Below are 57,671 nucleotides of genomic sequence, written 5' to 3'. Positions count from 1 at the left end.
GCTGTAGCATTCTTACCAAATATCTTTATTGCTGGCGTTATCGTTTTTGTTGGTTATATCTTGGCAAAAATTGTACGCGGTATTGTTGAAGGATTAATTAATAGCTTAGGTGTGCAATCTCAAGCGGAAAAAATTGGTCTTTTCAAAAATTCAAATGTAGGCAAATTCTTAGGTTCATTTGTTTTTGCCATCATTATTATTACGACATTGATTGTAGCATTTGAAGCTTTAGGTATTGAGACTATTTCTCAGCCAGCAACAGCAATGCTCAATGAAATTTTACAAGCTATTCCAAACATTATTGCTGCTGGTTTAATTTTACTGGTTGCTTATATTGTTTCACGTTTTGTTGGTCGCTTGGTTGCCGAGTTAATTGCAGGAACTGGTGTTGATGAAATTCCTGCAAAATTAGATGTACAACGCTTTTTAGGTCAAACTAAAGTTTCTAATGCCGTTGGTTGGCTAATCGTGTTCTTTACCATGTTGTTTGCAGTTTCTGAAGCTGCAGACCGTCTTGGTTTCGATCAGATTAGTGGTCTAATCGCAATGTTTATCCATTTCGGTGCAAACATTCTATTGGGCGCTGTAATCTTGGTGATTGGTTTCTGGCTTGCAAATGTTGTGGCAAACGTAGTTCAACGCGGTGAATATAATAGTTCGCGTTGGTTAGGTAGTTTGGTTCGTGTCTTGATTATTGGTTTAGTTCTTGCACTCGGTTTAAGAGCGATGGGTATTGCCGATTCGATCGTAAACCTTGCATTCGGCTTAACGCTAGGCGCAGTTGCAGTTGCTTTCGCTCTTGCATTTGGCTTGGGTGGTCGTCAACCAGCAGAAAGACTTTTATCTGATTTACTGGATAAAGCTAAGAAAGAGGCAAATCAACCAAATCCTTTATATCAACCGCCTACTACTAATAATACAACAGGTAGTCCGTCTACGGCTTCAACTCCGTCAACGACTGCACCATCAACAACAGTTTCATCTGATGCAAAACCAGCTGATTCTGCACAAGTAAATCCATCACAACCACCAGTAAATAAACCGTTTGGTTCTACTGGCGAAAATGATGAAATTTAGTAGGTGTAACTAATTTTCAGATAAACAGTACAAAAAATCTTTGATTTTTGTGATAAGTTCGACCACTCTATATTGAGTGGTCGTTCTGTCTTTGACAGCTATAAAAACAAATAAGTGAGGAAAATACGATGAAAAAACCTGGTCGTTTTTTAGCACCTGTTGTAATTGCTGGGATTACCGTTGGTTTTTTAGCAAGTGCTTATAAATTTGTATTTAGTAAATCCGAATCATCAAAACAGACAACAAGCCATAAGCATGATTCTGAAAAATCATCCAATGATTCGAAAGCATCAAATTAGCTTATTCATCATTTAAACATATTGTGCAGCTGCATAAGCCGAAGACCAAGCCCATTGGAAGTTATAGCCTCCTAAGTGGCCAGTCACATCAAGTACTTCTCCAATAAAGAATAGTCCTTTCTGCTTTTTGCTTTCGAGTGTTTTAGATGAAACTTCAGTTGTATCAATTCCACCTAAGGTAACTTCAGCAGTACGATATCCTTCTGTGCCTGATGGTTTAACAGTAAAACCATGTAGCTGCTCGGCAATATGCTCTAGCTGTGCATCACTGATATTACCAATGGCTGTCTCGCTCTGCTCTGGCCATATAAGTTGTTGTAATTCTTGTACAATACTTTTTGCCGTAAATTCGTTTAGAAGAGTACGCAGTAAAACTTTAGGTTGGGCTTTCTTTTTATCTTTTAAATAAGTTGCTAAATCTTGGCTCGGGAAAAAGTCGATTTTAAAACTTTCACCTGTATTCCAATAGTTTGAAAGCTGTAAAGAACTTGGACCACTCAAACCACGATGCGTAAATAATAATGCTTCAGTAAAGCTATTCTTTGAGTTAGTTAGAGTCACATCTAAAGCATTACCACTTAGGCGTGTAGTGACTTCTTTAATATGATCTGAAAAAGTAAATGGTACTAAACCAGCACGGGTTGGGAAAACTGTATGTCCAAATTTTTGTGCCAATTCATAGCCAAAACCAGAGCCACCTAAAGTTGGGATGGATAATCCGCCTGTAGCCACCACTAATGATTCACAGCTAAAACGGCCCTGATTTGTGTGTACTGAAAAACCACCTTGTTCTAATGGATCGACTTGTCCAACCTCACAATGGGTCTGGATTTCGACATTGTTTGTTTTATTACACTCACTTACCAACATCTCTAAAATTTCTTTAGCGCCGTTTAGCGTAAATAATTGCCCGTGTTTACGTTCTTCATAGGCAATTCCATAATCACAGACCAGACCAATAAAGTCCCAGTTGCTATAGCGTGATAGGGCAGAAATAACAAAGTGCGGATTATGAGAAATATAGTTTTCAGGTTCTACATAGAGGTTGGTAAAGTTACATTTCCCACCGCCTGACATTAAAATCTTTTTACCAATTTTATTGGCTTTTTCTAAAATTAAGACCGAACGTCCCCGTTTAGCAGCATGTGCAGCCAACATGAGTCCAGAAGCACCTGCACCTAAGACAATGACATCGACATGACTGTTAGACATAAGAAGTTCTCGATTAGTCGTGAAAATTAAAAAGGGGCATATACTATCATGCCAGCACTTACTCATGCTAAGGACATTTATACAGGTAAGGGATAAGGCCTTCTAAAAGCGGGTGAGTCATGTGTGAGGTTTATTTCTAATATCAGCTTGTAAACCACCGGAATGAATTGCCAAAATACGAGTATTCTCTGGAAAATAATTGTTTTTTATAAGTTCAAACAGACCAAACATCATTTTTCCGGTATAGATCGGTTCAAGGGGGACCGTATATTGCTCTTCAAAATTTTCAATAAATGCGAATAGTTCAGGTGAGGTTTTCGCATAACCGCCCCAGCAGTATACATCTGTCAAAGACCAATTTTGTTTTTTAGTCCATTGCCTAATCTCTTGTTGTAAGAAATCACCTTTTAAAGCCGAAAATCCTAAGACTTTCTGATGTGCTGCACTTCTTTCAATCAGACCTGAAATCGTTCCGCCAGTTCCGACTGCACAGCAAATCACATCATATTGCTCTAAATCATATTGGCTGAGGATTTCCTGACAACCTTGAACTGCCAGTTCATTGGAACCACCTTCGGGAATGATATAGGTCTGCGGAAATTGTTGCTGTAATTGTTGAAGGTAATTTGCATCATCTCGTAAGCGATATTCATGGCGAGAGATAAAATGTAGCTGCATTCCTAAACTTTGAGCTTTTGCCAAGGTGGGATTAAGTGGTTTACTAGCTAACTCTTCACCACGAATAATTCCTATACTTTTTAAACCAAAAAGATGAGCTGCATAAGCTGTTGCAGCAATATGATTTGAGTAAGCCCCACCAAAAGTCAAAATGCTTGATAAACCTTGTTCTTTTGCAGCAAGCAAATTGTATTTTAATTTGAAAAACTTATTACCCGAAATTTGAGGATGAACTAAATCTAAACGTTTAATGTCGAGATGAACAGGGAAGGATAGTTCAATGTGCTGATAGGAGATAGGTTGGGCAATGTGATCAAACATTAGAAATTGAGAAAAATAATGATTGATCACATTGTAGCTTTTTTAAAGAGGTTTTTAAAAAGCTGATTAAGAGCTTGTGTCGACAGAAGTAATCACTGACATACCAGGGCGTAAGTGTTCTATTCCTTCCTGATTTGGGTCAATGGTAATACGCACGGCAATTCGTTGAACGACTTTGGTAAAGTTTCCTGTCGCATTATCCGGTTTTAGTACACTGAACTCGGAACCCGCGGCTGGAGAGATTTGTTCAACATGACCTGTAAATTTTTTATGTTTCATTGCATCGACTGTAAACCACGCTTTTTGTCCAATTCGCATGTTGGCAATTTGGGTTTCTTTAAAGTTGGCAATCACCCAAGTTTGCTGTGGAATCAGATAGAGTAACTGTGATCCTGCGGCCACATATTGCCCAACGCGAGGGTTTACTTCACCAAGTTGTCCATCCATTGGAGCAACAATAACACTATAGTCTTTGGTGGTTTGAGCTTGGTCTAACTGTGCTTTAGCACTGGAAACTTGTGCTTCTAAGCCTGCTTCTGCGACTTGAGCTGTTTTAAGTGCTTCTTTGGCAACTAGAACATTGGCCTCTGCCTGTTTAAGGGCTGCAAGATTATTTTCGGCATCAGCAGCGGCTTTATCTTGCTCAGATTTAGAAGCTGCTCCACTATTCCCTAGCTGTTGATAGCGTCTAAGCTGTGCTAAAGAAAGTTCATATTGAGCCCTAACTTGTTCTACTTTAGCCTGCGCAGCCACAATATCCGCTTGTTTTTGAGCAATTGACTGAGTTTGATTGGCTAAAGTATTTTTGGCCTGTTCTACTCCCGAAGCCGCTTGTGCTACTTTTTGGTCATAAGTGGTGGCATCAATATGCATTAATACTTGACCCTTTTTAACATGGTCAAAGTCTTTCACTAATACATCTTTAACGTAGCCATTAATTTGCGACGATAAAATGGTAGTTTTACCTTTGACATAACTATTGTCAGTTTGCTGCACACTCGTGGCAAAAGGCCCAATTCTCCATGCCCACAAAATTACTAAAATACCGATAATAAGCACACCCAACATCCATAATAGGGTTGAGCGTTTTGTCGGAATCAGTTTACTTGCAGGTGCAGGTGCAGGTGCAGGTGCAGGTGCAGGTGCAGGCGTTGGCTCATTATTAGATGTTTGAGCAGGGGTTTGTTCCGGTTTATTTTGATCATCTGACATATATCAATCTCAATTTCTATTTCATCAATAACAAAAGCCGTTAAGGGCGGCTAATTCCTCTGCGTTGTAGGTATTTACTACGTGCAATATTAAATCCGCCCCATAAGAGTAAGGCGACGGCAAAAATACCGTTTAATGCAATCACATCATTGTAGGCACGGACCTGAGCTTCACGAGTAACCACTTGATTAAGTGAGCGCATAGACTGAGCTGTTTGTAATGCGGGGTCATTTGTTGTGATGGCTGCACTACGTTGATAGGTAGAAAGCCTTTGAGCAACTAATGGGTCGGCTTGTTCCAAATCTTTAATAATCTCGACTTGATAGTTTTGTGTACGATGTTGTTGATAGGTCGAGAAGAAAGATGAGCCAACAAGGCCACCAAATGTTTGGGTTGCAGAGAATAAGACAATAAAAGTCACTACATACGAAGGACCTTTAGCCAAAGTTTGTGCAAATCCAATTAGAAGTAAAGGACCGATAAACAGGCCGCCGGCAAAGCCTACTAAAAACTGGCTTGCAAAGAAGTTTGAAGGCCGTACATCGCTCGTAAGGTGATAATCTAATCCACAGGCAATGAGAATCAAAAACTCTGCAAAAAGTAAGTGAAAAATAATTCGTTCACGCGAGAAAGTAAGCGCACTAAATAGAGTTCCGCTTAAAATCCCCACCAATATGACCACATACAGTGGAACAAATTGGTCTGGACCCATTCCCATAGTTTTTAGGAAGTTAACGGCTGCATAGCTTTGTTCTGACATTAAAAGACGAATGGCAAAAGCACCAAAGATAAAGCGTAGGGTTGAGGAGGCGCCTAACCAACGTGTCATAATTAATGGATTGGCACGATAATGTTCATAGAGCAAACCTAAAACAACTAAGCTAAAACCTGCAATTAATACATAAGCAAGCCATTCACTGTTAAACCACCACAAGATTGGGCCTTGTGTCAGCACAATACATAGACATGCAAAACCTGGCGCCAGTAAAGCAAAGGTGAAGAAATCCTGTTTTTCGAAAACATAGATTCGTAAGCTACGTGGTAATTTCAAAGAAACTACCATTGCTAAACAACAAAGCGCTAAGCCGAGTTCAAAGGTGTAAAGAACAGACCAACTATCTGTGCTCACTAGAAAAGGGGAAATAATCCAGGCGAGCGGTACACCTAACTGCTGAAAACCAAAGGCAATATATATACCTTTTGCCATGTCGGCTTTTTTAAAAGCTTGCATGGTGTAATACATACCTAAAGAGCTGAGTGGTGCGCCAGCTAAACCTGCTACAACCCGAGCGAACAAGGCCATTTCATAGGTATGCACAAAAATGTGCAAAACCAGCACGGCAATAAAAATAACAAGTCCTATTTCTGAAAAGACTCTCAGACCATATTGTTGCCTAGCTTTAAACAAAATCAGATTCGAACTGACATTCGCCATTACATAAGCAGCAGGAAGCCAAGCGGCTTCAGAAGGCGTCAGGCCATACTCACCTTGAATTAAGGGTAAATTTGCCGTAATGAAACCATTACTTAAGCTTGCTGAAATAGCGACAAACAGACCAATAAAAAAATAAAGAAATCGCTTAGGTACAGAATGCGCAATCGCTGCTGGCGAACCAGGTAAAGTCGGTTGTTCTTCTGGTGTCCAGTCAGGTGGCGTTTCTAAATAACGAGGCGTTTTACTCATTCTATCCCTCGAATTTTTTGTACTTGAATACCATGAAATAGTAATTCAATTGCTCGTTTCGCTAAGCGGGTTTGTTCTTCAGGTTCATGTCCTTGAAATGAAGAACCCAACATTGCTGTGACCATTGCATAGTCATCAGCAGTTAAATCAGCTCGGCACAGTTTTTGTTCTATTGCATTTTCAATCAGTGGCTTAAGTGCGTTATTCCGCCGTTCATAAATTTTTAGCATAATTGGATCTTGTCGATCAATCACTCTCCAAAAATCTTGCAAAATTGCGAGCTTGGGAAGTTGTGCAATATGTCCTTCAATTAAACGAAATAAACCATCTTCGAATTGTTGAAAATGAGCAGCTTTTTGCTCTAGCTGTGTAATCGCTCGCTCTAAAAGGGCGCTAATTAAAGCCTTGCGGTCACAAAAGTTGCGGTAGAACGTCGCTCTACCTACACCTGCATGATCAATCACGACTTGTAGAGGGACATTAATACCATGAATACGAAAGCATTCCTCGGCTGCATTGAGTAATTCATCCCGATTATGGGCTGCAATTTTTTGACGTTTACTCATGTCACTGATTTGGGAGGTTTAAAGATGATATATTTAACGGACATTTTTGTCCGTTGTGAATAGCTAAATTGTAAAAACATGAAAATTCAATTTTTATAATTTATCTCTTTTCCATTTTTATATGTGTCATAAAAAGCTGCTAGAATATCGCGCAATTGCATGATGCTAGGTCAATACAATGTTTGAGTCCCTTATTCCTCTTTTTTCAATTGCGATGGCATTGATGCTTGGAGCAATAAGTCCTGGGCCAAGCTTTATTTATGTGGCGCAAAATTCAATATCTAAATCACGTAAACATGGCTTGTTTACGGCATTAGGGACGGGCACGGGTGCAGCTCTTTTTGGCTTTTTAGCAGTTATGGGGTTACAGGCAGTTTTATTGGCAGTGCCTTCAGCTTATCTAATTTTAAAAATTGGTGGAGGGCTGTATTTGCTTTGGCTTGCTTTTAAAATTATTAAACATGCCAAAGAACCAATTGCCATGGAAAATGATGCCAAATCGAAAATGACTTATAAACAAGCCTACCGATATGGTTTGATTACTCAGTTAAGTAATCCGAAAATTGCTGTTGTACTAGCGAGTGTTTTTACTGCTTTACTGCCAAAAGAAATTCCAAATTATTACTACGTCGCATTACCGCTCATTTGTTTTATGATTGATGCAGGTTGGTACTCGTGTGTAGCAATGCTTTTATCTTCAGAGAAGCCTCGAAAAATGTATTTAAAAGCAAAAACGGGTGTTGACCGAGTGGCTGGAAGCATTGTTAGTGTATTGGGCTTAAAGTTAATCTTCTTCAAATGATAAATCTTTAATTAAAATATCTAAAAAATATAAAGCCAACTCTTTGTAGTCTGGCTTTATTTTTGCGCAAAATATATACAAATTGAAATATCTTTTTTAGCACTTAAATATTTAAAAAGTGGTAACTTAATTAATAAAACAAAAAGAAATGAGGATCACGTTATGAAAAAACTAATGGTGAGCATTTCGGTTGTTTTTTTCATCTTAACTACAGGATGTGAGATGAGAACAACAAGTAAACAGCAACCTTCAAATGAACGGGCGATGAGTATTGCTGGTTCTCCGGTTTATGAAAAAGACTACAAAATTCCCGATTTACAAGCCAATAATCATGAGCAATCTAATTATTAATTGATGGATAGAATGTCTCACATATAGCACTTTAAATGTACTCAGTGCAGATAAGCCTGCTTATTTTAAAAAGTAGGTTAGAAATAAAAAAGCTCCCAATGTAGGGAGCTTTTTTATGAATCTAGATTAAGAAACTTTATCTCCAGGTTTTGCACCGCTATCTGGTGAAATAATGAAAATGCCTTCATCATTTCCGGCAGCAAGTACCATACCGTTTGAAACACCAAAACGCATTTTACGTGGTGCAAGGTTAGCCACCATCACGACCAATTTACCTTTTAGGTCTTCTGGCGCATATTGACTACGAATACCACTAAATACATTACGTGGTTCAGCTTCACCTACGTCTAAAGTAAGTTGAAGCAATTTATCTGAACCCTCAACTGTACCTGCCTCAACGACCTGAGCAACACGTAAGTCAACTTTTAAGAAATCTTCAATACCGATAATTTCAGCTTCACCAACTGCTGGAGTAGGGGCTGCTTTTTTCTCGGCAGATTTCTCTATTTTCGCTGCTTTAGTCGCTTGTGGAGCAGGAGCACCTAAAGACTCTTTAGAAGCATCGACCATGGCTGCAACAGCTTTTGGATCAACACGCTGCATAAGAGGCTGGAACTGCGCAATCTCATGGCTTACAAGAATTTGTTTACGTGACTCGAAATCGAAGCTTTCAAGTTTTAAGAAATCTTGAACTTGCTGAGCTAAAGTTGGCAGTACTGGAGCTAAGTACACTGCTAATTGACGGAATAAGTTGATACCGACAGAGCATACATCAAGAACTTGTTGTTCTTGACCTTCTTGTTTAGCAAGAGCCCAAGGTTTTTTCTCATCAATATATTGGTTTGCGCGGTCAGCAAGCGCCATAATTTCACGGATTGCCGTAGAGAATTCACGCGATTCATATGCAGCAGCAATTGAATCACCAGCATCAATAAAGCTTTGTACTAAGTCAGATTCAGCACATGTACTTGATAGCGTATTGTTAAAGCTGCTGTTAATAAACTTAGCACAGCGACTAGCAATATTAACCACTTTACCGACTAAATCTGAATTTACTTTCTGAACAAAGTCATCAAGGTTCAAGTCAGAGTCTTCAACTTTATCTGAAAGTTTAGAAGCAAAGTAATAGCGTAAATATTCTGGGTTTAGATGTTGTAAGTACGTCTCGGCTTTAATGAAAGTACCGCGAGACTTAGACATTTTTTGTCCATTTACAGTCAAGAAACCATTTACGAACAAGCCCGTTGGGGTGCGATAGTTCGCGCCTTCAAGCATCGCAGGCCAGAATAAAGCATGGAAGTAAACAATGTCTTTACCAATAAAGTGGTAAACCTCATTTTGACTATCTTTCTTCCAGAAATCATCAAAGTTTAAGTCTGGGCGCTTAGTTTTGATGTAGTTTTCAAAACTAGACATATAACCGATTGGGGCATCTACCCACACATAGAAATATTTATTCGGTGCATCCGGAATTTCAAAACCAAAATAAGGAGCATCACGAGAAATATCCCAGTCTGCTAAACCTGCTTCAAACCATTCATCTAACTTGTTCGCAATTGAAAGAGGTAAGCGACCTTCATCGCGGGTCCATTTTTGCAAATATTCAGCAAAGTTTGGGAGCTTGAAGAAATAGTGATCTGATGATTTTTCAACTGGTGTTGCACCACTTAAAGTCGAACGCGGATTGAGTAACTCAGTCGCATTATAAGTTGTACCACACACTTCACATGAGTCGCCATATTGATCTTCGGACTTACATTTTGGGCAAGTACCCTTAATGAAACGGTCAGACAAGAACATACCTTTTTCCGGATCAAATAATTGAGTTACAGGTCGAACTGCAATATTTCCGGCTTCACGGTTTTTAATATAGATATCTGTTGAACGAGCTTTGTTTGCATCACTATGAGTTGAATCATAATGATCGAAATGTACGCCAAAACCATCAAAATCACGAATGTGTTCTTTTTGAACATTCGCGATTTGCTCTTCTGGGCTAATACCATTTGCTTCGGCACGTAGCATAATTGCTGTACCGTGAGCATCATCCGCACATACATAAGTCACGTCATGACCCATTGCCCGCATGGCACGAACCCAGATGTCTGCCTGGATATAACCGAGTAAATGACCCATATGAATTGGACCATTGGCATAAGGGAGGGCATTGGTGACTAAAATTTTACGCACGGATCTCATTCTCTCATTCGTATTTATAAGGTGGAAGATTTTAACTGATGCAGGAAGATAAGCAAAGATTAATAATCTTTGACTAAATATAAGAGGTATCTACAAAAATGGACTTAAAGCCAGAAGTTATTTCTCTTTAGAACAGATAAACAAATCAAAAAATATTTGAATCTTCCTGTATTGTCTTTGTTTCAAATTGCAGTTACGGTCAGAAAATAAGCCATAACGATGTATAACTAATAACTTATTCAGGTAATTTTTTTAATTAACGATGAGGATAACAACGATGACTACTGAAAATAAATTAGATGAATTAAAGGCAAAAGCGGCTGATGCAAAAGTACAAGGTGAAAAAGCTTTGGACGATTTAAAAGAAAATGTAAAAGAGAAACAAACTGCGGGTAAAGAAGCAGTTGCAGATAAAGTAGATGAGCTAAAGACCAAAGCGGCCGATGCAAAAGTACAAGGTGAAAAAGCCTTGGAAGATTTAAAGGAAAATGTAAAAGAAAAACAAGCTGCTGCAAAAGAGGCAGTTGAAGATAAAGCTAGTGATTTGAAAGGCAAACTTGATGATGCTCAGCATAGCCTGCAAGACAAGTTTGATCATTTACGTACTGAAGCAGCGCATAAACTTGATGATGCTAAAGCCAAAGCTGCAGAATTAAAGGAAGAGGCGGCTACAAAATTTGATGAGTTAAAAACTCAAGCAACTGCGAAATTTGATGAGTTGAAGAAAACAGCTACCGAAAAACTTAATAAATTGAAAAATCATGATTCTGCTGAATAAGCTGATTTAAACTAAAATCCGTACTCCTTACCTAAAAGATGAGATCTGAAGTTAGTAATTATTCATCCCAAGGTGAGCGAGTGCGGAGCAATACTGTTACACTATCTCCATTAAGCTGTAATGATCTGTTTTTGGAGTAAACAATATGTCTTGGCTTTCTTCATTAAAATCCGTTTTTTCACCCGCACAAGAAGTGAAAGAAGAGGAAATCCAAACCGTACTCCAAAATTATTTATTGCCAGATTCAAAAGATGCTTTAAAAGAGCGCATTAGTCAGCTTCAAGTGCAAGGTCGTGTTTTACAACTCACCATTAATACTTTCCCAGACGAAAAAGAATACTTGCAGCAAATTCATGATGATTTAGCTGGTGCTTTGCAAAAGTGCGGTATTGAAGAACTTAATTTACATGTAGTTCAACAAAAGCGCCCTACACAAGAGAGTTCAGGTCAAGGTTGTTCATCTAAAGCACCGAAAGAGAATTCGAATTTACCTCCTGTGCTTGATGCTTCACCTAAGTCTGAACCGGATCCAAATAACCCACCAATTCAGAAAGCGGCGCCGCAACAGAGAGATGTGCCACTTCATCCTCGTATCAAGAATGTTATTTTAGTTTCATCAGGTAAAGGTGGTGTTGGTAAATCGACAACTACGGTCAATTTAGCGCTTGCCTTACAAAAAATGGGACTTAAGGTTGGGGTATTAGATGCTGATATCTATGGGCCAAGTATCCCGACCATGCTAGGTAATGCTGGTAAAACTCCTCTTATTGAAAGTGAAAATTTTGTACCGTTAGATGCTTACGGTATGGCTGTACTTTCTATTGGACATCTAACTGGCGATAACAACACACCTGTTGCATGGCGTGGGCCGAAAGCTACAGGCGCTCTAATGCAATTATTTAATCAAACGCTTTGGCCAGATTTAGATGTACTCATGATTGATATGCCGCCGGGTACAGGCGATATTCAGCTGACGCTTGCTCAGCGTATTCCAGTGACTGGCTCAATCATTGTGACGACCCCACAAAATGTTGCTTTGCTTGATGCGACTAAAGGAATCGAGTTGTTTAATAAAGTTGGTATTCCGGTATTAGGTGTCGTTGAGAACATGTCGACCCACATTTGTTCAAACTGTGGTCATGAAGAGCAAATTTTTGGTATCGGTGGTGGTGATAAGCTTTCCGAGCAATACCATATTCCATTATTAGGACGCTTACCTCTAAATGCTCAAATACGTGAGCATGCTGATCAAGGTAAACCGAGTGTGATTGCAATGGATGATGCAGCTGATAGTTATATCGATATTGCGAAAGCAGTCTGGCAACAGATTGAAAAAATTCCTCAGCGCACACGAGATGACAAACGAATCTTTTGATTCATCTGACCCGACTTTAAGTCGGGTTTTTTATTGGCTGGTTAAAAGAAAAATTTAAATTACTGAATCTAAATAACAAAGCTAAACTTGAAATTGGCATGCAGATTGCTACTTTACGCTTCTTTTTCAAAGAAACAGGTGGAAAATGCAATTTAAGTATAGTTTGGGCGTAATTAGTTTATGTAGCGCTTTATTTTTAGTTGGATGTAATGATGACAACTCATCAGTTTCACAAACACCAACCGTTCAGGAGCAAAAACAGAAGTTACAGCCGATTATTATTCAGGGGGCTTTACCCGTAGAGTCGGAAAGAATGGCTTCAAAGTTAGAAAATAAAACTGTTGAAACAGTAGGTGGCTGGACCTTTTGGAAAGGAACCTACAATGGTTATCCAATGATTATTTCTAAAACACGGATGGGGATGAGTAACTCTGCTGCCGCGACTGCTTTGGCAATTGAACGGTATAAACCGATTGCCATTATTAACCAGGGAACAGCAGGGGGGCACGATCCTGATCTTCATGTTTATGATATTGTTTTAGGAAAATATGCAACCAATATTGGTGCGTTTAGAACGCCTAAACAGCCATTAGGTGGAGGTTCAAACTCACTTACATGGGTTGAGGCTTTTGATGTTTTACCAACAGATGAATCTGACCCTGAGCCTATTGCAATTCGTAAATTTGAAGGTGACCAAGAGCTATTAATGGCGGCACATAAAGTACGTTATGATAAAGGTGAAGTGGTTGAAGGAACGATTGGCTCGGCAGATGTGTGGAATAATGAACTTGACCGAATTCAATTTTTCCATGAGCGTTATGGTACCTCAGTTGAAGAAATGGAAGCGGCTTCTGTTGCACAAATTGCAAGCCAGTTTAATGTTCCGTTTTTAGGAATTCGAATTTTATCTAATAATATTACCAATAATGGAGCTTATGACCCTGGTACAGGAGAAGCTTGCCAAGACTACGTGCTTAACGTAGCTGAAGAATATATGAAATCTAAACTACCAAAATAACAATTTAATTTTAGGCAAGAAGATGAATTCTTATAGAGCGTCTTCTTGTTTTTTATGTCCTGTTCTATTTTTCCAGTTTCGAATGACCATCCAACGCCAGAAAATCTCAGTCACTATATATAGTATGGTTGCAAATACAAACGCTTCGACAATGAGACCTGATATTAAAATTTTAGCGAGGCTCAAATCGATATGACCATGACCAAAATGCGTAATCCAACGTGAAATCTGGTGAAGCACCCCTAAAAGCATTTTCTTATTTATCATATGCACATGATAAATATGGGCACCAAACCAGAAACCAATATACAAAATAGGCGCTAATGTAAGAGGGTTGCTGAGCCAAGCAAGCATTAAGCTAATAGGTAAATTAACTTCAAACAGTAAAACTGCCATAACAATAAATACACTATGAAAGGGTATAGGCAGTAAACCGAAAAAAGTCCCTACAAAAATGGCGCGAGTAATAGATTTACGGTTGACATACCAAAGCACAGGATTAAGGGTTTTTTGCCCGAAAATCCTTAAAAATTTCATATTTGAAACTTTCTCTGGAGAAGGAAGCCAAGATTGAAAAAATTGCTTTGCCATAATCATAGGATAGTAGAGCTTAGGGGCTCATATAAACACAGAGAAACAATATATTAATTGAAACTTATTAAAAGCTTAAAAATTAAACTTACTGCGGTAATAATTTATTATAGGCCTTTTTAATGTAAAAATAGATTTAAAATAAAAATACTTATATTACTTAAATACAATTTGGTACGTAATACGCTGTAACTGACTCTATAGTTTTTTAGCTTAGAATTAAAAAAATTTAATAAATTATTGTTTATAAATAATTTTTAAATTTTATTTCTTAAGATGTTAAAAAATTGTCTTACAATTAGATTTTGCCTTCTAAACTAATATCTATTAATCTGAGATGACTACATTGTGAGGTCATTCAATGATTTCATGGCTTTTTATTGGCTTGGTTGCCACTATTTTACTTACGCCTGGCCCAACAAATACTTTACTTGCATCATCAGGAGTACAAGTAGGCCTTAAAAAATCTGCTAAATTAATTCCGGCAGAAGTTCTAGGGTATGTGATTTCGATTTCAGCTTGGGGAATGTTAATCGGGAAAGTTTCTGCAACGCTTCCTTTATTACCTCCTATACTTAAATTGCTCAGTGCTTGTTATATTATTTTTTTAGCAATTAAATTATGGCACACGGCAAATCAACAGCTTGAATTAGATCAGCCAACTATTCGCCCACGTGAATTATTTTGTGCAACTTTACTAAATCCTAAGGCATTACTTTTTGCTTCAGCGATTTTTCCTGTTGCAGCGTGGACTAATTTTCATATTTATCTCATTCATATGCTGGCTTATTTAGCTTTAATTACCCCGATTGCCTTATTCTGGATTTTTTTAGGGTCAGTCTTGGCTGCAAATAAAGTACGTTGGTTAAATCAATCAAATTTACAAAGAACAGCTTCGTTGGTTTTAGTTAGTTTCTCAATTCCAATTAGCTATTCTGCTTTATTAAATCTTTAAAAATTTATTCCGGGCTATTCTTGGCGATAAGAGTAGCCGCTATTGTTTTCATAATTGCTTTTTTACGTTAAAGTACGTCGCAATCAATGAAATTACCTTTTGGATAGAAAATACATGGCTATTAAGTCTGATCGTTGGATTCGCGAGATGAGCGAAAAACACGGCATGATTGAACCTTATGCAGAGAATCAAGTCCGTTTTGATAAGAATGGCGAAAAATTGATTTCATACGGGGTCTCTAGCTATGGTTATGACGTACGCTGTGCCCGCGAATTTAAAGTTTTCACTAACGTACATTCTGCAATTGTTGATCCAAAAAATTTCGATGAAAAAAGTTTTATCGATATTGAGTCTGACGTTTGTATTATTCCGCCTAACTCATTTGCTCTAGCGCGTACAATTGAATATTTCCGTATTCCACGTAATGTTTTGACTGTGTGCCTTGGTAAATCAACTTATGCACGTTGCGGTATTATTGTAAATGTCACTCCTTTAGAGCCAGAATGGGAAGGGCACGTTACTTTAGAATTTTCTAATACCACGAACTTGCCTGCGCGTATTTATGCGGGTGAAGGTGTAGCACAAATGCTATTTTTCGAAAGTGATGAAGTATGCGAAACCTCTTATAAAGATCGTGGTGGTAAATACCAAGGCCAAACTGGGGTTACACTTCCTAAGACATAAGTTGTTAAAAATAGATGAGCTTTAAAAATGGGTCACTTTAAGTGGCCTATTTTTTATATATACCTTAAAAAGTGACGTTTATCGGAATATTAATAAGGTACGTTTTCTTTTGTAAAAAATGATATAAAATGATCAAGAATTGATTTTTTTCTTTGATGTGGATCACACAAATTAAAAAGAAGCGAAATCGTAAATATCGGTATTTTTCTTATGTATTTAGTTTAAGAGTACATTAAAGAAAAAGAAGCCAAATAAAAAGAAATTAGATTATGCCCCCAAGGATACGGAGGTCGGTCATGCGACAGTTTACGTCTCTTCAGGTTGCGATATTAGCACTCGGAAGTTTATGCTTTTCTACAGCCTATGCTGATTCTACTTTAGTTCCAATGTCAGATGCTGAGCTATCAGCTACTCGTGGTCAGGCATTAATGAGTATGTCTTATATCGCGCCTAATGATTCGGCAAATCTGGAAAAATTGCGTGATAGTAGTAGTAATGTAGGATTTTATAAATTAGGTTTAGAGGCCGAGTTAGAAATTAATGCCAATATTCGTAAGCTCCAACTAGGTTGTGGTGGGGTAAATGGTGCAGGCGGCTGTGATATAGATTTTGATAATGTTAGTTTAAGTGGTGTAGCAGATACACGCGAGGGCCGCGTAGCAAGCGATGCGAAGCTGACAAATCCTTTTCTTGAATTTGCCATAAAGAATCCAAATAGTGCTTCGACTCGTGAAGTAGCTGGTATTCGCTTGAGTGCTGAAGCGGTTGAGGGGCTTTTAACTATTGGTACAGAAAACTCAGCCACACCAAATGGTATTAATAGTTTAAGTGGTTATATGGTAGTAGCGCCGCAAGTAGGTGAGGCGACTGTTGATGCTGCACGCATCACGCAAACGGGTAGCCCTGCTTGTGGTGTATATCCATCTCCTGCGGGTTGTGGTGTTAATCAAGCAATTACAGGTAAAGCTAGAGGCGAGATTGCATTAGGAGCTGGATTCAATCTTGATTTCCAGACCAAGTCCTATGATATAACATTGACTCCTACACAAAAAGCACAGTTATCATTACCTCAATCAGTTGTATCCGGACAACGGATGAGCAGTGTAAATTTATTAGCCTCTGCTATAGTTAATGGTATTGATTTGTCGGGTACACTGGCAGCTGATGTCGATATCCTTGGGGGAATTACGTTAAATGGTAATCTTCGTGGGACCATTAATAATTTGCCGGTAACAGTACCATTATTAGAAAATTTAGGTTATATCCATAAAATTAATTTGAGTGGTAGCCCATTATCATTATCGATGCAGGGACAGGATATACGTTGGCCTGGAACAGTATCAACAGCAATGCGTGGTTGGTGGCTAGAGTTATCAAATCCAATCGATATTGGTCGAATTGACCCGACTAATAGTGTAGTTATTAAAACAGATACTATTAGAGATGCACTTACTGAGGTGAGTAAAGAATTAACCCAGAATCCATTAAATTGTGGTTTCTTGGCTGTCAATTGTATTGGTGGTGATTTTAATGTTGGGACAAGGGATTTATCAAATGCAAGACCAGCATTATTAGAATTACAGAATTTACAATTAGCTAATCAGTCTTTTGCTCCAAACTGCTATGGAAGTTTAAAGTTTTGTTAAGTATGAATGTGTAGTTTTAAATTTTGCATTCATCGGAAAAGTAAGTTTTTAAGCTCTTTTTTTTGCATTTGTGCAAATATTGCGCATAATGGAAATGTGGAAGGGTTGGCAATATCTATTTAGATTTGCCTTCTAGTCTAGGGTGAAAAGGAAAAGTTCACCTAGCATCAAGGATTGTTAAAGAAAAATAAATATGGTGCGCGGCATCGTATAAACAGGAAGGTCAAGATGACTACACTTAATTATACGGTAAGGTTTCAAAAAACCGTTCTGGCAAGTTTAATTGGCTTTTGTATAAGCCAGCCAAGTTTTGCTCTTGAAGAACTTTCTGATGCAGGTTTAAGTGAAACTACTGGTGAAGGTATCGCTATTTTGCCTCAAAATACTTATATGGTATTTCGTGGAGCTGGAGCGAATGAAACCACCAACCAAATTTTAACCGATCGCACTAAAGATACGGGTTATATCAATTATGTACCTGTTGGTCCATTAAGTATGACTTCGGCAGACACCAATAAAAACGGTACGATTGATTCGGGTGACCGTGCAGTGGGTAAAGCTGATATTTATCTTTATGGTCTTGCTTTATCCAAATCTGATAATAATACCAATACACGTATAGCTCCCACTGAGGCTGCAGCAGCAATATCAAGCTGGGGTACAGCTGTTAACCCGTGGATATTTAAAGTTGCAACTGAAAACTTAGTACCGAACTTCAGTACAACAAACTGTACTGGAGCTACTGATCCAACTTGTCAGGTGACGTATTTAGCATTAGAAGCTCCTTTATATGAGATGGGGACTAAAGATGCTGCAGGTCTGGATGCATATAAGCTTAAATTAGGCTTATGGTCAGATATTTTTGTTCGTAATCCTAATAAAATAAATGGGGCAGCAGATCAATTTAACTATGGTGACTCTAATGGTTTAATTGGTACAAGTACTGATGCGAGCCGTGCGAATCGTTTACGTTTGCAAGGTATTTGGAATAATTTTAGTTTAAACGGTAGTCGTCTACAGGTATTTCAAACTTTAGGTGGGGCGACGACTAGTGGGGGCATGAGTCCTTTTTATAATAATACATTGGGGATTGCCGGAGTTATACGTTTGAATAGCGGAGACAGCAAGGATGTTAAGGCTATTACTACAAGTTCTCTAACCGAGGGATCTACTACTTCTCCGTGGACTCTTATTCATGCGGGTGCTAATTCGACATTAAGTACAAGCACAACAGGTGATTGTAATAATGGAGGGACAGGAAGTTTTGGTACCTCAGCGGGATGCCGTTATTATGTAGAAAAACGTACACGTACAGATAGTAAAACCGCCACAAAAACGTGGGATGCCTCAGGCTTATCGAATGCAGGAGTTTTACGTTTGAGTACACGTGAAACGAGCGATACTGGAAATCTTATTACACCTGCAATTAATGGTGGTGTGGCACCGACTTTTGATGCTAATGAGGGAGTTTACCTTTATAACCCAAATATTAATCTTGTATTAGGTACTTTATACCAGCCTCTGGTGCTAGGTTCTGATGGTAAAAACTTTAGTTTAGAAATTGCCCGTATTGCGAATAAACCAGAAATTTATAAACAAATTTATACTGACTACAGCGGTGCAGATACCTCTTATAAAGGCTCAACTTGTAATGTTTATCAATGTGGTACCCAACTAACTTTAGGCGGTAAAAATTACCAAGGCTATAATGCAACACACAGTAGTATTTCTATTGGTACTGCCTATAGCGAGGATGGTGGAAAAACTCTAAGAGCTTCAACCGATGAAGGAGCAGTGGGTATTTCGTTTGGTAAGTTAAATTCAGGTACGATTTCACAAACAACTTATTCAAACCAGATGACTGAAGTACATTATAAACAACGTGGAGTAAATACTCAGACGTGGGTTCAGTCTTATAGTTGTACTCTATTTATTTGTGGCGCTGGTACAACAGGATATCTATATCAGTGGGAATATAATAATGGTTCTACACCTTGGGCAATTTTAGCCCCAACAACAAAGCCTGCAGATGCTACATGTTCTCCAACTATTGGTTGTAGTAGTACTTCCGGAACTACACCTATGTATGGTTCCATTGCAAACCGTGTTTGGGCGAACTCATCAGCTGTTTGGTTAACGGCAGCAAATAACGAAGTAAATAATTTAATTGGTGCCAATAATGGAATGACAGGTACAACTTTCCCAACATTAAATCAGGCACCTACGCCTGTTATAAACTCTAGTCCAATAAATAACATGGGTTCAGCTGTTATTGATGGTGTTTTAATTCAGCATTTAAAACTGACAACTAAAGGTCTCTAAGAGGAGGGTAACGCGATGAAAAAAATAACTGCTTTACTCTTTGCTCTTTGTGCAACTGTGACTCATGCAGAGTTACAGACCTTGGATAATGATGCATTACAGGCAATCAATGGCCAAGCTGGTGCTGATTTATCACTCATGCTTAATTTAAACCAGACCAGTAACGGTATATTTGATAATGGCAGTGGTGGCGTATGTGAAAACGTAGAGTTTTGTCACATTGGTTTAGCAATTAACAAACGTTTTGTGCAAGCAGACACGACTAAGCCAAGTGGTTGGGCTGAAAATAGTAATAGCGGTAATAAACTTTGGTTAGTATTTAAAGGCGTACAAGGCACTTTAAATATTCAAAAAATGGGTTTAGATGGTGCTGATTTAAAGTATCTTGATAAAAGTAATACTGAAATTATAAAACCGGCTATTCAACTTAGTTTTAGTGCAGCACAGCCAATTTTAATTCGTAATTTTGGTTTTAATGCTCTGTCAATTGAGCAAGATAACTTTACGAGCTCAACAACAACGCAAGGCTCGAGTGCAAATATGTATGATTATGCATATTTCAAAAAACCAACCTATGCAGCGACTGCTAATAGTGCGAACCAGCAAGTAGCTACTGCGACCCCATCGGCGTATGACTATGGTCGTGAAACAGGTTTTATGGGCTTAATGATGAACGGTAACATGGCAATTCAAGGAAAAGTCATGGTCTTTAGCTGTGATGGTAGCCATCCACGTTGTTAAAGGTTAATGTAGATTTCAAAGGAACTGAAGTGATGAACAAAAATAAAGAAAGTCACGGCTCAAAGTTTATTTTAAATACATTAACAGCCAGTATGTTGTTAGTGAGCGGACAGGTTTTTGCTTTAGAAGCGTTAACAGACGCTGATTTGAGTGCCGTGAATGGCCAAGATGGTATATCGATCCAGACGACTTATAATGAAATTAATATAGACAATGCCTATTGGGACGATCATGCAGGAACTTCAAATAGTGCAGATCAGGTTTTGAGAGCCCAAGCTGGTGGAATAAAAGTACAAAAGAGTAATGCTTCTACACAAACATTAGGAACAAACTACCGTTTGGATGTGGGTAGTAATCCAACGACAGGAAAAACTGGTCTAGATTTCTCCTTACAGAGTAATCCTTCTCTTATTACTGTGAATAGTTTTAAGGTCTGTAATAGTTCGTCAATTTGCTCACCTACAATGGGACAACTGGCTATTCAGACTTCTTCACCTTTGAGTTTGGCCCTTACTACACAAGATGGCTTATTTAATGCAAATAGCCAGTCAAGCATGAGACTTGGCCTAAATAATGCGAATATTTATTTAGGACAAGTAGATGCACGTACGCAACTTAACCAATTAATTTTAAAAAACTTTAATTTTAATTTTGTTGGTAAAGGCGCTATGTTAATTGACCCTAACCGAGGTCTGGTTTTACAAACCAATACGGGGTCTAATACTGCTGCGGTTGGGCAAACTCCAAATAGTACCTATGGCTATGTCGATTTTAATCGTGTCGCCGATTCTGCTTCTGGTTTAACTGCTGGTACATATGTAGACAGTAGTGGGAAAGTAACCAATTCAGGTCTAAATATTGAGGTAATGCTTAGCTCAAATGTTGATAAGTCAAATCCTTATGCCCTAGACACGACAAATAGCCCACAGAATTCTAAAGGCTTGATTCGTTTAGGTGCTAGCGGCCGTATGGTCAATAGTTACTTACAAGTCCGTGGTATGGATGGCTCTTCAGATAAAACAACATTAGGTACTGCTAATACAGCTTCAGGTACGGGATCAAGTAATAGTATTTTAGGTAACTCTGGAATTGCCTTTCGTATGAAAGGGGAGTTCACTAAAGATAATGATTCGATGTTAGGTTCAGATGGTAAAGCAACTACCTTGGAAATTGGTGGTGCAGGTCTGAATGCTTATGGTTTTGAATTCGGTAATTTAACGGGGCTGAACTCGGCTACACGCGGTTATTTTGACAGCGGAAATATTTATCTAAATCTTGCTGATACAAAAACCTTATTAATGCCAAATAACGCAACACTAAATGCAATTCGTTTAGGATCAGGCACTTTAACAACTGCTGCCGATTATCAACATAATATCCACCGTGATACGGTTACAAATCCATTTAGCCTAATTCTTGCCATGCGTGGAGCAGAGTTCCAGGCATTCTCAAGACGAGGTCGTTTTACTACCAGTGCAAATGTCGCTGCTGCCAATCAATTTGCAGATAATGGTTTAAATAACCAGTGGGGTTTGGCATTACCTTTTTATAATTTAAATGCGAATGCCGCTGTCTATGGTGTAGATGCGCCTGCAAATGGTGCTTATTACTATACAAAAGATGCCAACGGTAAACCGATTCAAAATTTAGTTGCAACATCTGGTACAACTTCACGTTTAGGTTTTGGTATAGCTGTAGGAACGACAGGTCGAGATGCAGGCGGTACTAAAACAACTTCAATTTTATTAATTGATGGTTCTCCAAATGCTAATAATGCGGGCAACCCTACCGATTATTATATGGGGTTACGTAATATTGATATGTTCCTCAAAGGCAATGGCACTATTGGTTTAGAAAATGGCAGTTTAAATATCGGTTTAAAAGATATGTTACTTGCTTTATCAACCGAAATTGCAGCAGGTTATTTACCAGGAGCTAAATATAAAACTTGTCCGGCAACCGGGTCTTGTACTTCGCCAATCGATAACTTTGCCAAAAATAATGATGTCTTATTTGGTTTAAAACTACGTTTAGGCGGCGATCTTAATTTATCGATAGTGCCGAATAGTTCAATTGCAGATGGTAGTGCTTTAACTGTACTAGGTGATTTTACAATGCCTGCGACAGCAACTGGTAATACTGTACAAATTAGCGACCCGATTGATGGTTCTGCAATTGGTTTTGACAATATTACTGGAAAGCTAGCGTTTAATACCGCTTTAGTTGTGGGCAAAGATACCGCAAGTGGTTTAGGTAAAGTTGGTGTAAATACCGCGGTTTATTTTAATCCTGATAAGAGTATTGACGGCGCATTACGTGTGAAAGATATTAATTTCTATCCACCTTCAACAGGTGCAGGAGCACGTTTAGGTGAGCTTGCAATTACGGGTGGACGTCTAAATAGCAGCTTTAGCATTGTGCCTAGAAATGGCGCCTTTAACTAATCAATAAAAGTGACGTTTAACGTCACTTTTTTATATAAATTTTAGTTTAGTGTGATTGGATTTGCATTCGTCGGGTTATAGAGATAATTGCTTTGTACTTGAATATTATTCTGATAGTCTGAACAAATAATAAACGTTTGTCTCTTAAGGATTAGAGCGACATGAAAAATAAAAATATAGTCTGCTGGTTATTATTTGCCAGTAGTTCAAGTGTTTTTGCGATGCAGCCTTTAGATGATCAAAGTCTTGCAGCTGCGACGGGTCAAAATGGTCTAACTTTAGGTATTCAGGCCGATCAAGTTAAATTTAATCAAGTCGCCTTGATTGATACGAACGGTATTTCATCTACGTCTTACAACAGTAAAGCAGGTCTTGTCATTGCAGGAAACTCTACTAATCCGGTTCCTGGCATAGAGTTTATTAAAGCTGCTGTATCTACAAATCCTTCTTTTAATATTGCAATCGATACCGATGCTGGTGGTGGAAATCCTTTTTTAAATTTAGCTGTCACGATGGGGAGTGACGTAAATGGTATTCGGCTTTTACCATTTTCAGTTTATTTAGCACCAAGTACATCTTTATCTAGCCCATCCGATTATGCATTAACAAGTTATGCACCAAAATCAATTTTTAGTTCGGGCACAACGGTGAATACCGGGGTAAAAGAGCTGATTCGTTCTACTGGTAATCTTGATATTAACTTTGTACAAACCAATAAGCCCCGTTTAAATATTCAACTGGGACATGCTGCTCAGTCGGTTATGGTTAAATTCGGAGGAGCTATTCAATCGATTTGTTCTGCTGCATCTGGCTGCCCGATTACTTTAGTTTCAGATAACACGGGTGCTACATTTGGGTTTAAATTTGCAGGTACGAATGCGTCAACGGGTTTTGTTCTTGATGGATTTTATGCTGGGGTTGACCCGACAGGACTTACCTTTGGAAATATAGGTGTATCTAGTAAATTTGATGCATCACTTAACAATGTGACTTTAGGAAATTTAGGTACACAAAGTACAACAACATTTAATAATTTACCCAATGGGTCTATGGGGAGTTTTGGAGTTACGGGTGCTTCGGTGACCGACTTTAAAATGAAAGTAAGTGGCTTTTAAAAAATAATTAATAATTACTTAACCTGAAATACCAAAAGAGGGCGGTTGTTTAAACAATCGCTCTCTTTTGTTTGAGTGATTAAATACGAGAAGAACTGGTTTGCTCTAGCTGCTGAACAATTTCATCTAAAGCTTTAATGCGTTTCACTTGGTCCCATAATTCTTTCGCTTGAGGATAGGCTTTGGTCATCATACCTAACCACTGCTTATAACGGCCAACCATCCCAATTTCTGTTTTTGCTTGACCATTTAAAAAACGTATTTGTAAGTCAACCAGTTGTTCCCAAGTAAACAGTGCTTCATCCATATTTTGGCGAATACATTGTGTTAAATCTGGAGTAGTCACTGCACCACGGCCAATCATTAAATCTTCACAGCCAGATTGTTGCTGGCAAGCTCTAGCATCAGCATTGGTCCAGATTTCGCCGTTAGCAATCACATTAATTTTTAAAGCTTCTTTAATCGGTAGAATTTTTTCCCAATAAGCTGGTGGCGTATAACCATCTGCTTTAGTTCGAGCATGTACTGTTAACCAGCTTGCACCCGCATCTTCAACTGCATGGGCATTTTCCATGGTGTGGTTTTCATCTAGATAACCTAAACGCATTTTTGCTGAAACAGGGATGTGCGCAGGTACTGCATCACGGACTGCCTTAATCAGCATATGTACTACGTCTGGTTCATCAAGAAGTACCGAACCACCTCGATGTCGATTGACGGTTTTTGCAGGACAACCAAAATTAAGGTCAATTGCAGGAGCACCCAGCTCAACGACTTTTGCCGCATTTGCTGCAAGCATCTCTGGATTATTGCCTAAGAACTGAACGTGTACAGGTGTTCCAGCAGCTGTTTTACCATCGTTTTTAAGTTCAGGACAAAAACTATAGTAAATATGGTCTGGCAAAATACTGTCTGTAACGCGAATAAACTCGGTTACACACCAGTCGAAGTGACCAACAGATGTGAGTGTATCCCGCATGATCGGGTCAGTTAAACCTTCCATTGGAGCGAGTATGAGTTTCACAGTCTGAGTCACCTGAGCAAAACAAAAACAGCGTTATACGGGATATGTATAACGCTGTCTAGTAGTGCTGAAATTTTAATTGTTTTATCGGCCCAATATCATCTCAAGCACAAATTTACTGCCAATAAAACCGATCGCTAATAATGCAAAACCAATTAAGGTAAAACGAATCGCTTTTTGTCCGCGCCAGCCAAGTTTATAGTGGCCAATCAATAAAGAGCCATAAATAAACCATGAAATAATACTAAATACGGTTTTATGAGCGAGATGCTGGGCAAAGAAGCTATCAACTGTTAAGAAACCAAACGCGAGAGCAATGGTTAATAAAATAAAACCAGTAATGATGAGGTCAAATAATAAAGATTCCATGGCCTGAATGGATGGAAGTAAATTGACCCAAATACGTTTTTTTTGTTTCTTTTTGAGTTCACGGTTTTGGAACCATATCAAGATCGCATGTATGGTTGCCATCAGTAAAACAGCATAAGCAGAAAGTGAAAGAATAATATGAGTATCTAAACCTAATGAATGCTGTTCAATAAACTGATCGGGACGGCTAAATGCAAAACCTAAAATAAGACCAATCGCCGCTACAGGAATGCCGAGCAAGTTTAAGGGTACAATCGGGCGGAAAGTACTAAAAACTAAGCTTAACAACAACATAAGTCCTGATGTAAAAGACACCAGATTAAAAACATCGTAGTTAATTCCTGATGGCGTCAGCATGGCATGACATAAAACTGTGCCATGTAACAGCAGTGCTAAGGTCGTAACAAAAGCAAATAACCATGGGTTTGGTTCACGTTTTGACATTAAACGTATGAACAGATACCAGAAAGAAGTGGTATATGCGATGAGTGCCAAAATTGTGTAAACCAAGGGGAGGCTAATCATGTCAAACCTTTTTCAGGATTAATTCATCTAGATAAGATATAAATTCGCTGCGAACTAAAGTATCCTATAGCATTCTATGCATAAATTTTCTATTTCGAGAAAGATTTTTTTGCAACTAGCCATTTTAAGCGGATTTTGCAATGTTTGATACCTTAACAGAACGACTCACGCAGAGTTTAAGAAATGTTACTGGCTCAGGGCAGCTGACCGAAGACAATATTAAAGATACCTTACGTGAAGTACGTATGGCTCTTCTTGAAGCCGATGTCGCGTTACCTGTAACTCGTGAATTTATCGCGAAAGTTAAGGAAGAGGCATTGGGCCAAGAAGTGATGACTCAGTTATCTCCAGGCCAGGCATTTGTAAAAATTGTCTATGATGAACTCACCAAGATGATGGGTGAGGCCAATGAAACACTGGATTTAAGTGCTAAGCCTCCAGTTGTGGTATTACTTGCTGGTTTACAAGGTGCAGGTAAAACAACTACAGCAGCCAAGCTGGCACGTTTCTTAAAAGAACGTCAAAAGAAAAAAGTAATGACCGTTTCTGCCGACGTTTATCGTCCGGCAGCGATTAAACAGTTAGAAACTGTGTCAGCAGAAGTTGGTGCAGGCTTTATTCCATCAGATCCTTCTGAAAAACCAATTGATATTGTTAACCGTGCAATTGAACAGGCAAAAATCCAGTTTGCTGATGTGTTGATTGTCGATACAGCGGGTCGTTTACATGTCGATGAAGACATGATGGACGAAATTAAAGAGTTACATGCAGCAGTTAAGCCGACTGAGACTTTGTTTGTGGTTGATGCCATGACAGGTCAGGATGCTGCAAATACAGCAAAAGCCTTTAATGATGCTTTAGCGCTTACAGGTGTGATTCTTACTAAAACTGATGGTGATGCACGTGGTGGTGCGGCACTTTCTGTACGTGCTATTACAGGTAAGCCAATCAAGTTTTTGGGTATGGGCGAAAAGCTTGATGCCTTAGAGCCATTCCATCCGGACCGTGTTGCTCAACGTATTTTAGGTATGGGTGACGTACTTTCTTTAGTCGAAGAAGTGGAACGTAAAATCGACAAAGAAAAAGCCGAAAAAATGGCGAAAAAATTGCAAAAAGGTGGCAGCTTCAACTTTGAAGATATGCTGATGCAATTTGAGCAAATGAAGAAGATGGGCGGCATGATGGGCTTCTTAGACAAGTTGCCAGGCATGAGTAGTGCAGGAATTCAGCAAGCAATTGAGCAGGCGAATCCTGAAAAGCAGGTCAAGAAAATGGAAGCTATTATCCAGTCAATGACCATCAAGGAACGCCGTAATCCAGACCTGATGAACCCAAGCCGTAAAAAACGTATTGCAGCTGGGTGTGGTATGGATGTAGCTGAAGTGAATAAACTCATTAAGCAACAAGCACAAATGGCTAAAATGATGAAGAAGTTTGCGAATCCATCTGGTATGAGCAAAATGATGCGTTCATTAGGCAATATGCAAAAACAATTTGGCGGTGGCGGCGGTATGGGACCACTATTTGGTAACAACGACCAAAAGAAATAAAACCATAAAATAAAAGGCGCCTAGAGCGCCTTTTATTTTGCAGAGTATTTATTCATCTTTAGGATGATAAGCAATATATTGTTGCAACCCTTTAAGTAAAAGATCTGTTTCAACAGTAGGTTGGTACTTCTGTAGAAATTTTGCAAAAAGAGGAGCATCGCCACCTGTGAGAAGTAGTTTCTTAGGTGATTGTTGCATAATGCTTTCAATCGTACTAATGAGGCCCAGTAAAATACCATGATGTACTGCATCTACGGTGTTATTGCCTGGATTTAGATTATCAAAAGCCGAATCGGGAATTTTAATACCTTTGGTATTTTGAATCAGCGCATCACGCTGTAAATAAAGGTTTGGCAGAATATAACCGCCTAAATGCTGTTTGCCTTTGGTTAAATCAATAGTAAGCGCAGTTCCACAACCAATAATGCAATAGTTTTCTTTTTCCTCAGCAACAGCAAGTACCTGTAACCAGCGGTCAATCCCGAGCTGACTTGGTACTTCATAGCCACATTGTAAACCTGCATATTCAGCATGCACTTTGGCAAAAACAACAGGAATTTCTAGCCATTTTAAAATCTGCTGAATACGCTGATTATTTTCGGTATCGAGAACCGAAGAAATCCCAATACGATGCAAGCCTTGATGTTTAAAGTGTTGGATTAATCCAAGTAATAAATCGGCAGGAGACTGTAAATGTAACTCAGCTGCATGTTCAATAATTTGCTGATTTTCAGTAATCCAGTATTTTAAACGGGTGTTTCCGATATCAAGCCATAAACTTTTCATGGGAAAAATACCTGATTACTGAGTGGTTTGTGGTCTTAGACGACCTTGATAAAACTGCTGTGGTTCAGGAGTTTCAAGAATCACTGCACCTTCATTAGAGATTCCAACGAAACGGCCATATACCAGTCCTTGACTATGTTCGAACTGAACTAACTGATTAAGCCATGCAGCATGGTGGTTAAAACGTCCTGCAAGGTTATAACAACCATGTTCAAACCAGCGGGCTGCATTTTGAATTGCAACATAAAGCTCTGAAATTAACTCAAGACGACTCATTTGCTCTAGGCCTAAATCTTCTAGAGACGTGATCGGTTGATCACTATCAGTGACTGGTGGTGTTTTTAAATTAATACCTACACCCACAATCGCCAGATATTGGGAAAGAGGTTCAACCAAAATTCCGCCCCATTTTCCTTGTGTACTATACAAATCATTTGGCCATTTCACTTGTAGGCTCAAAGGTTGTAGCTGTGGAATTTGCAAAATATTCAACGCAACTTCAAGTGCTAAGCGACCATCTAAGGGTGTTCGAGTTTGCACTAATGTGCTTAAATAAATGTTTCCTTCAGGTGAAATCCATTGCCGTTGATGTTGACCTCGCCCTTGAGTTTGTTGAGCACTGCAAACCAAGCCTGTTGTAATGCCTTTTTGGGCAATTTCACGAATATCATCATTGGTCGAAGTTGTGGTTGCTTTTAATAAAACCACTTCTGGAAGCTGGTTTTTTGCGCTTAAAAGTTGTTGTAGTTGGCGAGTCTCTAAATCCATGTTGAATATGAGCAGAGTGGTAAAACATTTATGGAGTTAATCATATATTTACTCATTGGCGCAATTGCTGGTTTTACTGCCGGACTGTTTGGAGTTGGTGGTGGACTAATTATTGTACCAATCCTCTATGTCGTTTTTACCCAGTTGCACTATGATCCCGCTGTAATCATGCATATTGCAGTCGGAACCTCCCTAGCAACCATTATTGTGACTTCCTTTAGTTCAGTTTCGGCTCATCATAAAAAAGGTGCAGTCCTCTGGCCTGTTTTTCGTAATTTAGCACCGGGACTAGTGATTGGTTCCTTTTTAGGTGCAGGTATTGCCGACCTTTTGTCTGGACAGCATTTACAGCTTCTTATTGGTATCTTTGCTGTTGTGATGGCTTATCGGATGTTCAAAGGAGCCCATGTTGTGGTTGACCCAACACGTCAGCTTCCTTCAACCCCTATGCAATTCATGGCGGGTGGAGGCATTGGTATTGCCTCTGCAATTTTTGGTATTGGAGGCGGAAGCTTAACTGTCCCATATTTAAACCGTCATGGCGTAGTCATGCAAAAAGCAGTTGCGACCTCTGCTGCTTGTGGTTTACCTATTGCTATTGCAGGTGCAATTGGTTTTATGTGGTTTGGTGCTAAAGAGCACATTTCTGTACCTAATACGATTGGATATATCCATATCTACGCTTTTATTGGTATTAGTGTCATGAGTTTTGTCACTGCTAAACTTGGGGCTAAGGTTGCCCACGCATTGTCACCACAAATGCTAAAAAAATGCTTTGCTTGCTTGTTAGTCGTGGTAGGCAGCTATTTTATTTATAAAGGTTTTATGAATTAAAAACGTTTTATTAAAATATATAGAAAAGAAAGCTTAGACTCTCACGGTTTAAGCTTTTTTTATTTGAAGACTTGAAAAGATTAAAGGTGAGTTTTTCATCCGATTTGTGTATGGATTTTGGGTGGGTTGGCTTAAAATGCAATAAAATTGTCAGACAATGACATAGTTTTTAATGGATGGGATCAGTTAAAAACAAGGATGCGAAAGAAAAGCATGGATTAATGCATATAAAAAGTAGCGGGTGATTTATGAATCTCGAAGAGACAGAAAGTCTTTCTGAGCAAATTGTCAAATATATTAGCGAACAGATTATTAGTGGCGAATTGGTTGAAGGCGAACGCATACAAGAGCTTCGTATCGCTAAAGAACTTGACGTAAGTAGGGGATCAGTTCGTGAGGCGCTATTATTACTCGAGCGTACGCATCTCATTGAAATTTTTCCGCGTCGTGGTGCAATTGTTTCGGAAATGTCGGCACAACAGGTCAAAGCGTTGTTTGATACAAATATGATGTTATTGGGGCATATTGTACAACGCATAAGCGAAACATGGCGTGCCCATGAAGCTGATCAATTACAGCTTTTGCTAGAACAGCTTCTTGAGCATGTAAAAGCAGGCGATATCGAAAAATTCTACGATGCTATTTTCCAATATCTTGCTGAACAACAAGATATGGTCGGTAATCCTTATTTAATGAAATTTTATAAAGAATTATTACCATCATTACGTCGTAGTTATTTTTTGACGCTAAATACCTCTAAACGGGAACTGCAAGAAGCATTTGCATTATTTAAACTCGTGACTGATGCAATTTTGATCCGAAAATCACAACAAGCCGCTTTATTTATGGAAGATTTTTGTCGACACTTACGTAACCTTGTGTTGGAATCGCTGACACGAATGAAACAGATTGAATTGGCTTGGGCGAGACGCTCACGCCGCTAGTTAGGGCATTATGCGTTTAAGCAGTTTAAAACTTTCCGGCTTTAAATCTTTTGCAGATAGTACAACTTTAAATTTTAAGGCGAACCGCACAGCAGTGGTTGGTCCAAATGGTTGTGGCAAATCCAATGTTATTGATGCAATCCGCTGGGTGATGGGGGAGTCAAACGCTCGTCAGCTGCGTGGTGGTAGCATGCAAGATGTTATTTTTACCGGAACATCCAAGCGTAAGCCAGTTGGTGTTGCCAGTGTAGAACTGCGTTTTGACAATACCTATGGCAAATTAGGTGGAGCTTATAATGCTTATAATGAGCTCGCAGTTCGTCGTCAGGTAACTCGCGAAGGTAAATCTGAGTATTTCTTAAATGGTACACGTTGTCGCCGCCGTGATATTACTGACATTTTCTTGGGAACAGGGTTAGGGCCACGCTCTTACGCAGTCATTGAACAAGGCATGATCAACCGCTTGGTTGATGCCAAGCCTGAAGAAATGCGTATTTTCATTGAAGAAGCGGCAGGTGTTTCACGCTATCAAGCGCGTCGACGCGAAACCTTGCAACATCTTGAACATACGGAGCAAAACCTTTCACGCTTGGAAGATATTGCGCTTGAGTTAAAATCGCAGCTTAAAACGCTTAAACGCCAGTCAGAAGCAGCAGTTCAATATAAAACATTAGAAAGCCAGATTCGTACACTCAAAATTGAAATTTTGTCTTTTCAGGCAGAGAAAAGTATACGTCTACAAGAAGAATATACCGTTCAAATGAATGAACTGGGGGAAACATTTAAGTTAGTTCGTTCAGAATTAAGTACGATTGAACATGATTTAGAATCTACCAGTGCTTTATTTCAGCGACTTATTCAGCAATCTTCACCGTTACAACAAGAATGGCAACAAGCCGAAAAAAAATTATCTGAGCTGAAAATGACTCTGGAACAAAAACAGAGTTTATTTCAACAAAATAGTACGACACTGGTTCAGTTAGAACAGCAAAAAGCTCAAACGAAAGAACGTTTACAGCTTTCTGAATTACAGCTTGAGACACTGAATAGCCAGTTAGAAGAGCAAACCGAAGCTTTAACTGCAATTGAGCATACAGCAGCTGAAGCAGAGCAAAGTTTTGCCGGTTTACAATCACAGCAACGGCAAGCGCAGCAACAATTTGAGCAAGTAAAAGCTCAGGTTGAAAAACAACAGCAGCAAAAAATGCAAATGTCTGCTCAAATCGAGCAATTAGGCAAAAATGTTCAGCGCATTGAACAGCAAAAAGAAACGCTGCAACATCAAGCAAACCAGATCCAATCGCAAGTACACGAAGATGAACAAGGCGAGCTTGAGCAATTACAGCAGCAGCTTTGTCGTGAAATTTCAACGTTAGAAGCGGAAATTGAGCAGTATGTGCAGCGTATTGAACAAGCTCAACAAGCGCATCAGACAAATAAAAACCAGCAGCAAACGTTAAAAACAGAAATACAGGTTCTATTATCAGAGCAGAAAAACTTAAGCCAGCTTGTTGCTAAACAAAGTCCAAAGCAAAACCAAGATACGCTACGTTTAATGCAGGCTCTAGAGTTAACAGAGCAGGGCAAACCACACGCACAAATTATTGAAAAGTTTTTAGCAAAATGGTTACAGGCACATATTGTTGAAACTGAACAAGCCTTTCAGGAAGGAATTGCTCGCCAGTTAAAGCCTTCAGAGCAATCAAGCAAATTTAAGGGGAACCTGACTTGCTTGAATGATTGGATTGCATCGCCACAGCTATCAATATTCTCGAATGTAGCAATTACACAAGATTTATCTCATGCTTTAAATGAACAAAAGCAACTGCAATATGGCCAGTCTATTTTGACTTTAGATGGTTATCATGTCGGGCAAGATTGGGTAATTGCTCTTATGTATGATGACGAAAGTCAAAGTGCGCAAGGTATGCTCAGTCATCGTATTCGTCTAGACGAAATTGAACAAGTTCTTCAAAAGCAGCAACCAGAATTACAAGCATTAGATCAAATTATAGTTCAGCAAAAAGATGAGCTAGGACAGTTACAAGTTGACCTACAGCAAAAACAACAATTCATTAAACAAAAACAAAAAGACTTGCAACAGCTTGATGTACAAATTGCCAAGCAACAAACCGCAGCACAAGCATTTTTATTGCAAAAACAGCAATTGAAAGATCAACTCGCTCAATTAGATACACAGCTTGAAGAAGATGCGATGCAAAAAGATGATCTTGAAATTGATTTGCATGCATTGGCAATGAAGCTCGAAACCATTTTACCTGACTATAAAACTTTGCAATTTCAGGTAGAAGAATTAACAGAGCAGCTTGAAGAACAGCAACAAGTCTTGCAACAGCAACAACAAGAACGTGAGATTTTACGCCGTAATAGTACGCAGACAACTCAACAGATTGAGTTACTTGAAAAAGATATTTCGTTCTTGCAGAGCCAATATCAACAAATTACAGCGCAAATGGAACAGGCGAAAAAGTTTGTTGACCCTATTCAGTTAGAGCTGCCAAACCTTGAGTCAGAGTTTCAACAACAATTTGCTCAAACCGAAAAGCTGCAAAAGACATGGAATGAATGGCAGATTGAGCTTAATAGTGTCCAAGAGAAGCAACAAACGCTTACAGACCAACGCCATCAATACCAACAGCAAGATGAAAAGCTTAGAGAGCAGCTTGAAGCCAAACGTCTAGCATGGCAAGCAGCCAAGTCGGACCGTGAGCACTATCAAGAACAGCTCAAGGAGTTAAATGCCGAGCTTCAAACGGGCCTGAAAATAGATTTAACTGAACACCAGCAAAAACTGGAAAAAGTACAGAAACAGTTTGAAAAAATCGGTGCAGTTAACTTAGCTGCTTCACAAGAGTTTGAAGAAGTTTCTCAGCGTTTTGATGAGTTGAGCCACCAAATTCAAGACTTGGAAAATACGGTAACTCAGTTAAAAGATGCGATGAAGAGCATTGACCAAGAAACCCGTAAGTTGTTTATGTCGACTTTTGATCAGATTAATCAAGAGTTACAAAATCTATTTCCAAAAGTTTTTAATGGTGGTGAAGCCAGTTTAAGTCTTGAGGATGATTGGCAATCTGGGGTTAAGCTCATGGCGAGACCACCGGGTAAGAAAAACAGTTCTCTAGCATTACTTTCCGGTGGAGAAAAAGCGTTAACAGCGTTAGCATTAGTATTTGCTATTTTCAGGTTAAATCCGGCACCGTTTTGTGTACTCGATGAAGTGGACGCTCCACTCGACGATGCGAATGTACAGAGATATTGTAATTTGGTAAAAGAGCTTTCTGAACATGTACAATTCATTTACATTACACATAATAAGCTGGCGATGACCATGGCAACTGACTTGTTGGGTGTAACCATGCCTGAACCGGGTACATCAAAATTAGTCACTGTCAATTTAGAACAGGCAAAAGAATACGGGTTAGTTTCGGAGTCATAGAATGGAAATCAATACGATTATTGGCATCGTTGTTGCCATTATTATCATGCTAATTGGCTTAAGAATGATTTTAAAAAAGCCGAACCATGCTGAACCCTCGCTAGACAGTGATTTGCATATTAATCCTGAAAGTAATCAACCGGTTATCCCTCGTCATGTACGAGATCAACTTGAACAGCCAGAAGTTACTGTTGCGTCAGCAGCCGTTGCTGAACGAGTGGAACCAACTTTAAGCGAGCCAGCACAGTCAGAAGAAAAGGGAACAAAAGAACTAGAACAGGCTTCACAAGCTCAAACAGTCCAGACACAAGTACCCGTTGAAAATACGCCAGTAGAAGTAGAAGAAGTTAAAGCTGAAGAAAATACTGTTAGCCCAACTGTAAGTGAAAATAGTTCAGTTGAGTTAGTTGATACCGTTTCTGCTGAACCAGAAGTTGTTAGCTCATCAGAACCAAAAGTTGCAGAAGGGCAACCGAAAACTGAGCCGGAATTAAGCTTAAATCCAAATATCGAAACTGCTGAAATTGCTGAGTTTGAAGGTGAAAGCAACATTCTTGATGTACATTTACATGAGCAGCAGCGTTTTGATGACGAAAGTGCGTTAGCAATGGCTGAGCAGATTATCGCATTAAATGTATATCCAAATCCGCGCCGTGCGTTATCGGGTGATAAAGCACTGAAAGTGCTTTTAAAATATGGTCTACGTTACGGTGAAATGTCTTGTTTCCACCGCTATGAAAATACCGATGAGCCGAGTGCATTGATGTTCTCTGTATTGCGTATGACTGATAATGGTCCTGCTGGTTTCGATTTAGAAACTTTATCGACTGAGCAAGTTCAAGGTTTAGCATTTTTCCTTGCACTTCCAAACAGCAAAGCTGTTACCGGTTTTGACATGATGACCAGTATTGCAGGTCTTATTGCTCGTGAAATTGATGGTAAGGTTTATGATGAAAATAACCTTGAATTTACGCCACAGTTAAAAGAACATTGGCGCCATCATGTGATTGATTATCGTCCAGCACAGGCAACAGCCTAGTTTAAATTTTTGGTATAGGTTGCGATAATTGCAATATATCTAGTCGCAGCTCAGGGTGGAGAAATTTCCACCCTTTTTTATGGTGAATAAAATAATGGCAATAACTTCCGTGATCGAACAGATGCGTCAGCTTATTCAACTGATTGCAAAGCATAACCATGCCTACTATGTCATGGATCAGCCGACAATCTCGGACAGTGAATACGATCATTTATTTCATCAGTTAAAAGCTTTAGAAGAACAATATCCGGAACTTGTACAAGCTGACTCACCAACAACGAAAGTAGGTGGTCAAGCGCTTTCAAAATTTGAGAGTGTGACGCATGTGGTGCCAATGCTTTCACTTGGTAATGTATTTAACAAAGAAGACTTATTTGCATTTGCACGCCGTGTAGAAGAGCGACTTCCGAACCAGAAAGTACAATATGAAGTTGAGTTAAAACTCGATGGCCTTGCGATTTCACTATGGTATGAAAATGGTGTACTTGTTCGCGGTGTAACCCGTGGGGATGGCGAAACGGGTGAAGATATTACTCAAAATGTTAAAACCATTCGTAACTTACCTAAAGTTCTGCATTCAGAAAAATATGAAATACCTCGTCTACTTGAAGTACGTGGCGAAGTATTGATGCCAAAGTCTGGTTTTGAAAAACTCAATGCTGACCAAGAAGCAAAGGGAGAAAAAACCTTCGCTAACCCTCGAAATGCAGCCGCAGGAAGTTTAAGACAACTTGATCCAAATATTGCTGCTGCTCGACCTTTGGCATTTTATGCGTATGGGATTGCACAGTGTGAACCAAATCATGGCCTAACAACCATGCATGATAGCTTGCAATGGTTAACGGAACTTGGGTTCCAAATTGCTGAGCGTCAGTACTTGTGTAATTCAATTCAAGAAGTACAGCAGCGCTATGAGCAAATTCAGCAAGAACGTCCAAACTTGCAAGTTGAAATTGATGGCATGGTAGTGAAGGTTGATGACCTAAAACAGCAACAGCAGCTTGGTTTCTTAAGTCGTGAACCACGCTGGGCAACTGCTTATAAATTCCCGGCACAAGCTGCATTAACTACAGTTGAGCAGATTGACTGGCAAGTAGGGCGTACAGGGACTTTGACACCAGTAGCACGCTTAAACCCTGTTTTTGTAGGTGGTGTAACTGTTTCTAATGTAACGTTGCATAATATTGGGGAAATTCATCGTCTGGATGTACGCATTGGCGATACGGTAAGTGTATATCGTACGGGTGACGTGATCCCTAAAGTAGAAAAAGTTTGGCCGGAGTTCCGTCCTGCTGAAGCAGAAGTTGTTCATTTACCAGAGTCCTGCCCAGTATGTGCTTCGCCTGTAGTGATGCCTGAAGGTGAGGCTCTCGCACGTTGTTCAGGCGGTTTATATTGTGCCGCACAGCGTATTGAAGCCATTCGTCACTTTGTATCGCGTAAAGCGATGGATATCGAGGGCTTGGGAGATCGTTGGGTAGAATCTTTATTACGTCTCGATTTACTTAAAGATGTTGCTGATATTTACCATTTGCATGAGCACAGAGAAACTCTGTTGGGCATCGAAAAAATGGGAGAAAAGTCAGTACAGAACTTAATAGATGCGATTGAAGCAAGTAAGAAAACAACTCTAGCACGTTTTATTTATGCATTAGGTATTCGTGGAGTAGGTGAAACAACGGCTAGAATGTTAGCAAATACATTCCAGACGCTTGAGGCTCTTAAAGCTGCGAATGTAGAAGCTTTAAAGAAAACCCCAGACGTAGGGGATATTACAGCAGAGTGGATTGCTGACTTTTTCTTAGCACCGCATAACATTGAAGTGCTCGATCGTTTAATTGCCGCAGGAATTCATTGGGATGCGCCAACAGCACCAACGCGTCAACCTTTAAATGGTGAAAGCTGGGTACTTACGGGTACATTAGAACAAATGACCCGTGATCAGGCTACTCAAATGCTACAAGCATTAGGTGCACGAGTAAGTGGGAGTGTTTCTAGCAAAACAAAATGTGTAGTTGCTGGTGAGAAGGCGGGTTCAAAATTAGAAAAAGCTGCGAAGTTAGGTATTCCCGTCATGAATGAAACAGATTTCTTATCACTCATGGCAGGCTATGGGCAAACTTTGAGCTAAAAGTATAGCGAAATAAGAACCATTGATTTTAGTTACAAATTTATAAATTGATGGTTTTTGCTATATTTGAACGCTTGTCTGAGCTTATAAATCGGACAAGCGTTTCTTTTTGCAAAGGAAATTTAAATAACTTAAACTGCAAATGCGTATGTTTCTCATTTTAATTTGATAAAAATCATAAACTTAACTATTTTTTGTTTTGCAATCATTTTTAAGTTTGCCCATAATAGACTCATACGATAGGAGATTTATTATGCGTGGCAATCCAGAAGTCATAGACTATTTAAATATGCTCATTGGCGGAGAGTTGGCTGCCCGTGATCAATATTTAATCCATTCTCGTATGTATGAAGATTGGGGCTTAAACAAGATTTATGAACGTATTGACCATGAGATGCAAGAAGAAGCGTCTCACGCCGATGCGATTATTCGTCGTGTATTATTTTTAGGTGCCAAACCAAACATGCATCGTGAAGATATCAATGTTGGTACAGACGTTGTATCTTGCTTAAAAGCTGATTTAGCACTTGAATATCATGTGCGTGAAAAATTAGCGACGGGTATTAAACTTTGTGAAGAAAAAGGCGACTACATCAGTCGTGACATGTTACGTCAACAATTATCAGATACTGAAGAAGACCATACTTACTGGCTTGAAAAACAGTTGCGTTTAATTGAACTGATTGGCCTGCAAAATTATATCCAGTCTCAAATTTAATGACTTGAAAAACCCAGCCTAGGCTGGGTTTTTTATTGGCTCATTTTAATAAAATGAAGTCACCATTTAAATGTTAATTTTGCCAAATTGAATATATTCAAAGCCTTACTACATAAGGCTTTGGCAGTTACAAAAAAGTCAGAAAATTTGTATCAGACCCCATGTTTTTTTTGTGGAATTGGATATAATTTCGCCAACAAAAACCCTTGCCTAGAAATTTAATGAGGCAAGGGTTTTTCTATGGGGAATCGGTTGGTATGGATCGCCAATGGTTTTATGGTGAGCTTCGCGTATATGTTATTTTCCAAACCTGCTGTTTTAGATACAGCTACTCTCTTAAGTACACAACGATTAGCAACTCGTCTTAGCTTTTTTAGCTTGGGCTTTGCGATATCTGCATGGGCACCACTTATTCCGTATGCTCAGCAACGTTTAAACCTAAATCATGCAAATTTTGGTTTATTGCTGCTTTGTATGGGAATCGGCTCAATGATTGCTATGCCTGCGACTGGGGCATTAGTTAAGCGTTGGGGATGTCGTCCATTAATTGCTGTGGCGACCATACTCTTGATGGTATTACTACCAAGTTTAACGATCTGGCATAGTCTTGTATCTATGGCTGTAGCGTTATTCATTTTTGGTACGGCAGCAGGTAGTCTTGGCGTTGCTATTAATTTACAAGCAGTTGTGGTGGAAAAGCACAGCTTACGTGCGCTCATGTCTAGTTTTCATGGTATGTGTAGCCTTGGCGGTTTAATCGGTGCCATGCTTGTCACTGCACTATTAGCAATTGGCCTTTCACCACTCATGAGTACATTGTCTGTAGTCATGGTTTTATTGGTGGTGAGCTTTGTTGCCATTCCATCTGCCTTAACAACATTTGAGCAAGATGAACAAGGTGCAGCGGAAATAACTGACGCGCCTAAAAAATCTTCACGTCCGAATGGTACGATCCTTTTGATTGGGATGATGTGTTTTATTGCCTTTTTGTCAGAAGGTGCGGCAATGGACTGGGGTGGTATTTATTTAACTAGTAAATACCAGCTTAATCCTGCCTTTGCTGGGCTGGCTTATACTTTCTTCGCGCTTAGTATGACAAGTGGTCGTTTTGCAGGGCATATCTTGTTAAAACAGTGGGGTGAGAAAACTATTGTGACTTATAGTGCAATTGTTGCTGCTCTTGCTATGGTCACTATTGTGATGGCACCTGTTTGGCAAGTTGTCGTATTGGGTTATGCACTTTTAGGTTTAGGCTGTTCTAATATTGTACCAGTCATGTTCTCTCGTGTTGGACGCCAAAATGATATGCCTAAAGCAGCGGCACTGTCTTTAGTGTCAACGATTGCTTATACAGGTTCATTAAGTGGCCCGGCCTTAATTGGTTTGATTGGCCAGTGGACTAGCCTAACCACCGTCTTATCAGGAGTGGCGGTTTTATTAACCATGATTGCTATACTCAATCGCTTTACTCTTGTGAAGGCAAAGTAATTTAAGCTTGCTTACCAGCCGCGGAACATCGAGAAAAACATCCTCGATGTTCCATAAGCTTAAATTATTATAAGACATGGTAAGTAGGTTGATACTTTTCTTGTAAGGACAACTTAGACTTTGTGAATGTCGGAGAATTTTCTAAATCCTTCAAGAAATTATTTCGCCAATCGCTCAGGTCAGTAGCTGCTAAACCTTCTATTAACTGTTCATAACGATTAATACGTTCAGCTTTGGACATCTCTAGAGCCGTTTTTAAAGAATCCATCATGGCTGCTCTATCTAATGGATCAACAATCAATGCTTGAGTCATTTGTTCAGCAGCACCGGCATATTTAGATAAAATCAGCACACCAGGGTTCTCTGGATCTTGAGCCGCAATATATTCTTTTGCGACCAAATTCATACCATCACGTAATGAGCTAATCCAGCAAATGTCAGAACGACGATAAATATGCATCAAACTGTCATGTTGAACTGTGTCGAAGCAACAATCGATAGGTCGCCAATCTTCATGAGCAAACTCTTCATTAATCAGTTCTAATTTGGCCTTAAAGCGTTGGTATAAGCGTTGATAGGCTGGAATATCTGTACGTGAAGGCGTTGCAACTTGAAGGTGACGTACCAATCCATGATATTCAGGATTAGTTTCAAGGAAAGTTGCAAACGCATTGAAACGTTCAAGTAAACCTTTTGAATAATCAATCCGGTCAACCCCAATAATTGTTTTTTGACGTGGTATATCTTCAAAGTTAAATACGTATGGGGTATGAAAGGCCTGTTGTGCTTGGCGCTGAATAAGTTCTGGTTGAACCCCAATAGGATAGGACTTAATCAAGATTTGACGTTTTTTATAACTGATTCTATCGCTTAGTATTTTTTGAGCTTCAAGTAAGCCCATACAAGTTTGCATACAGGTGTTCTGATCGGTTTGAGTTTGTAAACCAATCACATCATATTGGCAAAGATCTTGGACTAACTGTAGGGCAACTGGGATCTTGCGCCAGATATTTAAGCTTGCGAAAGGAATATGCAAAAAGAAACCGATTTTATTTTGCATACCTAATTCACGGCAATGACGAGCTACGCTGAAAAAGTGATAGTCATGCACCCAAATAAGATCATCGGGCTGAGCAATCTGCTGTAATTTTTCAGCAAATAAACGATTGACCTTTTGGTAGGTATTATATTCTTCTGCATTATATTCGATCAGGTCATCCCGATCATGCATGGCAGGCCATAATACTTTATTGGCAAAACCACAGTAGTACTGTGCATATTGCTGATGTGTAAGAGGGCAGGTAATGTAGTCGATCCCATGAGAATATGCCTGATCGAATTCAGGCGCTTCAGTATCGGTAATTTGCTGACCATTCCAGCCTAACCAAATGCCGTTACTATCATTTAATGCGTCTTGTACAGCTACTGCAAGGCCACCTGCTGAAGCCTTACCCGATGGCATACTGATTCGATTCGATAACACGATTAATTTAGACATATTTGTTCTCCATTCTGATCTTGACTATTTTTGACGTATAACTTTTTTATTTTTTCTAGGAAGAAAAAAAGAAAATTAGACACACTATTAATATCTTTTAATCTATATTGAGCTTCTGTTTCACCAGAACCTACTTTAATTGAAGTGCCAAACTGTTGATTAATAAAAATGAAACCTGATTCATCCGTTAAATCATCTCCTATAAATATAGGGTGGGTTAACGGTAAATTAATATGATTTAATACTGTTTGTATTGCTTTACCTTTATCTGCCTGTTTAGGTAATAATTCAACGACAAATTTTCCTCTATTTAATTTTAATTGAGGATAAAAATATTTAATCTGTTGCATAATATAAATTGCATTATCTTCTAATTCCGGGTTTTTTCGATAATGTAAAGCAATAGAATGTCCTTTATCCTCAATTAATAAATCGGGATATTTTTCACAAGAATTTATAATATCTTCTTTTAATTTTTGAAAATTAATATCGCTTAAATCTGGGCGAATATAAGTATCAGAATCAAAATAAATATCTAAACCATGTAAGCCCGCTATAGGTAATTCAATAGACTGAAATAGCTTACCCGCTGTTTCAACATCACGTCCTGTTACAGCAATCACGGGTATATTTAATTCAATAATTTTTTTTATAACTTCTAAGGTAGTATTTGGAATAAAACTATGCTCAGGATGAATTTGAAATGGAGCTAATGTTCCATCAATATCCAGAAATAAACAATAATTTTTATCTGTAGGTAAGATATTTATAATATCATTTGGTGTAACAAAATATGTATCTTTTTCTCTCCCATCAGATATTATACTTTGATTGTTCATATTTGCCTGCCCATATTTTTTGATCAATATTTAATCTTCTAACATTAAAATGAATTGATGAGTCATTTTTTTTAATAAAAAAACATAAGTATTAACATTAATTACATTGCATAATGGATTTATGGGTGAAGTGTGGATTATGTTGTTTTTTGATTTGCTTCAATGTTTAGATAATTAAATTTTTGTATATTTCATATAAATATTTTAGGCCTTATTTATCAATATATTTCAGAATATTTAACCGCCATAAATAGTTGATTTTGCTTTTTTGAATTCGATTTTTATATTGATTTTAAAAGATATTTTAAATTGATATTAATATATAATTTCCATAAATTTGTCTTTGAGCGTGCATATGAAGTTACAAAATAAAATTTTATTGATTACAGGTTGGGGAGTAGGAATAGAACCTTTGCACTCGTTAAAATTAGGTTTAACGAAAGCTGGATATGACACGCAACTTATTAATATTTTTAATGTTTTAGATAGTAACTTTCACGAGCAGCTTGATTTTTTAACTGATATTGATGTGGTTGTAGGTTGGTCTTTAGGTGGACAGTTAGCAACATACCTGATTGACTTTTTTTATAAACAAACGGGCCAAACTAAAACGTTAATTACGCTTGCCTCTAATCCTTGTTTTGTGGCTAATACCTCGTGGCATACTGCTATGCCTGCTGATGTATTTAGTCAATTTAAAGCGTCCTTTTTACAGAATCCCCAAGCTACTTTAAAACGTTTTTATTATTTAATTACACTTGGCTCATCTCAGGCAAAACAAGATTGGCTTAGTGTACAAAACATAGCAAATCCGCCCACAAATGAACTGTTATTAGAAGGTTTGCAAATGCTTGAGCAGCTAAATTTGGTAGATAACTTGAAAACCTATTCAGGTCGACAGCTTCACCTGTTTGCTGAGCAAGATAATGTCATTTCTTGCAAAATTATGGAAAATTTTAAAGATATAGCGACAGAAAACATGGGTTATAAGCTATTAAAAGATGCTACTCATGCTTTTCCCTACTTACAGGTAGAGAGGACAATTGAAGAAATCTGCCAATTTTTAACAATTCATCAGCAAAGTTCATAAGCTTTGATTGATCTCGCAATTTTCTTTCATTCTTAACAGGTTTAACATGTGCTAAATGAAAGATTTGATTGCTGTAAAAGGGTATAGAGGATGACCGATAATTTTGATTTGGAACATATTTGGCATCCATATACTTCAATGACTCAACCTTTACCCACATTTAAAGTGAAGCGTGCCTATGGGGCAACGATTGAACTCGATGATGGTAGAACTTTAATTGATGGCATGTCATCTTGGTGGTGTGCAATTCATGGCTATAACCACCCTGAGCTTAATCAGGCAGTGACTGACCAGCTACAAAATATGTCTCATATCATGTTTGGCGGTTTAACTCATGATCCTGCTATTGAACTTGGCAAAATTCTTTTAAAAATTACACCGCCGAGTCTCGATAAAATTTTTTATGCAGATTCAGGTTCGGTTGCCGTTGAAGTTGCTTTGAAAATGGCTGTGCAATTCTGGACAGCACAAGGTCAACCACAAAAAACAAATTTTATTACTACACGTTCTGGTTATCACGGTGATACATGGAATGCGATGTCTGTTTGTGATCCAGTGACAGGTATGCATCAGATTTTTGGTACCAGCTTACCGAACCGTCTTTTTGTAGCAGCACCGCAAACCAAATTTCATGAAGAGTGGAACCGAGAAGATATTGCCGAGTTAGAGCAAGCTATTCAGCAAAATCATGAAAACCTTGCTGCACTTATTATTGAGCCGATTGTCCAAGGTGCAGGGGGCATGCGCTTTTATCATCCTGAATATTTACGTCAGGCTAAAGCACTTTGTGAAAAATATCATCTGTTATTAATTTTTGATGAAATTGCCACTGGTTTTGGTCGTACAGGTAAGCTTTTTGCTTGGGAACATGCTCAAGTCGAGCCGGATATTATGTGCCTAGGTAAAGGGTTAACAGGCGGTTATATGACTTTGTCTGCGACCTTAACGACAAAGCATGTAGCAGAAACCATTAGTCGCGGTGAGGCTGGGGTATTTATGCACGGCCCAACTTTTATGGCCAATCCACTCGCTTGTGCCGTTGCTTTAAAAAGTACGCAATTATTAATTGAGCAAGATTGGCAGGCCAATATTAAGCGAATTGAGCAACAGCTTAGTCAATATTTAATGCCTTTAAATCAGCTTGATTATGTTGCTGATGTACGAGTGCTCGGTGCAATTGGTGTGGTAGAACTCACCTTTAATGTCGATATGAAAACTTTACAGCAACAATTTGTAGAGCGTGGAATCTGGATTCGTCCTTTTGGAAAATTAGTTTATGTCATGCCGCCTTATGTCATCACTCAACAAGAGTTAAGTGACTTGCTTGAACAGTTGGTTGAAGTAGTTAAAACGATGCAGGGGGCACATTAAGATGTCATTGCTCGATCATTTTGCTACAGAGTTAGATGAGTTAAAACGACAAGGTAATTTCAGACAATTTACCCAAAATGTGCAGCATGGCCGTTTTATTACGATTCAAAATAAAACGATGCTCAACTTAGCTTCAAATGACTATCTTGGGTTGGCAGCTGATATTGATCTTCGCCAAGAATTTTTAGATTGCTATCCATTAGAACGCAGCTATTTTAGTTCTTCATCTTCACGTTTATTAACGGGCAATTTTGATGAATATGAACAGTTGGAAAATAGCCTAAGCCAAGCATTTGGTGGTCGGGCGGTTCTATTATTCAATAGTGGCTACCATATGAATATTGGTATTTTGCCCGCTGTTGCTGATAGTAAAACTTTAATTCTGGCAGATAAGTTAGTTCATGCCAGTATGATTGATGGGATTCGTTTGTCTGGTGCCCAGTATGTGCGGTATCGACATAATGATTTGCAGCATTTAGAGCAACTTCTACAAAAGTATCATGATGATGACCAGATTGAACGAATCATTGTGGTCACGGAAAGTATTTTTAGTATGGATGGCGATGAAACAGATTTAACCGCTTTAGTCCAGCTTAAAAAACGCTTTGCTAAAACCATGTTATATGTCGATGAAGCGCATTCAATTGGCGTACGTGGACAGCAAGGTTTAGGGTGTGCCGAACAATATAATGTAATTCAGGAAATTGATTTTCTAGTTGGTACCTTGGGTAAAGCGCTAGCAGCAGTCGGTGGTTATATTATTTGCCATCCAATTATTAAAGATTATCTCATTAATAAAATGCGCCCGCTTATTTTTAGTACTGCTCAACCTCCGATTGTTATGGCTTGGGCAAATTTTATTTTTCAAAAAGTATTAAACGCTCAATCTCAACGTGAACATTTAAAAAATATTAGCCAATATCTTCAACAAGCAGTGGTGCAAAAGGGGTATGTGAGTCCATCGACCAGCCATATTATTCCAGTGATTGTGGGAGAAAGTCAGGCTGCTATCGATAAGGCGAAACAGGTTCAGGAAAGCGGTTTTTATGCCATGCCTGTACGTCCACCAACAGTACCTAAAAATAGTTCGCGTTTGCGTATTTCCTTAACATCAATGGTTGAGCAACATGAACTTGAAGCATTGGTGAGTTTCCTGTGAGTTTGAATAAAAATTTGGTTGCCCAACGTTTTGCTAAAGCAGGGCAAAGCTATTCAAAGCATGCAATTGTCCAAAAACAAATTTGCCAAAACTTAACGAACTTACTAAAGCAATTTTGTCCAAGTACGATGTCACGTGTCTTTGAAATTGGTTGTGGTTCTGGCAATTTAACTCGTCTGCTTGTTGAATCTTTTCAAATTGAAGATTTAGTTTTAAATGATTTGTATGCAGAGGTGCAACAGCACTTTAATCATGAAGAACATGTGAAATGGTTAATTGGAGACGTTGAAACCTTAGAACTCCCTCAGCAGCTTGATATGATTGTTTCCGGTTCAGCTTTGCAATGGATGCAAGATTTACCACGGCTACTTCAACATTGCTATGCTGCTTTAAATGAGCAAGGCTGGCTATGCTTTTCAACATTTGGTCCTAAAAACCTCATTGAAATTAAAGAGCTAACCGGACAAGGTTTAAATTATTGGAATCTTGAAAATTGGAACAGTGCCTTAACTCAGGCTGGTTTTGAGATTTTGCATTTGGCACAGTCAGAAACTCAGCTTTATTTCGATTCGCCTAAATCTGTGTTGCAGCATTTAAAAGCAACAGGTGTAACGGCAACTGCTCAGCATCGTTGGACTAAGCAATCTTTACAGCAGTTTTATCAAGATTTTGACCGGTTTAAGCACGCCGAGGGGTACTCCCTAACATATCACCCGATTTATTGTATTGCCCGGAGAATGAAGTAAATGAGTGGCCAGATCTATTTTGTGAGTGGGATTGATACCGAAATTGGTAAAACCTACGCGACAGGTTTCTTAGCAAAATTATGGACTGAGCAGGGTAAAAAAGTAATTACCCAAAAACTCATTCAGACAGGTAATGCTGATATCTCAGAGGATATCCAGAAGCATCGTGAAATTATGGGGCAAGGTTGGTTTCAGGAAGATCATGACAAGCTGACTATGCCGGAAATCTTTAGTTATCCTGCTTCACCTCATTTAGCAACGCGTCTTGATAACCGAGAGATCGATTTTCAAAAAATTGAAAATGCGACTAAAACATTGGCTGAGCGTTTTGAAATTGTATTGTTAGAAGGTGCAGGTGGCTTAATGGTACCTTTAACCACCAGTTTACTTACTATTGATTACGTTGCTCAGCATCAGTTTCCTGTTATTTTGGTGACGTCTGGTCGTTTGGGGAGTATTAACCATACATTGCTTAGTCTCGAGGCACTTAAGTCACGTGGTCTGAAATTAAAAGCTTTGGTTTACAACCTAAAAGATGAATCAAAAGATCCATTAATCTCTCAAGATACTTCAAATTATTTGAAAGACCATTTAGCCATTCATTTCCCTGAAGCTGAGTGGATTGAACTAGCAAAAATGAATGAATTAAAAAATTAGGCCATAAAAAACCGCTCTAAATTGAGCGGTTTTTTGATTTAAAAGCTTTACTTAGAACTTTTTAAATCCACGATTAAAACCAGTCGATTTGCGCTGATTACCTGTGTTAGCTGGCGCTTCTTTTTCATCATCACGACGTTGCTGACGTAAGTAACCACCACGGCGTGCTGCCATTGGCTTTTCTGTCATACGTTCGGTGCGACGTTTTGCCATACCAAATAAGCCTGTACCTTGACGTGGTTTTAACTCAACAGATTTTGCCAAGTTATCGATGTCAGTTTTGTCGAGTTCCATCCAGCGACCAGTACGTAATTCGCGTGGTAAAATGACAGTACCGTAGCGAGTACGCAATAAGCGGCTTACTTTAAGGCCTTGTGATTCAAAAATACGGCGTACTTCACGGTTACGGCCTTCTTTCACTACAACTTGATACCAGCGGTTAATACCTTCACCACCAATTTCAGAGAAAGATTCGAATTTGGCAGGTCCATCTTCAAGCTCTACACCATTGACCATGTTTTGACGTAATTGTGGTGTTACTTCACCCATTACACGTACAGCGTATTCACGTTCAATTTCATTAGATGGGTGCATTAAGCGGTTAGCAAGCTCGCCATCGTTTGTAAAAAGTAATAAACCTGTACTGTTAATATCTAGACGGCCTACCATTACCCAACGGTCATTTGCAATTTGTGGTAAATGATCAAATACGGTTGGACGCTTTTCAGGGTCATTACGTGAACAGATTTCACCCTCTGGTTTATAATAAATCAGTACACGACGACGAATTTCATCTTCGATCTGGAACTGAACTTTACGGCCATCAATGCGTAATTCATCGCCTGGTTCAATGCGCTCGCCAACTTGGGCAACGCGGCCGTTCACACTCACGCGTCCTGCGGCAATAACCTCTTCCATATATCGGCGAGAACCTAATCCGATTCGCGCTAATACTTTTTGCAATTTTTCACTCATGACAGCACAACCTTAGACATAATGATCAACAGTCCACCTCTTTATGACTTCGGTGCATTTGCATCGAGAGCCATAAATGCTTCCTTGGCGTTCTGCAGGGGAGGCAATTGGCCTAGAGAGGCTAGACCAAAAGCATTCAGAAATTGAGGCGTTGTAATTAGCAACGCAGGTCTTCCGGGTAAATCTCTAAAACCGGCTTCTTTAATCCAGTTCCAGTCAAATAGCGTTCTGAGAATCTGACTATTATTAGATACACCACGAATTTGTTCAATATCAGCACGTGTGACCGGTTGATGATACGCAATGACAGCCAACGTTTCTAGTAATGATGGCGACAGTTTTGTTGGTCGCTCTGGCCAAATCTGCGCAATGATATTGCGATATTTGGATCTTACCTGAAAACGAAAGCCCTGCGCAGTTTCAATCAACTCAATGGAACGGCCATGTTGTAAAAGGGCAAGCTGTTGTAAAAGCTGACGAAGCTGTTGTTTGTTATATTGATTATTAAATGCTTCTTTTAAACGGGCAATTGAGACAGGCGCTTCACTAGCAAAAATAATGGCTTCAAGCTGTAATAAAACTTCATGATGAATATCAGCTAATGACAAATCATTATTATTTTGTTCAAAACTGCTCATATTGAAGACCCTTGAATAGCTAGTGGAGCTTCAACTCCTGTAGCAATAATCTTAATCTTTTGTTGTCGGGTCAATTCTAAAACAGCCATAAAAGTTACAACCATTCCCATACGGCCTTGTTGGGGATTAAGTAATTCTTTAAAACTTAACACGTCGCCTGACTCTAATTTCTCTTCAATATAAGCAATACGTTCTTCTAACAGTACAGGCTCTTGCGCAATTGTGTGTGCTACAGGTTCCGGACGGTTAAATACACAGAACAAAGCATCGTGTAATGCTGAAACATCATAACCTTCATAAACAGGTGCAATATGACCTAAGCTTACATTGGCACTGAATGTATCACGGTCAAGAACTGGCATTTGGCCTAAACGTTCAGCGGCTTGTTTAATGCGTAAATAAGTTTCGAGTCGATCAATAAGATCTTGTTTAGGATCTTTTTCGATACTCACTACAGTAGGCTTAGGTAAAAGTAAGCGAGATTTCAAATCAGCCAATAAAGCAGCCATGACCATATAGTCGGCAGTCAGCTCAATGTTTAAGGATTTCATACTATCCATATAAGCCAAATATTGAGTTGCAATAGGAGCAATATCAAGCTGGATGAGATCAAAACCGTTTTTTTGAATCAGATAAATTAAAAAGTCGAGTGGTCCTTCAAACTGTTCGAGCAAAATCTCAAAGGCAGCTGGAGGAATATAAAGATCCTCAGGAATCGTATCGTGCCACTCATCTAAAACACGGATGTGTGGAACGTCTTCCATGGATTGATGAAGTGATTGGTTCATTACGATTATAAGCCACGCGAATTTTCAAAAGCATGAGACTTGTTTTTCAAGTCAATAAGAGCTGTAGCAGAAGAACAGCAGATAGTGAGAAGCATTCTAAAGGAATTGTGACTTTTAATAAATTGCTTAACGACTAAAGTGTAAAAAAAATCCAAACTAAATAAAGAGTATTTTTTTTCTTGATAATGCTTTTTTTTAAACTATTGGTAAAAAATGAAAAGTAAGTACTTATTCAAAAGCACTTACATCACCGACACCACGACGAATAATTTCAGGATGCTCACCTGATAAATCGACAATACTCGTGGTTGTTAAAGTACCAAAACCGCCATCAATAAAGACATCAATACGCTTAGCTAATTGATTTTCAATATCGTAAGGATCATCTAGTGGATCTTCTTGCCCCGGTAAAATTAATGTACTGGTGAGTAAAGGTTCACCGAGCTCTTTTAATAAAGCCTGACAAATTGGATTACTCGGAATACGTAGACCAATCGTTTTCTTTTTAGGGTGCATTAACCTACGTGGAACTTCACTAGTTGCCGGTAAAATAAAAGTCGTGATGGCGGGTGTATTTGCCTTTAATAAACGGTACGTCGCATTATCAACTTTGGCATAAGTCGCGATATCTGATAAATCGCAACACATAATTGCATATTGATGCTTAGGACCTAAACCACGAATCTGGGCAATCCGTTCCATCGCATTTTTATTACCAATCTGGCATCCGATTGCATAGGCAGCATCGGTAGGGTAGACCACAACATCTCCGGCACGAATACGCTCAACCGCTTGCTCAATGAGGCGTTGCTGTGGATTTTCAGGATGTACATGTAAATGCAGCATATTTTAGAGACTCCATCACGCCATTATTAAAAATAGTATTAGACCTTTCAAACTTATGAAGCAAGTAACTTACGTAGTTTTTTTGTCATTTAATCAAGGAGTTCACGTTTAAATTCATTTAATTGTAATGCTGCACCTGCTCGCGTACATTGGCAAATACATTCAATGAATCTTGCTGCATCGGCAGGCAGCTTTGCTTCACCAGAAAAGTAACGTTGAACTTGGGCATAAACATTATCTTTAAACTTTCTGCCATCTCCACCATCGCCCGTAAGGTTATCTAGGGAGACTCTGAATTTTCTGCCAAAAGACTGTGCAAATAACCATTCAATGGCTTGAGGTTTGATTTCTACTTGTTCAAATAAATCTTGCTGTTCTTTAGTTCTGCCATCTGGCGCATACCAATAACCTAAATCGGGTAATAGGCGACGTTTTGCACCTGCAATCGTCCAATGGCTAATTTCGTGAAGAGCACTATTGAAAAAACCATGAGCAAATTGAATTTTCGCTGGCTCATGATCGTTCGCCGGGAAATATTCTGGTTCAAATTCTCCACGAACTAATGTCACATTATGGTGGGAAAACCAGTGATTAAAGTGTAAAATAAGCCAATCAACTTGCTCAGACTCTAATTTTGAGCTTGGCCATGGTGAGAGTTGCACCACGTCAGGTAAAAGAGGGTTCTGGTGGGTTGAATGGGTGCAAACGAGTAATGAAGTGTTAACTTCAGGTTGCGGCTGCAACAGGTGCATTGCTTAATTTACCCCGAGTTCTGTCTAAAGAAGTACAAAATTGTATCTTAATCTTTGACAGAGTACCGATGAATTTGTAGAATTGCCGCCTTAATTATGTCAGCAAATACCTTTCCGGCACAGATTGAGCCGTTTAAATGGGCTGAACAAGGCTTTACATGGTCAGGTCAACTGCCATTGTCTCGCTTTGCTCGTATTGCTCGTGAAGCTGTTGGGTCAATTGATAACCAATTGATCAACATAGACTGTAAGCTATCAATGGATGCCTATCATCGCATTGTGTGGTTAGATGGTCACATGGAAACAAAAGTTCCAATGGAGTGCCAACGTTGTTTGGAACCTGTTGAAATGCCAATTGTTTCTGACTTTCATATTGCACTTGTAGATGATGAGTCACTGATAGAGCGCTTGGATGAGGATGCTGATTTCATCGTTTTAGGTGAAAGTGAGTCTTCGACAAAAGGTGATTTTGATACACCTGCCTCGATCAACTTACTCGCATTACTAGAAGATGAACTGTTATTGTTGATGCCTTTATCTCCCAAGCATGATGCTTGTGAACATAAACATCAACCTACCATTCAGAACGTTGTCGAAGAGAAAAGGGATAATCCGTTTGATGTTTTGGCAGGTTTGAAGGGTAAACTTAACTCATAATTTGTGTTATGATTATGGGATAAGACAACTGAATTTGTTCTGATCCATTTTTTCGATCTTTGTAAGGAGCCATCATGGCCGTTCAGCAAAACCGTAAAAGTCGCTCTCGCCGTGACATGCGCCGTTCACATGACGCTTTAACCGAGAATGCATTAACAGTAGACCAAGCAACTGGTGAAACTCATCGTCGTCACCACGTGACTAAAGACGGTTTCTACCGTGGTCGCCAATTATTCGCTAAAGCAGCTGATGCTGAATAATTGCATGATATGCATTAAGCGTGATGCTTAAGTATAGAAAAAATGGGAGCGAAAGCTCCCTTTTTTTGTTGTTTTTCGCAATTATAAATATACAAATTAAATGTTAAATTTCCGCTCCAGAGAAATGAGTGAAAACCCAAAAAGGATTTCTTATGTCTGCTAAACGTCTTGAACAAGTAGCTTTAGCCACAAAAACTGCATTTGTGTTTCCAGGTCAAGGTTCACAAAAAGTTGGTATGCTCGCTGAACTCGCAGAACAGTTTAGTGGAGTTGGGCAAACTTTTGCCGAAGCTTCAGACGCGCTAGGATTTGATCTTTGGCACATTGCACAAAGTGGTGAAGGTTTAGACCAAACAGAAAATACCCAGCCTGTATTATTAACTGCCAGTATTGCTTTATGGCGTTTATGGTTAGATTTAGGTGGTTTAGCCCCTAAATACCTTGCAGGTCACTCTTTAGGTGAATACAGCGCTTTAGTTGCAGCAGGTTCAATGAGTTTGGCGGATGCAGTTAAGTTAGTTAATTTGCGTGGAAAACTCATGCAAAATGCTGTTCCTCAAGGGGAAGGCGCTATGGCTGCTATTCTTGGTTTAGCTGATGATAAAGTAGTTGAATTGTGCCAGAGCGTATCTGCATTAGGCCAAGGTTCAGTTGAAGCAGCAAACTATAATTCACAAGGTCAAGTTGTGATTGCTGGTAGTACTGCATCTGTACAGCAAGTTATGGCATTGGCAAAAGAACAATCTGCTAAAGCAATTGCTTTACCGGTTTCTGTTCCATCACATTGTTCATTGATGAAGCCGGCAGCAGAAAAATTTGCAGAAGCTTTGGAACAAACTGCCATTGAGCTACCTACCATTCCTGTAATACAAAATGTCAACGCGGGAATTGCTACCGATGTTGCTCAATTACGTCAGGCTTTAACAGCACAATTGTACCAGTCTGTACAATGGACACGTACCATGCAGTCTCTACAAGACCAAGGTATTCAGTACATTGTTGAGTGTGGCCCAGGTACAGTATTGAGTAATCTCGCAAAGCGTTTACCAAATATTGAAAAAGCTTTTTCTATTGATAGTAAGAGCAAAATGGAAGATGCCCTAAATGCTGTTTTAGTGGCAGAAGGAAAAATTGCATGACACAAGAACGCAAAGTTGCATTAGTAACGGGCGCGAGTCGGGGCATTGGCGCTGCAATTGCCCAGCAACTTATTCAAGACGGTTATTTTGTCGTAGGTACTGCGACTTCTGAATCTGGTGCACAAAAGCTAACTGATAGCTTTGGTGAACAAGGTGCAGGTTTGGCTCTCGATGTGCGTAATCTCGATGAGATTGAAGCAGTCGTGTCTCATATTGAACAGAACTATGGTCCTGTACTTGTTCTCGTTAACAATGCAGGTATTACGAAAGACAATTTGTTGCTTCGTATGTCGGAAGATGATTGGGATGACATCCTTAATATCCACCTTAAAGCCGTTTATCGTTTATCTAAACGTGTGCTTAAGGGTATGACGAAAGCACGTTTTGGTCGCATTATTAATATCAGTTCTGTTGTAGCTCACTTTGCAAACCCAGGCCAAGCAAACTATTCTGCTGCTAAAGCAGGTATTGAAGCATTTAGCCGTAGTCTTGCAAAAGAAATGGGTAGTCGCCAAATCACTGTAAACAGTGTGGCGCCAGGTTTTATTGCGACAGAAATGACAGATGCACTTAGTGAAGACATTCGCAAAAAAATGAGTGATCAAGTGGCTTTAAATCGCTTAGGCGAGCCACAAGATATCGCAAATGCGGTGAGTTTCCTTGCAAGTGATAAAGCAGGTTACATTACCGGTACGGTATTACATGTAAATGGTGGTTTATACATGGCCTAACGCCGATGTATAAACTTTTAAAAATTTTTATATTCAATTAAACTAGTGGCAAATCAAACGCCACAAGCAATGAGGAGAATTCCTGTGAGCGATATCGAACAACGCGTTAAACAAGCGGTTGCAGAACAACTTGGTCTTAAAGCTGAAGAGATTAAAAACGAAGCATCTTTCATGGATGACTTGGGTGCTGACTCTTTAGATTTAGTTGAACTTGTTATGTCTTTCGAAAATGACTTCGACATCACTATCCCTGATGAAGATTCAAACGAAATCACTACAGTTCAATCTGCAATTGACTATGTAACTAAAAAACTTGGTTAATTCGCATATTGCTGATTAAAAAAGAAGGCCACCGTAAGGTGGCTTTTTTTATACGAGTCAGATAATTGATAGAGATACATATTTTTACAAGATCAACCTCAATTGATAGCAGAGGTGTCTCTTTTTTCAAGTATAACAATAAGGGTCAGTTTAATGACTTTACTATAAACAATAATATGAGGACTAAAAAATGGGTCTTTTTGATTTTGTAAAAGGTATTGGTAAGAAAAATACCGCACCAGCAGAACCACAAGCAGCTCCAGCAACACCAGCAGAACCTTCTGCACAAGAAATTGCGAATAAATTATTGGGATTGATTAAAAGCTTAGGCCTTGGGGTGGAAGGCTTATCTGTAACATATAATGGCTCAACTGACACTGCTATTATTAAAGGGCAAGTCCAAAGCCAAGCAGATAAAGAAAAAATCATTCTTATTGTGGGTAATGTAGATCATGTGGCACAAGTAGATGACCAGATGACTGTTGCAACTCCTGAGCCAGAAAGCAAATTTTATACAGTGAAATCTGGCGATAATCTTTCAAAAATTGCCAAAGAGTTTTATGGTGATGCCAATCAATATCAAAAAATCTTTGAAGCGAATAAACCAATGCTGAAAGATCCAGATGAGATTTTTCCAGGACAAGTTTTACGTATTCCTCAGTAATAGGAATATAAAAAAAGGCGCTTAAAGCGCCTTTTTTATTTATTGGTTAAAACCGTTTTGGAATCTTTTGTCCATTGGGTACAGGTGTTTCAGCATTTTTTAACACACCAAATAACCATGTTTCTGCATGTTGAACTGCAATTTTTAAAGAGTCACCTAGAGCTAAACGACCTGCAATGAAACTCGCTAATGAACAACCTGAGCCATGATACTCACCTTCAAGGCGCGGACATGTACTACTTGCTGCAAGCTCGCCATCAATATATAAACTATTTTTAATAAAGTCAGGTGTATCTTCGTGTCCACCTTTCACTAATACAGCCTTGGCACCCATTTCAAATAACTTTTGGGTTGCCTGATCTAAGTCGGTAACGCCTGTTAAAGCGCGCAATTCAACTGTATTTGGAGTAATGAGTGTCGCTGGGGGAATCAGTTCAACAAATGCTTTAACTAAAGTTGCTTGGTCTCCTAACGAACCGCCACTGTTTGCAACTAAGACAGGGTCAAGTACATATTGATAGTCAGGATGAGCACGTAAAAATTCGGCTAGAGCCGCAATATTGTCGGTAGTGCCTAGCATGCCAGACTTAACACATTTAATGGGTAAATCGCCTACAACAGCATTTGCTTGGGCTAATAATAGTTCTTTTGAGGTTGCTTCAAAGCCAAATACTTGTTGAGAATTCTGAATGGTGAGGGCTGTACATGCAATTGCTGCATGTGCACCACTTTGTCCAATCGCTTCAATATCGGCTTGTAAACCTGCACCACCTGAAGGGTCTAAACCCGAGAAACAAAGTACGGTTGGACGCACGGTTATTTCCTTTTCAATTTAAATTTACGTTAGTATAAGAGAGTTTAATTAAACTCTCGACCAATTGAATTAAATACTTTACTGGGTTAGTGATTGAATGGCTATAAAACATATTTTGATTGATTTAGATGGAACCTTAACAGACCCTAAAGTTGGTATCCATACATCAATTCGTTATGCAATGGATAAGTTAGGTTATCCATTAGCTGCCGATTTAAATATTGATTGGACGATTGGCCCACCTTTAAAAGCGTCATTAGCAAAATTATTAGCTACTCAAGATGATGCACTAGCTGAGCAAGCTTTACTTGCTTACCGTGAGCGTTTCTCGGTGATTGGTTTATTTGAAAATGAAGTATATCCATCTGTTGCGGAAACACTTAAGGCCTTAAAAGCAGAAGGGTATCGTTTGTTCGTTGCTACTGCTAAACCAACGATTTATGCAAAACGAATTTTAGATCATTTTGATTTAAGCCAATATTTTGTACAAATTTACGGTAGTGAATTAACGGGTGAGCGGACCAATAAAGCTGAGCTTATCCATTATATTCTTGAACGTGAGCAATTAAACCCAGAAGAATGCTTGATGGTGGGTGATCGTCAATATGATGTTTTAGGCGCCCGTCATAATGGTATTGAAGCGGTAGCGGTGACTTATGGTTATGGGACACCAGAAGAACTTACTCAAGCACAACCTAAAGCAAAGATTACAAAATTTTCTGAACTTTTAGATTATGTTGAAGAACAGGCCGCACAAAAGAAAGTTTCTTAAATTTCAAGAATTATAATTTAGAGGTTTGACCTGCAAGTGAACAAGTCAAACCTTTTTATTTATTTTTAAATACCGTGTTGTTGACGATATTGTACAAGCTCTTCAATTGTAATCACGGTTAAATGATGAGTTTGAGCATATGCTAAAACTTGAATTCCTGATGCCATTGTCCCATCCGGATTGGTTAATTCACATAATACTCCAGCAGGTTTTAAACCAGCTAATCTTGCTAGATCAATAGTCCCCTCCGTATGACCTCGACGGGTAAGCACGCCACCATTACGTGCGCGTAATGGGAAAACATGGCCTGGACGGTTAAGATCACTTGCAACAGCACCATCTTTAATAGCAGTTTTAATTGTGGTTACACGGTCTTTAGCAGAAACGCCAGTGGTAACGCCTTGAGCAGCTTCAATAGTCACTGTAAATGCAGTATGAAACTGACTTGAGTTTTGAGAAACCATTGGTGGAAGTTCAAGATGATCAGCTAACTCTTCAGTAAGGCATAAACATACGATACCTGAGCCATCACGAATCATACGTGCCATGGTCTCAACAGTTAGGGTTTCTGCTGCAACAATTAAATCTGCTTCATTTTCACGATCGAAGTCATCCATCACCAAGACAGGTTTGCCTTGACGGATATCTTCTAATGCTTGTTGAATGCGTTGCTCAGCAGGAGAGAGGGCTGAGAAAAAAAGTTCTGGTTGAATTAAACTAGACATAATGAAACGCTCTCGTAAGAATACGGTTGAACATTTCAGGACTGATGCAAAAACAGGCTGGCACTGAAATAAAATGGATTTATTCCAGTTCGTCGTCTTCTTTCATCCGGACTATACCGTCGGCTTTGGAGTTTCACCAAATCTGCTCAAATTACATAATTTAAGCTCGTGGGCTTGTTAATTTAACAATAAAAATTAACTTTACCACCGGTGGGGAATTACACCCCGCCCTGAAGCGATGGGTTTTATTATAGCGCGCTTGGCAAAATTGGCTAGATGCTTTTGTAGAATGCTAAGTCTCTTTATGAATAAGTATTTTCATAAATTGAAATAGGCTTTTTAACAAGAGCTTACTTGTTGAGCTTAATAGTGAATGTTATGTTTTTTCTAGAAAATGGCTTTGTTGCACAAACCTATCTCTAAAGGCTTATTCCACAATATAATTTTCAAATGAATAAGTCGACACCTAAAATTTATCGCACAACCAATTGGTCTTCATATAACCGAGCTCTCATTAATCGTG

At 39.0% G+C, this 57,671-nt stretch carries 54 protein-coding genes and 1 riboswitch (1 of these 55 running past the window's edge); of the genes, 34 read left to right on the top strand and 20 right to left on the bottom strand.

The genetic code is table 11. The features are described 5' to 3' along the window. Positions 1 to 1,077, top strand: partial view of a mechanosensitive ion channel gene (locus NQ782_RS15515; protein WP_057093393.1) — the 3' portion only. It extends 594 nt beyond the left edge of the window; 1,077 of the gene's 1,671 nt are visible here — the last part of the coding sequence; its start codon lies off the left edge, out of view; it ends in the stop codon at positions 1,075 to 1,077. Between the two features lie 128 nt (positions 1,078 to 1,205). Then, on the top strand, positions 1,206 to 1,376 hold the full coding sequence (locus tag NQ782_RS15510; RefSeq protein ID WP_000742883.1) for a hypothetical protein: 171 nt from the start codon (positions 1,206 to 1,208) through the stop codon (positions 1,374 to 1,376). Between the two features lie 12 nt (positions 1,377 to 1,388). On the opposite strand, the gene NQ782_RS15505 is transcribed toward NQ782_RS15510, so the two are convergent. The 5 genes from NQ782_RS15505 to NQ782_RS15485 form a co-directional block, all read right to left on the bottom strand. Next, entirely contained in the window at positions 1,389 to 2,588 is a 1,200-nt protein-coding gene (locus NQ782_RS15505; protein ID WP_000071503.1) for an NAD(P)/FAD-dependent oxidoreductase, read from the bottom strand. A 117-nt stretch (positions 2,589 to 2,705) separates the two neighbouring features. Beyond that, positions 2,706 to 3,587, bottom strand: a complete 882-nt coding sequence (locus NQ782_RS15500) for a 1-aminocyclopropane-1-carboxylate deaminase/D-cysteine desulfhydrase (RefSeq protein WP_005111961.1) — start codon at positions 3,585 to 3,587, stop codon at positions 2,706 to 2,708. A gap of 66 nt (positions 3,588 to 3,653) precedes the next feature. Continuing rightward, the gene (locus NQ782_RS15495; protein ID WP_001278631.1) at positions 3,654 to 4,799 is read right to left on the bottom strand and encodes an HlyD family secretion protein; all 1,146 of its coding nucleotides are present in this window, start codon (positions 4,797 to 4,799) and stop codon (positions 3,654 to 3,656) included. 40 nt (positions 4,800 to 4,839) lie between these two features. Next, positions 4,840 to 6,483, bottom strand: coding sequence for an MFS transporter (locus NQ782_RS15490; RefSeq protein WP_000047790.1), 1,644 nt, complete (start codon positions 6,481 to 6,483; stop codon positions 4,840 to 4,842). Further along, positions 6,480 to 7,049: a TetR/AcrR family transcriptional regulator gene (locus NQ782_RS15485; protein ID WP_000044601.1), complete on the bottom strand. Its 570-nt coding sequence runs from the start codon at positions 7,047 to 7,049 to the stop codon at positions 6,480 to 6,482. The genes NQ782_RS15490 and NQ782_RS15485 overlap by 4 nt, the downstream gene beginning before the upstream one ends. Positions 7,050 to 7,227: 178 nt before the next feature. Here NQ782_RS15485 and NQ782_RS15480 point away from each other — a divergent pair, with 178 nt between their 5' ends. Together NQ782_RS15480 and NQ782_RS15475 are read left to right on the top strand one after the other, a co-directional pair. After that, positions 7,228 to 7,851, top strand: coding sequence for a LysE family translocator (locus NQ782_RS15480; RefSeq protein WP_000463103.1), 624 nt, complete (start codon positions 7,228 to 7,230; stop codon positions 7,849 to 7,851). 162 nt (positions 7,852 to 8,013) lie between these two features. Further along, positions 8,014 to 8,202 carry an NF038215 family lipoprotein gene (locus tag NQ782_RS15475; RefSeq protein ID WP_000735804.1) on the top strand — a complete coding sequence of 63 codons (189 nt, stop codon included), beginning with the start codon at positions 8,014 to 8,016 and terminating at the stop codon, positions 8,200 to 8,202. 126 nt (positions 8,203 to 8,328) lie between these two features. Here the strand turns inward: NQ782_RS15475 and metG are convergent, their stop codons facing one another. Beyond that, positions 8,329 to 10,392 carry a methionine--tRNA ligase gene (gene metG, locus NQ782_RS15470; protein ID WP_057093395.1) on the bottom strand — a complete coding sequence of 688 codons (2,064 nt, stop codon included), beginning with the start codon at positions 10,390 to 10,392 and terminating at the stop codon, positions 8,329 to 8,331. A 286-nt stretch (positions 10,393 to 10,678) separates the two neighbouring features. Here metG and NQ782_RS15465 point away from each other — a divergent pair, with 286 nt between their 5' ends. The 3 genes from NQ782_RS15465 to NQ782_RS15455 all read left to right on the top strand — a co-directional run bounded on the left by NQ782_RS15465 (position 10,679) and on the right by NQ782_RS15455 (position 13,572). Next, positions 10,679 to 11,179 (top strand): hypothetical protein, encoded by a 501-nt coding sequence (locus tag NQ782_RS15465; RefSeq protein WP_000206127.1) that lies wholly within the window; start codon positions 10,679 to 10,681, stop codon positions 11,177 to 11,179. Positions 11,180 to 11,324: 145 nt separating this feature from the next. Beyond that, a complete protein-coding gene (gene apbC, locus NQ782_RS15460) occupies positions 11,325 to 12,554 on the top strand; it encodes an iron-sulfur cluster carrier protein ApbC (RefSeq protein ID WP_000118691.1) in 1,230 nt (409 codons plus the stop codon). Positions 12,555 to 12,699: 145 nt separating this feature from the next. Further along, positions 12,700 to 13,572, top strand: coding sequence for a 5'-methylthioadenosine/S-adenosylhomocysteine nucleosidase (locus tag NQ782_RS15455; RefSeq protein WP_001159889.1), 873 nt, complete (start codon positions 12,700 to 12,702; stop codon positions 13,570 to 13,572). 30 nt (positions 13,573 to 13,602) lie between these two features. On the opposite strand, the gene NQ782_RS15450 is transcribed toward NQ782_RS15455, so the two are convergent. Further along, entirely contained in the window at positions 13,603 to 14,169 is a 567-nt protein-coding gene (locus NQ782_RS15450) for a DUF2062 domain-containing protein (protein WP_000605096.1), read from the bottom strand. 355 nt (positions 14,170 to 14,524) lie between these two features. Between NQ782_RS15450 and NQ782_RS15445 the strand changes: the two genes are divergently transcribed. The 7 genes from NQ782_RS15445 to NQ782_RS15415 all read left to right on the top strand — a co-directional run bounded on the left by NQ782_RS15445 (position 14,525) and on the right by NQ782_RS15415 (position 24,070). Beyond that, entirely contained in the window at positions 14,525 to 15,118 is a 594-nt protein-coding gene (locus NQ782_RS15445) for a LysE family translocator (RefSeq protein WP_000626777.1), read from the top strand. Between the two features lie 114 nt (positions 15,119 to 15,232). Then, a complete protein-coding gene (dcd, locus tag NQ782_RS15440; protein ID WP_000985728.1) occupies positions 15,233 to 15,802 on the top strand; it encodes a dCTP deaminase in 570 nt (189 codons plus the stop codon). Between the two features lie 296 nt (positions 15,803 to 16,098). Then, on the top strand, positions 16,099 to 17,448 hold the full coding sequence (locus tag NQ782_RS15435; protein WP_001248745.1) for a hypothetical protein: 1,350 nt from the start codon (positions 16,099 to 16,101) through the stop codon (positions 17,446 to 17,448). Between the two features lie 228 nt (positions 17,449 to 17,676). Then, on the top strand, positions 17,677 to 19,770 hold the full coding sequence (locus NQ782_RS15430; protein ID WP_057094226.1) for a hypothetical protein: 2,094 nt from the start codon (positions 17,677 to 17,679) through the stop codon (positions 19,768 to 19,770). Between the two features lie 15 nt (positions 19,771 to 19,785). Then, a complete protein-coding gene (locus NQ782_RS15425) occupies positions 19,786 to 20,511 on the top strand; it encodes a DUF6160 family protein (RefSeq protein WP_057094224.1) in 726 nt (241 codons plus the stop codon). Positions 20,512 to 20,543: 32 nt separating this feature from the next. Continuing rightward, positions 20,544 to 22,955 (top strand): DUF6160 family protein, encoded by a 2,412-nt coding sequence (locus NQ782_RS15420; RefSeq protein WP_001038900.1) that lies wholly within the window; start codon positions 20,544 to 20,546, stop codon positions 22,953 to 22,955. A 161-nt stretch (positions 22,956 to 23,116) separates the two neighbouring features. Next, entirely contained in the window at positions 23,117 to 24,070 is a 954-nt protein-coding gene (locus NQ782_RS15415; protein WP_057094222.1) for a DUF6160 family protein, read from the top strand. Between the two features lie 79 nt (positions 24,071 to 24,149). On the opposite strand, the gene NQ782_RS15410 is transcribed toward NQ782_RS15415, so the two are convergent. Together NQ782_RS15410 and NQ782_RS15405 are read right to left on the bottom strand one after the other, a co-directional pair. Continuing rightward, positions 24,150 to 25,094 (bottom strand): tRNA-dihydrouridine synthase, encoded by a 945-nt coding sequence (locus NQ782_RS15410; protein WP_001984199.1) that lies wholly within the window; start codon positions 25,092 to 25,094, stop codon positions 24,150 to 24,152. Between the two features lie 84 nt (positions 25,095 to 25,178). Then, complete coding sequence (locus tag NQ782_RS15405) at positions 25,179 to 25,988, bottom strand: inner membrane protein YpjD (RefSeq protein ID WP_000624642.1); 810 nt, start codon at positions 25,986 to 25,988, stop codon at positions 25,179 to 25,181. A 140-nt stretch (positions 25,989 to 26,128) separates the two neighbouring features. On the opposite strand from NQ782_RS15405, the gene ffh reads away from it, so the two are divergent. Further along, positions 26,129 to 27,538 (top strand): signal recognition particle protein, encoded by a 1,410-nt coding sequence (ffh, locus tag NQ782_RS15400; RefSeq protein WP_000460625.1) that lies wholly within the window; start codon positions 26,129 to 26,131, stop codon positions 27,536 to 27,538. A gap of 48 nt (positions 27,539 to 27,586) precedes the next feature. On the opposite strand, the gene NQ782_RS15395 is transcribed toward ffh, so the two are convergent. Both NQ782_RS15395 and NQ782_RS15390 read right to left on the bottom strand, forming a co-directional pair. Then, the gene (locus NQ782_RS15395) at positions 27,587 to 28,324 is read right to left on the bottom strand and encodes a pantothenate kinase (protein WP_000839418.1); all 738 of its coding nucleotides are present in this window, start codon (positions 28,322 to 28,324) and stop codon (positions 27,587 to 27,589) included. 15 nt (positions 28,325 to 28,339) lie between these two features. After that, positions 28,340 to 29,092 carry a biotin--[acetyl-CoA-carboxylase] ligase gene (locus NQ782_RS15390; protein ID WP_057094219.1) on the bottom strand — a complete coding sequence of 251 codons (753 nt, stop codon included), beginning with the start codon at positions 29,090 to 29,092 and terminating at the stop codon, positions 28,340 to 28,342. 30 nt (positions 29,093 to 29,122) lie between these two features. Between NQ782_RS15390 and NQ782_RS15385 the strand changes: the two genes are divergently transcribed. The 7 genes from NQ782_RS15385 (at position 29,123) to NQ782_RS15355 (ending at position 39,706) form a co-directional block, all read left to right on the top strand. Continuing rightward, positions 29,123 to 29,926, top strand: coding sequence for a sulfite exporter TauE/SafE family protein (locus tag NQ782_RS15385; protein ID WP_000420173.1), 804 nt, complete (start codon positions 29,123 to 29,125; stop codon positions 29,924 to 29,926). Between the two features lie 248 nt (positions 29,927 to 30,174). Further along, on the top strand, positions 30,175 to 30,870 hold the full coding sequence (locus NQ782_RS15380; protein ID WP_001047228.1) for a GntR family transcriptional regulator: 696 nt from the start codon (positions 30,175 to 30,177) through the stop codon (positions 30,868 to 30,870). 10 nt (positions 30,871 to 30,880) lie between these two features. Continuing rightward, positions 30,881 to 34,330 (top strand): chromosome segregation protein SMC, encoded by a 3,450-nt coding sequence (gene smc / locus NQ782_RS15375; RefSeq protein ID WP_057094217.1) that lies wholly within the window; start codon positions 30,881 to 30,883, stop codon positions 34,328 to 34,330. A gap of 1 nt (position 34,331) precedes the next feature. Then, a complete protein-coding gene (locus NQ782_RS15370; protein ID WP_000405211.1) occupies positions 34,332 to 35,369 on the top strand; it encodes a cell division protein ZipA C-terminal FtsZ-binding domain-containing protein in 1,038 nt (345 codons plus the stop codon). 94 nt (positions 35,370 to 35,463) lie between these two features. Further along, positions 35,464 to 37,500 carry an NAD-dependent DNA ligase LigA gene (gene ligA, locus NQ782_RS15365; protein WP_001018840.1) on the top strand — a complete coding sequence of 679 codons (2,037 nt, stop codon included), beginning with the start codon at positions 35,464 to 35,466 and terminating at the stop codon, positions 37,498 to 37,500. Between the two features lie 253 nt (positions 37,501 to 37,753). Further along, complete coding sequence (gene bfr / locus NQ782_RS15360) at positions 37,754 to 38,218, top strand: bacterioferritin (protein WP_001214863.1); 465 nt, start codon at positions 37,754 to 37,756, stop codon at positions 38,216 to 38,218. A gap of 294 nt (positions 38,219 to 38,512) precedes the next feature. Next, positions 38,513 to 39,706: an MFS transporter gene (locus NQ782_RS15355; protein WP_001992131.1), complete on the top strand. Its 1,194-nt coding sequence runs from the start codon at positions 38,513 to 38,515 to the stop codon at positions 39,704 to 39,706. A gap of 67 nt (positions 39,707 to 39,773) precedes the next feature. Here NQ782_RS15355 and NQ782_RS15350 read toward each other — a convergent pair whose 3' ends face one another. Continuing rightward, positions 39,774 to 41,204, bottom strand: coding sequence for a trehalose-6-phosphate synthase (locus tag NQ782_RS15350; protein ID WP_000040106.1), 1,431 nt, complete (start codon positions 41,202 to 41,204; stop codon positions 39,774 to 39,776). Beyond that, entirely contained in the window at positions 41,192 to 42,043 is an 852-nt protein-coding gene (otsB, locus tag NQ782_RS15345) for a trehalose-phosphatase (RefSeq protein ID WP_086230996.1), read from the bottom strand. Before otsB ends, NQ782_RS15350 begins: the two co-directional genes overlap by 13 nt. 355 nt (positions 42,044 to 42,398) lie before the next feature. Between otsB and NQ782_RS15340 the strand changes: the two genes are divergently transcribed. From NQ782_RS15340 to bioD, 5 genes are all read left to right on the top strand, one after another. Continuing rightward, positions 42,399 to 43,133, top strand: a complete 735-nt coding sequence (locus tag NQ782_RS15340) for a hydrolase (protein ID WP_086230995.1) — start codon at positions 42,399 to 42,401, stop codon at positions 43,131 to 43,133. A 90-nt stretch (positions 43,134 to 43,223) separates the two neighbouring features. Further along, a complete protein-coding gene (bioA, locus tag NQ782_RS15335; protein WP_000131439.1) occupies positions 43,224 to 44,504 on the top strand; it encodes an adenosylmethionine--8-amino-7-oxononanoate transaminase in 1,281 nt (426 codons plus the stop codon). Position 44,505: 1 nt separating this feature from the next. Next, positions 44,506 to 45,663, top strand: a complete 1,158-nt coding sequence (locus NQ782_RS15330) for an 8-amino-7-oxononanoate synthase (RefSeq protein WP_057094053.1) — start codon at positions 44,506 to 44,508, stop codon at positions 45,661 to 45,663. Next, the gene (bioC, locus tag NQ782_RS15325; protein ID WP_057094051.1) at positions 45,660 to 46,409 is read left to right on the top strand and encodes a malonyl-ACP O-methyltransferase BioC; all 750 of its coding nucleotides are present in this window, start codon (positions 45,660 to 45,662) and stop codon (positions 46,407 to 46,409) included. The genes NQ782_RS15330 and bioC overlap by 4 nt, the downstream gene beginning before the upstream one ends. After that, the gene (gene bioD / locus NQ782_RS15320; RefSeq protein ID WP_000016592.1) at positions 46,410 to 47,066 is read left to right on the top strand and encodes a dethiobiotin synthase; all 657 of its coding nucleotides are present in this window, start codon (positions 46,410 to 46,412) and stop codon (positions 47,064 to 47,066) included. A gap of 51 nt (positions 47,067 to 47,117) precedes the next feature. Here bioD and rluB read toward each other — a convergent pair whose 3' ends face one another. The 5 genes from rluB to NQ782_RS15295 form a co-directional block, all read right to left on the bottom strand. After that, complete coding sequence (gene rluB, locus NQ782_RS15315; RefSeq protein WP_001291249.1) at positions 47,118 to 48,041, bottom strand: 23S rRNA pseudouridine(2605) synthase RluB; 924 nt, start codon at positions 48,039 to 48,041, stop codon at positions 47,118 to 47,120. A 41-nt stretch (positions 48,042 to 48,082) separates the two neighbouring features. Continuing rightward, positions 48,083 to 48,679: an SMC-Scp complex subunit ScpB gene (gene scpB / locus NQ782_RS15310; protein ID WP_000093856.1), complete on the bottom strand. Its 597-nt coding sequence runs from the start codon at positions 48,677 to 48,679 to the stop codon at positions 48,083 to 48,085. Further along, a complete protein-coding gene (locus NQ782_RS15305) occupies positions 48,676 to 49,467 on the bottom strand; it encodes a ScpA family protein (protein ID WP_057094049.1) in 792 nt (263 codons plus the stop codon). Before NQ782_RS15305 ends, scpB begins: the two co-directional genes overlap by 4 nt. A gap of 228 nt (positions 49,468 to 49,695) precedes the next feature. Next, positions 49,696 to 50,313 carry an L-threonylcarbamoyladenylate synthase gene (locus NQ782_RS15300; RefSeq protein WP_000902820.1) on the bottom strand — a complete coding sequence of 206 codons (618 nt, stop codon included), beginning with the start codon at positions 50,311 to 50,313 and terminating at the stop codon, positions 49,696 to 49,698. Positions 50,314 to 50,402: 89 nt separating this feature from the next. Further along, positions 50,403 to 51,065: an elongation factor P hydroxylase gene (locus NQ782_RS15295; RefSeq protein ID WP_000550438.1), complete on the bottom strand. Its 663-nt coding sequence runs from the start codon at positions 51,063 to 51,065 to the stop codon at positions 50,403 to 50,405. Between the two features lie 96 nt (positions 51,066 to 51,161). Between NQ782_RS15295 and NQ782_RS15290 the strand changes: the two genes are divergently transcribed. The 6 genes from NQ782_RS15290 (at position 51,162) to lysM (ending at position 54,837) form a co-directional block, all read left to right on the top strand. Next, the gene (locus tag NQ782_RS15290) at positions 51,162 to 51,722 is read left to right on the top strand and encodes a DUF177 domain-containing protein (protein WP_001275712.1); all 561 of its coding nucleotides are present in this window, start codon (positions 51,162 to 51,164) and stop codon (positions 51,720 to 51,722) included. A 74-nt stretch (positions 51,723 to 51,796) separates the two neighbouring features. Next, complete coding sequence (gene rpmF / locus NQ782_RS15285) at positions 51,797 to 51,982, top strand: 50S ribosomal protein L32 (protein ID WP_000290730.1); 186 nt, start codon at positions 51,797 to 51,799, stop codon at positions 51,980 to 51,982. Positions 51,983 to 52,134: 152 nt separating this feature from the next. Then, positions 52,135 to 53,121, top strand: a complete 987-nt coding sequence (gene fabD, locus NQ782_RS15280; protein ID WP_001274814.1) for an ACP S-malonyltransferase — start codon at positions 52,135 to 52,137, stop codon at positions 53,119 to 53,121. Beyond that, positions 53,118 to 53,852 carry a 3-oxoacyl-ACP reductase FabG gene (gene fabG / locus NQ782_RS15275; RefSeq protein ID WP_000191300.1) on the top strand — a complete coding sequence of 245 codons (735 nt, stop codon included), beginning with the start codon at positions 53,118 to 53,120 and terminating at the stop codon, positions 53,850 to 53,852. The genes fabD and fabG overlap by 4 nt, the downstream gene beginning before the upstream one ends. Before the next feature lie 84 nt (positions 53,853 to 53,936). Next, a complete protein-coding gene (gene acpP / locus NQ782_RS15270; protein ID WP_001279871.1) occupies positions 53,937 to 54,173 on the top strand; it encodes an acyl carrier protein in 237 nt (78 codons plus the stop codon). 190 nt (positions 54,174 to 54,363) lie between these two features. Further along, positions 54,364 to 54,837, top strand: coding sequence for a peptidoglycan-binding protein LysM (lysM, locus tag NQ782_RS15265; protein WP_000522216.1), 474 nt, complete (start codon positions 54,364 to 54,366; stop codon positions 54,835 to 54,837). A 46-nt stretch (positions 54,838 to 54,883) separates the two neighbouring features. Here lysM and NQ782_RS15260 read toward each other — a convergent pair whose 3' ends face one another. Then, positions 54,884 to 55,651, bottom strand: coding sequence for a hydroxymethylpyrimidine/phosphomethylpyrimidine kinase (locus NQ782_RS15260; protein WP_057094047.1), 768 nt, complete (start codon positions 55,649 to 55,651; stop codon positions 54,884 to 54,886). A 97-nt stretch (positions 55,652 to 55,748) separates the two neighbouring features. On the opposite strand from NQ782_RS15260, the gene NQ782_RS15255 reads away from it, so the two are divergent. Further along, positions 55,749 to 56,423: an HAD-IA family hydrolase gene (locus tag NQ782_RS15255; RefSeq protein WP_000985172.1), complete on the top strand. Its 675-nt coding sequence runs from the start codon at positions 55,749 to 55,751 to the stop codon at positions 56,421 to 56,423. A 65-nt stretch (positions 56,424 to 56,488) separates the two neighbouring features. Here the strand turns inward: NQ782_RS15255 and ribB are convergent, their stop codons facing one another. After that, positions 56,489 to 57,148: a 3,4-dihydroxy-2-butanone-4-phosphate synthase gene (gene ribB, locus NQ782_RS15250; RefSeq protein ID WP_000096537.1), complete on the bottom strand. Its 660-nt coding sequence runs from the start codon at positions 57,146 to 57,148 to the stop codon at positions 56,489 to 56,491. A 90-nt stretch (positions 57,149 to 57,238) separates the two neighbouring features. Continuing rightward, positions 57,239 to 57,389, bottom strand: a riboswitch (FMN riboswitch). Between the last annotated feature and the right edge of the window lie 282 nt (positions 57,390 to 57,671).

This window comes from Acinetobacter sp. BD54 (genome assembly GCF_044778325.1).
GTDB classification, from domain to species: Bacteria; Pseudomonadota; Gammaproteobacteria; order Pseudomonadales; family Moraxellaceae; genus Acinetobacter; species Acinetobacter baumannii.
This window is presented reverse-complemented; position numbering and strand designations above follow the sequence as displayed.

Bases quoted from the DNA above. Each gene is read 5' to 3' on its own strand.
- NQ782_RS15510 (WP_000742883.1), top strand. From the start codon at position 1,206: ATGAAAAAACCTGGTCGTTTTTTAGCACCTGTTGTAATTGCTGGGATT.
- NQ782_RS15505 (WP_000071503.1), bottom strand. From the start codon at position 2,588: ATGTCTAACAGTCATGTCGATGTCATTGTCTTAGGTGCAGGTGCTTCT.
- NQ782_RS15500 (WP_005111961.1), bottom strand. From the start codon at position 3,587: ATGTTTGATCACATTGCCCAACCTATCTCCTATCAGCACATTGAACTA.
- NQ782_RS15495 (WP_001278631.1), bottom strand. From the start codon at position 4,799: ATGTCAGATGATCAAAATAAACCGGAACAAACCCCTGCTCAAACATCT.
- NQ782_RS15490 (WP_000047790.1), bottom strand. From the start codon at position 6,483: ATGAGTAAAACGCCTCGTTATTTAGAAACGCCACCTGACTGGACACCA.
- NQ782_RS15485 (WP_000044601.1), bottom strand. From the start codon at position 7,049: ATGAGTAAACGTCAAAAAATTGCAGCCCATAATCGGGATGAATTACTC.
- NQ782_RS15480 (WP_000463103.1), top strand. From the start codon at position 7,228: ATGTTTGAGTCCCTTATTCCTCTTTTTTCAATTGCGATGGCATTGATG.
- NQ782_RS15475 (WP_000735804.1), top strand. From the start codon at position 8,014: ATGAAAAAACTAATGGTGAGCATTTCGGTTGTTTTTTTCATCTTAACT.
- NQ782_RS15465 (WP_000206127.1), top strand. From the start codon at position 10,679: ATGACTACTGAAAATAAATTAGATGAATTAAAGGCAAAAGCGGCTGAT.
- apbC (WP_000118691.1), top strand. From the start codon at position 11,325: ATGTCTTGGCTTTCTTCATTAAAATCCGTTTTTTCACCCGCACAAGAA.
- NQ782_RS15455 (WP_001159889.1), top strand. From the start codon at position 12,700: ATGCAATTTAAGTATAGTTTGGGCGTAATTAGTTTATGTAGCGCTTTA.
- NQ782_RS15450 (WP_000605096.1), bottom strand. From the start codon at position 14,169: ATGATTATGGCAAAGCAATTTTTTCAATCTTGGCTTCCTTCTCCAGAG.
- NQ782_RS15445 (WP_000626777.1), top strand. From the start codon at position 14,525: ATGATTTCATGGCTTTTTATTGGCTTGGTTGCCACTATTTTACTTACG.
- dcd (WP_000985728.1), top strand. From the start codon at position 15,233: ATGGCTATTAAGTCTGATCGTTGGATTCGCGAGATGAGCGAAAAACAC.
- NQ782_RS15435 (WP_001248745.1), top strand. From the start codon at position 16,099: ATGCGACAGTTTACGTCTCTTCAGGTTGCGATATTAGCACTCGGAAGT.
- NQ782_RS15430 (WP_057094226.1), top strand. From the start codon at position 17,677: ATGACTACACTTAATTATACGGTAAGGTTTCAAAAAACCGTTCTGGCA.
- NQ782_RS15425 (WP_057094224.1), top strand. From the start codon at position 19,786: ATGAAAAAAATAACTGCTTTACTCTTTGCTCTTTGTGCAACTGTGACT.
- NQ782_RS15420 (WP_001038900.1), top strand. From the start codon at position 20,544: ATGAACAAAAATAAAGAAAGTCACGGCTCAAAGTTTATTTTAAATACA.
- NQ782_RS15415 (WP_057094222.1), top strand. From the start codon at position 23,117: ATGAAAAATAAAAATATAGTCTGCTGGTTATTATTTGCCAGTAGTTCA.
- NQ782_RS15405 (WP_000624642.1), bottom strand. From the start codon at position 25,988: ATGATTAGCCTCCCCTTGGTTTACACAATTTTGGCACTCATCGCATAT.
- ffh (WP_000460625.1), top strand. From the start codon at position 26,129: ATGTTTGATACCTTAACAGAACGACTCACGCAGAGTTTAAGAAATGTT.
- NQ782_RS15395 (WP_000839418.1), bottom strand. From the start codon at position 28,324: ATGAAAAGTTTATGGCTTGATATCGGAAACACCCGTTTAAAATACTGG.
- NQ782_RS15390 (WP_057094219.1), bottom strand. From the start codon at position 29,092: ATGGATTTAGAGACTCGCCAACTACAACAACTTTTAAGCGCAAAAAAC.
- NQ782_RS15385 (WP_000420173.1), top strand. From the start codon at position 29,123: ATGGAGTTAATCATATATTTACTCATTGGCGCAATTGCTGGTTTTACT.
- NQ782_RS15380 (WP_001047228.1), top strand. From the start codon at position 30,175: ATGAATCTCGAAGAGACAGAAAGTCTTTCTGAGCAAATTGTCAAATAT.
- smc (WP_057094217.1), top strand. From the start codon at position 30,881: ATGCGTTTAAGCAGTTTAAAACTTTCCGGCTTTAAATCTTTTGCAGAT.
- NQ782_RS15370 (WP_000405211.1), top strand. From the start codon at position 34,332: ATGGAAATCAATACGATTATTGGCATCGTTGTTGCCATTATTATCATG.
- ligA (WP_001018840.1), top strand. From the start codon at position 35,464: ATGGCAATAACTTCCGTGATCGAACAGATGCGTCAGCTTATTCAACTG.
- bfr (WP_001214863.1), top strand. From the start codon at position 37,754: ATGCGTGGCAATCCAGAAGTCATAGACTATTTAAATATGCTCATTGGC.
- NQ782_RS15355 (WP_001992131.1), top strand. From the start codon at position 38,513: ATGTTATTTTCCAAACCTGCTGTTTTAGATACAGCTACTCTCTTAAGT.
- NQ782_RS15350 (WP_000040106.1), bottom strand. From the start codon at position 41,204: ATGTCTAAATTAATCGTGTTATCGAATCGAATCAGTATGCCATCGGGT.
- otsB (WP_086230996.1), bottom strand. From the start codon at position 42,043: ATGAACAATCAAAGTATAATATCTGATGGGAGAGAAAAAGATACATAT.
- NQ782_RS15340 (WP_086230995.1), top strand. From the start codon at position 42,399: ATGAAGTTACAAAATAAAATTTTATTGATTACAGGTTGGGGAGTAGGA.
- bioA (WP_000131439.1), top strand. From the start codon at position 43,224: ATGACCGATAATTTTGATTTGGAACATATTTGGCATCCATATACTTCA.
- NQ782_RS15330 (WP_057094053.1), top strand. From the start codon at position 44,506: ATGTCATTGCTCGATCATTTTGCTACAGAGTTAGATGAGTTAAAACGA.
- bioD (WP_000016592.1), top strand. From the start codon at position 46,410: ATGAGTGGCCAGATCTATTTTGTGAGTGGGATTGATACCGAAATTGGT.
- rluB (WP_001291249.1), bottom strand. From the start codon at position 48,041: ATGAGTGAAAAATTGCAAAAAGTATTAGCGCGAATCGGATTAGGTTCT.
- scpB (WP_000093856.1), bottom strand. From the start codon at position 48,679: ATGAGCAGTTTTGAACAAAATAATAATGATTTGTCATTAGCTGATATT.
- NQ782_RS15305 (WP_057094049.1), bottom strand. From the start codon at position 49,467: ATGAACCAATCACTTCATCAATCCATGGAAGACGTTCCACACATCCGT.
- NQ782_RS15300 (WP_000902820.1), bottom strand. From the start codon at position 50,313: ATGCTGCATTTACATGTACATCCTGAAAATCCACAGCAACGCCTCATT.
- NQ782_RS15295 (WP_000550438.1), bottom strand. From the start codon at position 51,065: ATGCACCTGTTGCAGCCGCAACCTGAAGTTAACACTTCATTACTCGTT.
- NQ782_RS15290 (WP_001275712.1), top strand. From the start codon at position 51,162: ATGTCAGCAAATACCTTTCCGGCACAGATTGAGCCGTTTAAATGGGCT.
- rpmF (WP_000290730.1), top strand. From the start codon at position 51,797: ATGGCCGTTCAGCAAAACCGTAAAAGTCGCTCTCGCCGTGACATGCGC.
- fabD (WP_001274814.1), top strand. From the start codon at position 52,135: ATGTCTGCTAAACGTCTTGAACAAGTAGCTTTAGCCACAAAAACTGCA.
- fabG (WP_000191300.1), top strand. From the start codon at position 53,118: ATGACACAAGAACGCAAAGTTGCATTAGTAACGGGCGCGAGTCGGGGC.
- lysM (WP_000522216.1), top strand. From the start codon at position 54,364: ATGGGTCTTTTTGATTTTGTAAAAGGTATTGGTAAGAAAAATACCGCA.
- NQ782_RS15255 (WP_000985172.1), top strand. From the start codon at position 55,749: ATGGCTATAAAACATATTTTGATTGATTTAGATGGAACCTTAACAGAC.
- ribB (WP_000096537.1), bottom strand. From the start codon at position 57,148: ATGTCTAGTTTAATTCAACCAGAACTTTTTTTCTCAGCCCTCTCTCCT.